This window comes from Pandoraea capi, from assembly GCF_902459735.1.
In the GTDB taxonomy this organism is placed as follows: Bacteria; Pseudomonadota; Gammaproteobacteria; order Burkholderiales; family Burkholderiaceae; genus Pandoraea; species Pandoraea capi.
Genome location: NZ_CABPRV010000002.1, coordinates 749454 through 795609 on the forward strand (window position 1 = coordinate 749454; position 46156 = coordinate 795609).

The window sequence follows — 46156 nt, forward strand, 5'->3', positions numbered from 1 at the left end:
GCTGCGCCGAGCCAAGGCGCGTCACGGCGCTATCCTCCAGCACCCGTAGCAACTTGACCTGCTGATACAGCGGCAGGTCGCCGATTTCGTCGAGAAAGAGCGTGCCGTCGTTGGCCTGCTCGAAATACCCCTTGTGCGAGTACAGCGCGCCGGTGAACGCGCCTTTGGCGTGACCGAAGAAGTGCGATTCGAAGAGACCGTCGGGAATCGCACCGCAGTTCACGGCAACGAACGGCCCCCGTCCGTAATGACTCTGCTTGTCGTGGAGCAGGCGGGCGATACGCTCCTTGCCCACGCCGGTCTCGCCGTGGATCAGCACGTTCGAATCGCAATCGGCGAAAGCATCGACTTCGGCGAGCAGGCCGAGCATGGCGCTCGACTGCGCGACGAGCGGGTCAGTGGGCACCGGCGCCTGATCGGCCTCTGCGATAGCCCCGGACAGCTTGAAGATCAGTGTGCGCAGCTCCGCACCGGAGAAGTCGAGGGTGAGGATGTTGCTGTACTCGGGCGGGAACACCCGTCCGTCGTTCTCGCGCGGCGTCGTCGCGACCCAGATCACCGGCATGCCGTGGCCGAGCTGCCATTCGTTCGCATTGGTCGACGCGCCCTCGATCACCGACACGCTCACCACCGCGATGGACGGACGCGCGCGCGTGCGCTCGCGCGACAGATCGACGCCGTCCGCCCGAATGACTTCCATGTCGAAGCTCGCGAGACAGTGGGACACCCGGTCTGCGATATCCGACTTGCCCTCCCACACATACACATCGAGATCTTCACGTACTGGCTTGCTTTTCATGCTTGTCCGCTCGTTGGCGAACGCCCCCCGGCGTTCGTCATGGTGAAGTTCAGTGCGCCGGCCCGGCTCCATTTCGGGCATCACTGATCGTTTTGTTCGTGATTCTCTGCGTCATCTTTGCCTTGCACCGCGCCATCTACTGCGCCTTGAACCCTACCACGCACACAACGCCCGACATCCAGTCGAGCACCGTTGCTCCAGCGATCTCACCCGCGTTCGATCGCCGCTAATACACTAGCTGCACCAGACCGTTCTGGCAGTTGATGCTGTCCACCGTGACCGTCGTCATGCCCAGCGTGATGCCCAGCGACGACAGCAGCGTATTGAGCACGTTGCTCAGCGGCGTGAGCAGCGGATTGAGCAAGGTGTAGAGCACGCTGCCGAGCACCGGTGAGATATCCGACGTGCCGATCGATCCCGATACGGCATTGATACGGCACTGATTGGCGTTACCCGACAGATTGCAGAGCAGGTCCGTGACACCGCCCAGTAACCCGGAGACGATGCCGCCCAGCGTGTTGACCAATCCCGTCACCAGCCCGCCCACGCCGCCCAACACCTGCGGCAGATTGAGCGTCAGCACACCGCCGAGCGTCGTGCCGAGCGCATTGGTCGTCTGCTTCAATCCGGCGGCGGCCGTGCTCAGGAAGCTGTTCACTGTCGAGATCGACGACCCCGCGAGTGCCGACGGCACATTGTTCACCAGCCCCGTGCCGATGGTCCCGGACGTCGATGTCCCGCCAGCACTCACGTCGAGCGAGAGCCCGGTCAGCAACGCCTTGACGATCTGACTCAGATCCACGCTCGACCCGATAGGCCCGACCTTTTGCGGGAACGGCCCGGTAAACGTGATCGGCGCGGGCGAATTCGTCACAAGCGACAAGTTCACGTTAGCCCCCACGTTGATCAGGCCGAGCAACGTCGCAATGTTCGTGCGTTGCGTCATGAGCGTTGTGCAACTGCGCGGATCGGTCTGCACATTCACCCCGGATGCCGCAGCGCCCACGCACACGTTCACCAGTCCCGAGTTGACCTGCAAGGTGGTCGAGGGCGTCGCGCCACACTGCAATGCCGTGACCGTCGCCGTCGACTGCGCCACTTCAAGCACCAGCGGAAGATTCAGTTGCGTGCCCACGGCGCTCAAAATCCCGGCAAGCGGACCGGCGGACGACGCCGCCGAGTTGACCGTCAGGAACAGCCGCACCTGCGCGTTCGTTGCCGTGGCGCCCACGCCTCCGACGCCGATTTGCGGTGGCGAAATCACCCGCGCCACGACCGACACGGTCCCGCCGAGAATCGAGAGCGACGGCACGGCCACGGCGTTGTTGCCGTTCGCGCCGATGATAGCGGCCGTAATCAGATCGGAGATGCCGACGTTCGCACTCAGCGCGTTCGCGGCGCTCACCCCGGCAGCGTCGATGTTCGCGATGATGCCAGGCGACGTCGCGGTCCCCAGCAGGTTGATCGGCAAATTCAGGACCGGACTGTTCGCGAACACGTTGATGAGGTTGTTCATCGCCGTGACCGAGGCAGACAACGCCCCGTTCTGCGTGGCGAGCGCCGTATTCGTCGCACTCAGCAGCGTGCCCACGGTGAGGTTCTTCACAGCCGCCACGCCCGAGAGCGACGCCACGCTCACATCCCCCGTCACCGGCACACCGAGCGCCTGCAACAGCCCTTTCGGGGTAATGTTCACACCCACGAGTTGCTGCGCGGCGCCGACATACAGCGACGGCGTGATCCCGACCGCGTTGAGCAGCGGCGCGAGCACCGAGTTGTTGGCATTGAGCGCCAGGAGGCCCGAATCCACGGTAAACGTCACGACCGCCGGGGCTTTTCGCGCGATGGCATTGGCGGCAATCGTGCGCGTGCCCGCCAGTTGGAAGAACGACGGCACGCCCAGCGTCAGCGTGACGGACACCGCGTTGCCGTTGGCCGCATTCGCCGACGTCGCCGCCACGAACGTGCCGGGCGTGCTGGACGACGCCGCAGGCGAGGTCCAGATGCCACAGGACGTCGCGATGGTCAGCCCGGTCACGTTGCTACCGAGGTTCGAGGTGACGTTCGCTCGCGCGACCGTGTCGTACGACGTGGCGTTGGCGCACCCTGGCAGCGTCTGCGCCCCCGCGAGCGCCGCCATGTCCGCCGCAAGTTGCAGGTCGCGTCGCTTCATGAACGCGTAGCCGGCATCGATCGCAAACGCCAGAATCAGCACCACGATCAGGAAGATGAAGGCGAGGATCGGCACCGAGCCGCGCTGACGCGCCGGCAGCCACCCTGAGCGCCGCTCACATCCGGTCGACGGCGCTACCGTCGTGGTCGTCGAGGGCTTCGTGGGGCGCACACGCGCACGCGCTTTCATCACGCATCACTGGCTCGCGCCAGCCCCCGCCGAGCTTCCGCTGGTGCCGACGTTGCCGCCCCCACCGCCACCGCCTCCACCGCCGCCTCCGCTATCGCTTTGCACCATCGTCGTAAAGAACGCCGGGATCGCGTAATTGAAGCTTTCCAGATAGCGACGATAAGCGCGCGAAGCGGTTGCGCCGAGCATCGGCAACCCGGGTCCGGCGGCAAGATTGTTGCCCTGCACGGCGAGCAACGCTTCCGTCTCGTCGCCCAGCATGCCATCGCGCGCGTGTTCGCCGACGCGCGGCGGCGTAGTACGGCGCACGACATTGGTCGGCGTGCGGGCCGCCTGAACGGGCGCCGGCGCTGCCGCTTGCGCGGCGGGCGCCTGCTGCGCCGTATCGGCTGCGGGCGACGCCTGTGCGACCTGTACGGCCCGAGCCGTGGAAGGCGACGCCACGGCGCGTGCGTCGGCGCCCCCCATCGATCCGGTGAGCGGCGTGTTGCCCTGCGCGGTGGCGGCCCCGGCCCACAGCGTGAACACGGCCAATCCGACCTGCATGGCCGTCACCGTGCGCATACCCGGATGTCGCTGAAGTTTCTGGACTGCCATGATTCCCTCTCCCTAAGGTTGCGTGATTCGCAACACATGGACTGCTCTTGTCACCGCTGTCGCCCGGTCAACCCGGTCCGAGCGCCTTACTGCGAGTGCGCAAAACGATCGAGCATCGACGTCGGCATGTCGCTGCGCGCGGACTCGCCTGCGCGCGCGAGCTTCGCGTCGGACGTCGCCGCCTTCACGGGCGCCTGCTGCGGCTGCGTCTGCAGCGTCGTCGCGTTCTGTACCGCATCGGCCGCACCCGGCGTCAGACGCACCACCACGGGCCCACCGGCATCGGCACGCGAGGCCGTCGCCCCAGCCGACGCAACCGGCGCCGCCTGCGGAACGAGCGACGCCGCCGCCTGCGCCGCCGCACGCGCGGCTGCGGCGTCCGCTGCCTGCTTGCGCGCCCGGGTGTTCGCCCGGATGTCCGCCGCGAGCTTGTTGATCGCGTCGCGCGTGGTCTGCGGCATCTTGGCGCTCGTCATCATGTCGTCGGCGCGCGAGCGGTCACCCATCACGACGAGATACACCGCGAGATTGCTCAGCACCTTGCGGCTGTCGGGCCTGAGTTCGGCCGCCTGCGCGAGCGGCACGCGTGCACCCGCCGTGTCGCCGTTGTTCAGCAGCGCAAAGCCGAGATCGCTCAGATAGAACGCCTCGGTCGGCGCGCGGCTCACGGCCTCACGCAGCGCCTGAGCGGCACCTGCGTAATCCTTGCGCTGCGCCGCCACGAGTCCGATGCCGTGCCATGCGGCGGCGGCCTCACTGCTCCCCAACAACGCACGATAGGCCTGCTCGGCCTGCTCCGGTTGTCCGGTCTCGCGCAGCGCATCGGCCCGCAGAATGTCGACGTCAGGTGCGGAACCGTACTGAATCCGGAACTGCTCGATGTGCGCGAGCGAGGCGAAGTACGACCCCTGCTCCTGCGACTGACGAATCATCGACAGGTACAACTCGCGCGTATCGGGTTTCGCGGCCCTTGCCCGCTCCTCGTCGTTCTGTTGCGCCTGCATGAGCGCAGCGGCCGACGGCGCGCCGTAACCGCCCAGCGTCGGCCCGCTACTGCATCCGGCGAGCAGCGCCGCGCTCAGTCCGAGGCACAGCGCAGCGCGCAGCGACGAAGCCTTCCGACTCACGCGGCCCGACGGCTCGCGCGTGAGGTGTTGCGTCTGGATCGGCATGGTCAATTCATGGCCTCCATGGATTTGGTCAGCGACAGAATCGCCGGCCCCGCCACCACGAGCATCAACGCAGGCAGCAGCGTGAGCATCATGGCCAGCGTCATCTTTACGGTCAGCTTGCCGATGCGCTCCTTCATCGTCTGACGACGTTGCTCGCGCAAGCGGTCGCTGAACTGTTGCAACGGTTCCTGCACCGCGCCGCCGTGCTGCTCGACCTGCACGATGAGCCGCACCAGCGCGCGCAGATCGTCGTTGTCGTAGACCTCGCGCAAGCGCCCCATCGACGCCTCGCGGCCGCGTCCCGATGCGTACTGACGATTGGCCGCTTCGAACTCCTTCGACAGGATCGGCAGCACTTCGCGGAAGTCGGAGACCACCACGTACAGACTCTGGTCCATCGACAACCCCACACCCTGCAACAGACGCAGCAAGTCGATAAGCAGCGGTAATTCGTCGACCAGATCGCGACGACGTTGTGCCGCCTTGCGCTGGATGTAGAACTTCGGCGTGAGCAATCCCGCGCCGGCCGCGCCAATCAGACGCAGTATCGTGCCGATGCCGCCGCCCCCCGGGAACCACAACCACACGAGCAACGGCAGCACCGCCGCCAACGCCACCCGCGAGAAGATGAACAACGACTTGGCGCGCACGCTGTCGTAGCCGCATTGCGCGAGCAGCAGACGGTCTTCCGCCGCGATCAGATTCTGGCCGAGGCGCGTTTCCGACCATTGCTTGCCGAGCGCTGCCGCCCGGTCCAGGAGCGAGCGCCAGCCACGCTGCCCGCTCTCGAGCGACTCGTCCGTCTCATCATCCGATCGCGCACGCGCGCCCACCGGCGCCGACGCCGCACGAAGCGCCGCGAGCGCCTGCTGTTGACGATTCGCGAGCACCTGATCGATCACCCGTTCGTTGCGTCCCTGGCGCACCGCGCGCAGCAAAATGGCCGACGCCGCCAGCAGCAGACCTGCCGCGACCATCAGCAGGCCGAGCATCATCCACGTTTGCGAATCGGCCGACAGGGACGAAAGGTTCATATGCGAGATCCTTGCGCTTGGCGAGGGTGAGCGGCGCAGCGCGCCGCTCACAACGATTTGGCCAGCCGGTACAACACGAATCCACCGAGGACTTCCAGCCCGAGACCGATGGCCAGCAGCTTCTGCCCGGCGCCTTCCTGAAACATCGGCTCGAAGAACTTCGGGTTGAGCAACATCAGCAACGCACTGACGACAATCGGCAGCGCCGCGAGCACCCATGCCGACATGCGTGTCTCCGACGACAGCGCGAACAGCTCTGCCTGCGCCTGCTCGCGGTCGCGCATGAAGCCCGACATGCGCGCGAGAATCTGGTCGGCACGGCCGCCGAAGCGCGTCGAGAGATCCACCACCGATGCAAACAGATAGATTTCGTCCACCTGATAAACGCGGGCGATCTGCTTGAGCGCCACGTCCAGCTCCACCCCGGCCTGCACCTGACGCACCGCACGCTCCAGCAATTCTCGCAACGGCAAATCGGCATTGGTCGCGGCTGACTGGAACGCGGCCGGCAGGCTGTTACCCACCGTGAGCATGCGGACCATGCCGTCGAGGAACACCGGCAACTGACGCACGATGTCGCGATGCCGCCGCGCCGCCTTGAGCCAATAGCGCATCACCACGCCCACGGCATAGACGATCAGGATCACGATGGCCGAGAGCGGCCCCTGCCAGATCCAGAACCCGAGGGTGAGCAACACGCCGGGCACGATCAGCATGACGTAGAACGTCGAATCGGTCTGCACACCCGCCCGCTCGAAGAAGAACTCCCACGGCAGGGACTTGCGACGAGGCGCACGCACCTCGCCGGCGGTATCGCCGCCGGCAAACCTCGGCGCGTTCTGCGCGAGTTGACGCTCAAGGAACGCGCTCGTCGCCTGCTCGCGCACGCGCTGATTTGTGCGACGCCAAAGCTCCAGCCCCGCCGCGACCAGCAACAGTGCAATACAGGCGGCCCACAGCACGAAGGGATTCATCGACGGCGTCCGAAGAAACCGCCGCCGCCCGAATCCGGCGGCACGTTGCCTTGCTGCGCCTGCGCGGCGGCCGCAGCATTGCGCGTCTGCTCCTTGAAGCGTTGCAGCTTGGGCGAATGCGGCTGAAGCCCCAGCGACACCCACTTGTCCTTCTCCTCGCCGTCCGGGCCGATGACCGATTCGTGGCGGAACAATTCCTGCGTGGAGATCACCGTATCGGACACGCCGGTGACTTCGGTAATGGACAGAATGCGCCGCCGCCCGTTGGACAGACGGCCGATCTGCACGATGAAATCGAGCGCGCTCGTGATCTGACGGCGCAGGCTGCTCTCGCTGCCCTGGAAGCCGGCGAAGCCCGCCAGCATCTCCAGACGATAGAGACATTCGCGCGGCGAGTTGGCGTGAATCGTCGCCATCGAGCCTTCGTGCCCGGTGTTCATCGCCTGCATCATTTCCAGCACCTCCGAGCCGCGCACTTCGCCCACGATGATCCGGTCGGGACGCATCCGCAAGCTGTTGCGGATCAGGTCGCGAATCGTCACCTCGCCGGAACCGTCGAAGCCGCCCTGGCGGGACTCCAGCCGCACCACGTGCGGGTGATTGAGCGAGAGTTCGGCCGTGTCCTCGACCGTCACCACACGCTCGGTCGCCGGGATGAAACTCGCCAGCGCGTTGAGCAGCGACGTCTTGCCCGAGCTCGTACCGCCGGACACCAGAATGTTGCAGCGCGAGCGCACCGCCGCCTCAAGCAGCGTGTAGATCTCCTCGTTGAAGCTGCCCAGCGCGAGCAGATCGGACGGCTTGAGCGGATCCTTGCGGAACTTACGGATGGAGACGACCGGCCCGTCGACCGCCAGCGGCTCGATCACGACGTTCAGACGCCCGCCGTCAGGCAAGCGCGCGTCGACCATCGGGTTCGATTCATCCAGCCGCCGCCCGATCGGCGCGAGAATGCGCCGCACGATACGCAGCAGATGCTGGTTGTCCGAGAAGCGCAGCGCTTCGCGCGCGAGCACCCCGCGACGTGAGACGTACACGTCGTTGTAGCCGTTGATCAGAATATCTTCGACGGCCGCATCGGCCAGCAAGTCCTCGATAGGACCGAAGCCGGCCAGTTCCTTCGTCAGCGCGTCGGAAATCTGACGAAGCTCCGCCTCGTTGATCGGAATACGACGCAAGCGTACGAAACCGTCCATTTCCAGATCGACGAACTGCTGAATCGCGCTGCGGCTCCAGCGTCCGAATTCTGCGCCGAGTTCCTCAATGCGCGCGAGCAGATGTTCATGCGCTGCGGTCTTGATGTCCTGGAACTGCTGTGAATTGGCAAACGCGCGCTTGTCGTCGGCGAATTCGATGGAGTCGGTCATATCAGTGCTTTCCCATGAATCGGCCTAGCCAGCCCGACGACTGGCGTTGTGCTGCGGTGCCTGCGTGTTGTGCGGAAAGCAGGCGCTCCACCAACGGTTGCAGCGCGCGGACATAGGGGTCGCCGCGCGCCGTGTCGATAATCAGCTTGCCCTGGTTGGTAGCGGAGAGCATGGCGAGCGGACGATCCGGCAGCGTGGCGAGCAGCGGCACGTCGAACCGCTTGGCGATCTGGTCAGCGGCCATGCCGTAACGCGGGTCATAGCGGTTGAGCACGAGATGCAGATGACTGCGCTCGACGCCCTTTTCCTCAAGATCGCGCAGCATCGACGCGAGCGAGACGATGGCCCCGACGCTCTGATCCACCACGAGCCACACCTCGTCGGCTGCCCGCACGAGGCTCGCGACGAACGCCGGATTCGAGAAGCCGCCCAGATCGGCCACGATCAGATCGAAGAACGCGCGCAGACGGTCGGTGAGCGCCAGCGCATCGGCCGCCGCAACGCTGCGCATATCGCCCAGATCGAGCGGCAGCGGCAGCACGGCCAGCCCGCTCGGCGCATGCGAGACGGCGGTATGCACGAGGGTTTCGTCGAAGCGTCGCAGGTTCTGCACGGCTTCGGCGAAGCTGAACTGGCTTTGCGTGTTGAGATAGAGCAGCCCGTCGCCGGACGGCAGGCCGAGATCGAGCAGTGCGACGTGGCCGAGCAGCGAGCCGTCGAACTTGTCGTCCTTGTTGCCGGCGGCCTTCGCAGCCTTGGCGGCGCGTTCCGCACGCTCAGAATTCGACCCTACCGAGGCCTCCTGTCCGAGCTGCGACAGATGGGCGGCGAGCGTGCTGCATCCCACCCCGATGCGCGCGCCGAGCAGCACGATGAAGCGGCCATGCCGTTGCGGTGCTGCGGCATTCGTCACGGTCGGGGTGTGATCGATCACGCGACGCACGACTTCGAGGGCTTCCTCGTGCGTCGAATGCATGTCGATGAAGTCGTGCACACCGGCACGTATGGCAGCTTTCATGCCATCGGCCCGCACCATCGAACCGACGGCCACCAGCGGCAGCTTGGGCGCCACGCGCTTGAGCATCTGGGCAAGCTCCGAGGCCTGTGCGATGCCCCCATCGGGCGGTTCGTCGGCATGACCGGTCGGCTCACCCGAGAAGTCGAGCAACACGACTTGCGGATCGAGATCGCCGATGCGCTGCTGCAATTGCGCCGGGCGTCCGGCCTCTTGCAGCACGACGCCCTCTTCGCGCAAAGCGGCCGAGAGCCACTGTCCGTGGCCGGCATGTGCGCTGCAAAAAAGAAAGCGATGCAACTCAGTCATGGTGTCCAGTATTCGCGTCGGTGCGTTCATTTGTGCACTCCTTACTACCCCATCCCGGCCCTCGCCAGTGCCTCGTCCGATGTTGCCGTTGCGTCGTCCAACTGCATCGCTTGCGCCCTGTGCAGTCGATCCGACGTCAGCATCACTTTGAGAAACCCGGCAGTTCGCTGTCGCTTGCTACGCCCATCAGATACGCGCCCCACACTTGCCCCGGCCGCTTCTCGCGCGTGTCGCCCGGCAGCGGCAAGGCGACGTCGCGGGCCACCGGTTTGACGAGGCGCGGCGTCACGATGATGACCAGTTCCTTTTCAGTGCTGTTGTACTTCAGATTCCGGAAAAACGCGCCGATGAGCGGCAGATCGCCGAGCAGCGGCACTTTGTCGACGGCGGCGGTCGTGGTGCGCGAGATCAGCCCGCCGATGATGAAGCTTTCGCCGTCGCCGAGTTCGACCGTCGTATCGGCACGGCGGGTGGTGATCGCCGGAATCTGCGTCGACGCGATGACCACGGCGTTCGTGTAGTCGAGGTCCGACGCCTCCGGCGCGACCTTCAGTGCAATGCGATTCGGCGACAGGATCGTCGGCGTGACCGTCAGCCCGACACCGAACGACTTGTAGACGATCGTCGTTGTCCCCAGCCCGCCGGACTGCGGCACGGGCAACTCGCCGCCGGCGAGGAAGCTCGCGCTCTGTCCCGAGAGCGCCACCAGCGTCGGCGCAGCGAGCACGCGGCCCAGGCCGTTCGTCTGCAACAGATCGATCTCCGCCGAGAGGTTGAATGCACCCCGCGTAATCGAGCCGAAGAACGAACCGAAGTTCGAGACCGACGTGCCGCCGCTGCCGAAGGCCGACGCCAACTGCGAGTTCACCCCGAAGCTGCCCGAGCCCGATTTCCTCGACGCGCTGAAGCTCGCCCCCAGTTGATTCAGAATGTTGCGATTCACTTCCACGATCTTGACGTCGACCTGCACGACGCCGGTGTCGCCGACGGTAGAGCGGTCGACGACGACACCGCCTTTGCCCGTGGCATCGACGGCCGCCGCTTGCAGGCCGCTGTGTTCCATCAGCGAGCCGGCGTGGCCCTTGATGATCGCGGCGCTACCGCGCGGGTCCACACTGGCGCCGCCCGTGTCACCGAGCGCGCTTTGCAGGCTGCCCTGCACATGGATTTCCCAGCGTGTCGGTTCGCCACCGCGCGGCCACGTCGACACCTGCGTCGTGCCCGCTTTCTTGCCGACGACCAGCACTGAGCCGCGCCGCCCGCCCGAGCCCTTGAGCACCACGATGTCCGCGATATCCGGGTCCGCGACGGCCACGCGCTCCAGCGTGCCGCTCACCTGCAATTCACGTTGCTCATGCACCCCCAGCGTAAGCGACCTCGCCCCGGCGCCTGATGCGTTATCGGCCGCATCGGCCATGCGCACTGCGACGGTCCCGCCGCAGGCGAGCAACGCCGTAAAACACAACAACATTCCCATGACACGTCTGGCATCTCGTCTGGCAGTGCGAACCTGGCTTCTGATCATGGCGTGGCTGTATCGGTCACTGTGTCGGTGGAGCGACGTGGCCCGGATCGGCGTCGTGCCATGCCGGGGCGTCACTGGATCTGCGTGTCGATGCTTTCCGTTCGTTCGGTAAGAATTCGGTAAAACTCGGTTCAATCACTCGGTCCAATTCGTCAGTTCAGGTCAGTTCAGATCAGTAAGCCGCCGTGGAGCGTTCCGCGCCGCGCACGATCTCGATCGTGCCGCCGCTGCTGCTGCCGCCGCCACCGGGTGCTCGCGGCGCTGCGGCCGCTGCGGGGCGGCGCGTCGGCTCGCCTGCCAGGCCCGTTGTGGCGATCCCGGCGTAAGCACGGTTTTCAGGGGTATCAAGGGCGGCCTTGGTATCCGCCGTCAGGCCTGACTTGCTCGCGAGCACGGGCGGCGGCGGCGGGAACAGCGAAGTATCGGGATGGGTGTCGTCGGCCGGATTGCGCAACGCCAGTGTGATCTTCCCCTGCTGCGCCCCGAGCACGAGACGGTTGACGTCTTCGACCGGCACGGCCACGACGGCCGAGGTGGCGGGCATCGGTGGTAGTGCGGCTGGCGCAGGTTGCTGAGGCTGCGGCGCGCTGGCGGTCGCGGCGGCAACCGTCGAGGCGACACTCGGCGCGGCCGGCTGCGGCGTCACGTCGTCCAGCGACGCATTGCCGTAGGTCAGCACGCGCACCCGCGACGCGAGCAGGCGGGCCTGCGTGTCGTCGACGATGCCGACGGTCGGACTACCCGCCGGCTGGTTCGTCTTCATCGTGAAGAAGACGTCGACGAAATCGCCCGGACGAATGCGGTTGCTCACGCCGACGGTTTCCGTCACGGGAAGCGCCACGGCGCGCTCGCCCGGTGCGAGTTGCATGGCGAGTCCGCGGGCAAGCACGTTCTGCGTGACGGGAACACCCGCGGCGAGGGCCACGAGCGGCACACGTCCCACGACGTCGGCCGGGATGTTGAAACCCGCCGGCGTGGGGCTATCGAATTGCGCGATCTTGACGTCGTCCGCCGTAATGGGCTTGCCGGGCGAAAGCGCCCTGGCCGCCACCACGGCCGGGAAACGCTGAGTGAGCGTCTGGGTCACTGCCGAAGGTGTGGTTTGCGGCGCGGGGGCATTCGTCGTCCCCAAGCGCAACGCGAAGAGCGCCAGCACCACTCCGGCAACAACTAGCACAGCAGCGAGAATCTTGGTGGCTTTGTTCATGGCTTGGGGCCTGTCGGCCGTTCAGTCACAACTTGCGGGACGCCGGCAAACCGGCGGCATGTCAACCTTCTTGCTATGTCGCTACTTCTGCACTTCGCTACTTCCAGACGCCACAGGCTGTCGCACATGCCGTCGTTCACCCGCCTTGCGCGGCAACCCATCTGTCAGCTACCGCCCAGCGTCGAGGTGTCGAGCGTCACGGCTGCCGTACCCGTCACGGTCGTCGGCACCAGCGCGCCCAGCCCCGGCCAGTTCACCGTCATCGGCTGATTGAGCGTGAGCGTGACATGGACGATGCATTGCGATACGGCGCCTGCACCCGACGCCGGGCATGGATACGTGGCATCGGCCGGAAACGTCGCCGTTACCGCCGAGGCCGACGGCCACGTCAGCGTTGTGTTGATCGCGGTCGTGGCGTAGGCCTGACGCTGCGTCATCGTGCCGGCGCGCAACATCGCACGGCCTGCTTCGGAGGCGGCCTGCGTGAGCATCTGTCGGGCAAGAATATTGAGAGAGAAGGCGACGGCGACGTAGAAAGCAGGCAGCAGGATCATGAGAATGAGCATGAATTCCAGTGCCGCGACGCCGCGCATGTTCGCGCATCGCAACCCTGTCCTTGCCTGTGCCCCAGACCGCTTCATGAAGATACCCCCCGTCGCGCACGGCACTCTTCGTCCGTGTCTGGCGACGCATGAACCTGCAATTTGCGCGGCGTCGCCCGCGCCTCCCATTATTACGGCGCTGCCTCCGGCAGCACTCGTTACTCCTGTCGCGTGTGAAACCTGAAACGACTTGCGAGGCTTCCGACACCGGCGAAGGGCGCCCTCACGCCCACGTCGCACCTACCTCACTACGAGCGCCGCCGCAGCCAGATATGCCCCGTAAGGCAACCCGACGCGTCCCGCCCGCCACTGCAAAATTCGTCGCCATGCTTGCGAGGCAGTCACACGGTCGCGCCAACGCGTCAACGCTTTTGACCGCTTCGAGCGTCCCGCCAGCAGCAGGAGCGCATGAACCCCCGCTGCCACGCTGGCCAGACACCAGACCGGCAACAGCGCCGGATAGCCAGCGACCAGTCCGATCACCGCAAACAACTTGACGTCGCCGGCGGCCATGACACCGCGCCACCAGAAAGGCAGCAGTACGATCAATCCAAGCACCGCGCCAAGCCCGTGAACCCACACCACGTGCGCGCTGGAATGCCACGCCTGCCAGCCGATCCCCCCCAGCGCCGGTACACCGATACACAGCAGCCAGAGGTTCGGGATACGTCGCGCAATCAGATCAGTCAATACGATCGGCACGCACAACAGCCACAGCAATGTCAGCACAGCGTGTCAATGCGACGACGCCGACGTTGCTGCCGAAGTCACCGTACTGAAGGCGCTCGAAAGTACGCTACTCATATTCGTGTACACCGTACCGCCGATGATCACCGCCACGATTGCGGCGAGGATGCCGTACTCCAGTGCGGTGACACCCTTTTGCCGGGACAGTCGAAGCTGCCGTCCGGTCTTGCTTGCGCGATTTGCCTGCATGATTCGCTTCCTCGCGAATACAGCATCCCACTACCCCGAATGGCATCCCGTACAACAGATGCCTTTCCCCAATCCGTCAGCACGATCCCTCGCTACAGCACGCAGACGCGAGGTACACATGCCGACTTGTCTTTCGGCGCGCTTCGGCGCCTTCCCGCCACGCCAATGCGTTAATGCGTTAGGCGCCAGCCGCCGTGACCGCCGACTGAATCTTCGAGAACACCGACGAGAACGCCGTGCCCAGGTTGGTATAAACGGTGCCGCCAATGATCACCGCCACGATAGCGGCGAGGATGCCGTACTCCAGTGCCGTTACACCACGCTCGTCGCGCGCAAACAGTCGAAAACGATTACCGAGCTTCATATCACCCTCCCTCAAAAAGACGCATCAGCGCCTGTTGGCACACAGCGGAACATCACAGCGGCCCGATGGGCTGACGTGCAGTCCTGCCATATCGCTTATCAACTCTTGACTTCGGCCTCGGGCTCGTTGCGCTATAAGGCTCGCGAACCTCTTTTACGTTGTACGCCAATATTTGCCGGGCTATTGGTACAGCCTTTGCGGCGGCGTACTATTATTTTTCGATGCTAATTTAAACTAAATCACAAAAACTAGAGTCTTGCTTCCAATCACTCCGGCGATTGTAAAAATACGTTACACCGGTTGATCAAACAATACTCCAAAACTAAGCAAATCAGCGCTCGCGAGGGAAAACCATGATTGGTGCGGCGCCACACACCGCATCGAAATCGCCGCGGCCAACTCCAGTGCGTATTTAAATAACTATTCATCCATCTGGCACGCAGCACCCTGCGCTGCCAGCCCCAGTGTGCAAGTACACACCAGCGCTATCGCTACTTAGTTATCCCTTGGATAACCGATTCGCAAAGACGTTTCACGCCTTTACATAAAAGTACGGCTTCCTCAGCATCGCCTTCGATCCGGCATTACCCGAATGTCGTGCGCTCCTTCTATTAGTTGCGCAATGCCGACCCGCATTTACCGGCTTGTTTTTCATTTGCCTTTCGTTCCGTTACATCCCGATCACATCCCAATCGTTACGTAACGTTACCCGTAACGCCCCCCGTAACGGGAACGCCAATTCCTCTGTTTTTCGCCATTTCCCGATGGCGTTAACCCTGACTCTCCTCATCCCCTTCGCCATCCCGATCTCTCGATTCGAAAGATTCTTGTTTTCCGAAACGCAAATAAATACAGGCTTTTCAGCCGATTCGAGAAAAAACTAGAAGAGTTATTCAAACCGTGAATCTTCGGTTGGCACACCTCTTGCAGATATCCCTGCATCGCAACGCTAAAGATCACGAGGGACACCATGATCGTTGGCAATACCAAACAAACGATGCACGGCGCCGCGGCCATCTCGGCAGAGCGTCAACGCATCTCGGCAAAACAGCAAAGCGCTGCGGCCGACACCGATCGTAGAGGCGCAAGCCCAGGGAGGGGCGGTGAAGAAGGCGGTGGCGTACGCGCCACCGCCACACCGGCCGAAGTGGCAAACGCTCGCAGCAGCAACACGCATTCGGCCCATGCGATGACGGGCCCCGATAGCGCAGTCGTCAACGCGCTCCTGTTCGCACTCATCGCACAACGCATGAACAACCGATTGGCTGCACAAGACGTGCTCGCCTGATTACGACAAAGACCAGAGGACTCCATCATGAAAAACATCCAACGCACCCTTCTCGCTTCCGCCGTTATCCTCGCCGTCGTCACGATGACCGGCTGCGCAAGCTCCGGCTCCGGCGGCACCAGTGGCTCGCTCGGCGATGGTGGCGGCAGCGGCACCACGGCTGGCACCGGTAGCGGCGGCGGTTCGGGCGCAGGCACCGTGCCCGACGGCTCGGGCAGCGGCAATGGCGACGGTAGCGGTAACGGCAATGGCAATGGCAATGGCAATGGCAATGGAAACGGCAACGGTGGCACTGGCGCCTCGGCCAACCCCATCGGTACCGTGGCAGCCACGGCCAGCACGGGTGTCGTAACGCAGGTCGGCAAGACGGTCAGCGATCTCGGCACGGTCGTAGGCAGCACGAACCTGCCGCTGGTCAGCTCGCAAACGCAAAGCGGCCTGGCAGGCGCCACGACCAAAACTGGCGACGCCGTGCAATCGATCGGCAACGGCCTGACGAACGGCCTGGGCAAACTGGGTTCCGGCAACGACGTGCTCAACCCGACGCTCACCGGTGTGACGGGCGCCGTGACCAACCTCGGTCAGGCCGGTCAGCAACTCGGTAACGCTGTAGCTGGTCTCGGCCAGACCACGGGCCTCGACAAGATCGCGCCGGTAGGCAGCGTGACCACGCTGCTCGGCGGTGTCGTGAGCGCGGTCGGTGGTGCAGGCGCCGCCCTCGGCACGGGGCTGACGGACACCGTCAACAGCACGCCGGTGCAGCAACTGACCTCGGGGCTGTCGAAAACCATCACGCCGATCACCACGGTCGTGACCAACACCACGCAAACCGTGGGCAACGCAACGGGCCTCGGCACGCCGGTGGCCGGTCTGCTGGCCCAAGTCGGCGGCGGTCTGGCCGGCGTGGGTACCAAGATCGGTGGTCAGATCAACAACCCGATCGCGAAGGATCTCGGTGGCGTCGTCACCGGTGTCGGCAACACGGTGGCCAGCCTTGGCGGTCTCGTGCACGGCACGCCGACCAGCACCAACCCGCTCGCACCGCTCACCTCGGCCCTCGGCGGCCTGTCGGGTGTCGTGGGTGGCGGCACGGGCACGGGTAGCGGCCCGCTCGCCCCGGTCACGAATCTCGTCTCCGGTCTGACGGGCGCCCTCGGCGGTGCCGCAGGCGGCGCCTCGGGCAACAACCCGCTCGCCCCGGTCACGAACCTCGTCTCCGGTCTGACGGGTGCCCTCGGCGGCGCCACGGGCGGTGCCTCGGGCAGCAACCCGCTCGCTCCGGTCACGAACCTCGTCTCCGGCCTGACGGGCGCCCTCGGCGGTGCCACGGGCGGTGCCTCGGGTAGCAACCCGCTCGCCCCGGTGACGAACCTCGTCTCCGGTCTGACGGGTGCCCTCGGCGGCGTGACGGGCGGCGCAGGCGCCTCGGCAGGCTCGGGTGGTGCGTCGGCCGGCGGCAGCGCCTCGGCTTCGGGCAACGTCCTGGCCCCGGTGACCACGCTGCTCGGCTCGGTGACGGGTGCAGTCGGCGGTGCAACGTCGGGGAGCGGCAGCAACAGCGGCGGCCCGCTCGCTCCGGTGACCGGCTTGCTCGGCGGCCTGCTCGGCGGCGGCAAGAAGTAATCCGGCGCACTGAATCCACCACGCCAGCACAGACGAACAGGCCACCGATCATGACCCGCGCGATTCCACCGCCAGCCTGCGACCGCCGCGATCCGGCCCTCGCTCCGATGCCCACGCATCGGACCGGGCTGGCCCGGATCCGGCTCACCCAACACGCCGCGCGCCTCCAACGGCATCACAGCGAGCGGCCCCGGTTCCTCAAATGGAAATAGCGGTACCTGACGGTAAGCCTCACAACGAAACGGCATCAATGCGCGGTCCCCCGCCAGCCAACATTCAGAACGACTCAGGGAGATAGACATCATGAGCAACGCACTTCAACGCACCCTTCTGGCTTCGGCCGCCATCGCAGCCATCGCCCTCACCGGATGCTCCAGCGGCGGCGGCGGCAGCGGCGCCAGCTCGGCCGGCACGACCGGCACCCCGAACGCCGTGGGCACGACCGCTACCGGCGCAGGCGGTGTCGTGAGCTCCGCCGGCAACGTTGTGAGCGCACTCGGCGATCAAGTGGCCAGCACGCAACTGCCGCTGGTCTCGCAGCAAACCTCGCAAGGCATGGGCGGTGCACTCAAGAGCACCGGCAACGCTGTCACCGACCTGGGCAATGGCGTGAGCGCCGGCCTCGGCCAGACCGGTACGTCGGCAGATACGGTCGGCATCACGCTCGCCAGCACGGGTCCCGCGCTGACGGATCTGGGCAAGGCCGGCGTGTCGCTCGGCAGCGGCGTCGCAGGCATTACCAAGGGCAACCCGCTCGAAGGCACGCCGGTCGACACGCTGGTCGGTGCAGTCGGTAACGTCGTAAGCACCGTGGGTCAGGCCGGTATCGCCGGCGGCGCCATCGCCGGCCAGGCCTTCTCGGGCGGTCCGGTGACGCAGGTCACCAGGACGCTCTCGTCGGCCGTCACTCCGATCACCAACGTGGTCTCCGACACGACCCGCACCGTGGGCAACGCGACCGGTCTCGGCTCGCCGCTGAATGGCCTGCTGGGTACGGTCGGCGGCACGGTGGCATCGCTGGGTACGCAGATCGGCGGCACCTCGTCGAATGGCGTCGTGAAATCGCTCGGCAATACCGTCACCGCGACCGGCAACACCGTGTCGACGCTCGGCGGATTCGTCAACGGCTCGACGTCGACCGGTTCCTCGAACCCATTCGGCTCGCTGCTCGGCGGTCTGGGTAACACCGCAGCCGGTGGTGGCAGCAGCAGCGCCAACCCGCTCGGCTCGCTGACCGGCCTGCTCGGCGGATTAGGCGGCTCCAGCGGCGGCCCGCTCGCCCCGGTCACGGGTCTGCTCGGCAGCCTCGGTGGCGCCACGGGCGGCAGCAACCCGCTCGCGCCGGTGACCGGCCTGCTCGGTGCCACGTCTGGCGGCAGCGGCAGCAGCAGCCCCCTCGCCCCCGTCACGAGCCTGCTCTCGGGCGTGACGAACAGCGCGGGCGGCAGCACTGGTGGCGCCAACGGTCTGCTCGTCATCATCCAGCCGGTGACGAACCTGCTCGGCAGCGTGGCGAGCGTCGGCAAGTAACTGATGCAGTACGTGGCCCGGCGCACCTTCGCGCCGGCCACACAACCCACAACAATCGATAAGGAGATGCCATGGCCCGCTTCATATCCGACACCGGCGTTCTGATGCGCGGTCATGGCGACGCCGCCCCGCAAGTCTCCGAACCCTCGGCAATGCGCGACGCCAGCAATGGTTACGCCGGCAGCCAAAGTCATAACACGTACGGTGCCGACACCGGCACCGCTTCCGGAGCCGCCCCGGCATCTGCCCCCACGCATTCGGCAAATGGCGCGAACGGGATGCATGGGACGAATGGCACGAATGGAACGCACGGCACCATGAGCGACCGACACACGAACCGTAACGATCTCGTCGCCGGTATCGTCCGCTCGCTCGGACGCCGGCTCGCCGTGTACACCGCGCTCTATCATGCGGCGCTGGCCGAACAGCTCGGTCTGAACGTCACCGATCTGAACGCGCTCGACCTGATTCTCGAACTCGAATCGATTACCGCCGGACAACTCGCCGAACTCATGGGTGTGAGCTCCGGCGGCATCACCACCGTCATCGACCGGCTGGAGCGTGCCGGCTTCGTCGAGCGCGAGAAGAACCCGCACGACCGCCGCATGGTGATGATTCACCCGATTCAGGAACGCTGCGCGCAGATCGAGCAATTCCTGTCGTCGGTGTCGCGCGAACTCACGGCGGTGAGCGCTGCGTACGATCAAAGCGAACTGGCCGCCATTCATGATTTTCTGGTGCAGAGCATTCGCACACTCAAGAGCGAGACGTTCCGCCTGCGCTTCGAAGCCGATCAGGACATTGCCGGTCTGGTCTCGAACACACGCAACACGTCGTCCAAGACCTGAGCCGGATCGACTCGTGCCGGACATCGGTCCGGCAAACGCGCGCTGCACGAGCGATAACCGCTATGACCGCTGTGACCGCATGACGGCCCGCCGTCTGCCCCACCGAGGAGAGATGTCATGACGAACTTTCTGCGTCCCACGTTGCTCACTGCGTTGATTGTCGGCGTGATGGGCGTCACCGGTTGCTCCAGCTCGGGCGGTGGCAGCGGCGCGACCGGCGACACGCCGACGAATCCGAACAACCCCAACAATCCCGATACGCCAACGAACCCGACCAATCCGACGAACCCATCCACGAGCAGCAACGGTGTGGTCAGCTCGGTGGGCTCGGTCGTGAGCGCCGTCGGCAATCAGGTCTCCGGCACGACGATTCCGGGGGTATCGCCGCAAGTCACCCAAGGCGTTGGTGGCGCGGTCGTGCAAACCGGCAACGCCGTCACCGATCTCGGCAAGGGCATCGGCGACGGCCTCGGTCAGCTCGGCAAGACCGGCGCGAACCCCGTCGGCACCACGCTTGCCAGCACCGGCGGTGTCGTCTCGGATCTCGGTAACGCGGCAAAGTCGCTCGGTAGCGGCGTCGCAGGTATCGGCAACAGCGGCCCGCTCGCGAATACGCCGGTGAGCACGCTCACGAATGCGCTCGGTCAGGTCGTCGTCACCGTCGGTCAGGGCGGCGTGACGGGCGGTCAGGCGCTCACGCAGGCATTGACCAGCCCGCAGGTCGTGCAAGCCACCGCAGCGCTATCGTCGGCCATCACGCCGATCACGAGCACGCTGGTCACGACAACGCAGACGGTCGGCAACACGACCGGCCTCGGCGCGCCGGTCGCCGGTCTGCTCGGCACCCTCGGCGGCGCATTGAACGCCACCGGCGCGCAAGTGAAGGCGAGCGCCCCGAACGCCGTCGTCGCCAGTCTCGCCAATCCGTTGACGGCGCTCGGCAATACCGTGACCAGCGCCGGCGGACTGCTCACGGGCAGCACCGGTACGACGTCACCCAATGCGCTGGGCAACATTCTGGCGAACGTCGGCAACACCACCGTAACGCCCACGACGGCCACCGGGAACAATCCGCTCCGCGCCCTCACCGGACTGCTGGGCGGCCTGGGTGGATCGACCGGAGCATCGGGCAATCCGCTGGGGACAGTGACGGGATTGCTCGGCGGCGTGACGAATGGCTCGGGATCGTCAGGCAGCAATCCGTTGGGGGCCGTCACCGGTCTGCTCAGCGGTGTGACGAGCGCCGCGGGCGGTGCAGGAAGTACGGGAGGTACGGGCACGAGTAACCCGCTCGCACCTGTCACCAGCTTGTTGAGCACTGTCACGACACCGCTGACGTCGATTGCGAGCACGGGCTCAGGCGGGACCAGCGGCGCGGGGGGATTGCTTGCCCCGGTGACCGGATTGCTCGGAGGATTGGGCAAGTAATATCGATCGCGCACCGATCACGCAAGTCGAAGGATCGCGAGGGGGAACCGCTATCGGCGTGCAGGCGTCGAGTGCGGCGTAAGACGGCAACGCCCGGACAGTGAAGCGACACTGTCCGGGCGTTGCCGTTTTCGATCGTTTTTTTACGTCGCATTCGATCCGCTTTCGTACCGTCTTCGCGCCATGAGCGCTCACTTCCCGCGCGCGTGCAAACCGTGGCGAATGAGCCATATTTGATTTCCGCTGGCAAACACGTCGATCAGAATCGATCGCCCTCTCCACCACGATGCTTCGCGCTCCGGCCACAAGCCGGGGGCGTGACACGTGGTGGTTTTTCACCATCGCATCGATGACTCCCATGCAGATTTCGACTGGCGCCCTCAGACCGACGATTTACGCTTCCCTGCTCACTGCCCGCGCCGCAAACGAACCGCACGCGCCGGCAGCCCCCACTTTCAACACACCACGAAAAGCGTCTGAAACGCTCGCCCACACGACCGACAGCGCCGAACCATGGGCCGGTCATACTCGCCAGATTAGCGAGCGTCGCCTCGCAGACGATCAATGGCGACGCACGCTACAGAACATGGGCGCGCTCCCGCTCCCGGACAGCGCCCCGTTGTCGGATCGCCCTCACCCGCTGAACGATCGCCTGCACAAGCTGACGCAAGTGTGGCTGGATGCGTTGAAAAATTCGTCGTTCAGATCCGGCGACAGAGTTCGCACTGAATTCGATTCGTTATCCGAATCAATTCGCCGACAACAGGCGGACGTCTACAGGAACGTCGTCGCACAGATGACGCCGCTCGTCGGCCCGGACGCCGCACATGACTCGGCGCAAGAGACGTCGAAACTCGTTGCCATCGCACGCCGAGTCGATGAAATCGACGCGTGGATCGCGTCGCGAGAGGGACGGCGGACACCGTCGGATTTGCTCGAACAACGTAATGTAATGGCAGCGGCTCTGGTGAATCATGATGTCTATTTCGACGAAGCCGTGCCCCACATCCTTCCTGCACGGGTGCAGCGTCTGCGCAATTACGACAGGAACGGGCCAGGGCAATCGGGCTATTTCGGTGCCGTCTATACCGATTCACTCGGCGACAAAATCATCGTGGCGAATCGCGGCACGGAAATGGGGATTTCGGGACGTTCCGGCATCGACTGGCAGCAGAACATCCGCCAGGCATTCGGATTCTCGTCAGCACAGTACGACGAAGCCATGAACATGGCGAAATCTCTGGCTCGGGAACACTCGCCGTCGAAATTGATATTCACAGGGCATTCGTTAGGGGGAGGTCTTGCCTCGGCACAAACATCGGTCGTTCCCGGCGCTAATGGCCTGACATTCGACACCGCAGGCCTTCACAACCGCACGGTGGCCCGGCATTCAGCCATGCCTGCATCGACACGAGTCAAGGCTTACCACGTCAATGGCGAGGCCTTGTCGGTGGTGCAGGAAGCGATCCAAGGCGCCGAGTCTCTGGCCCGACGCACGCCACTCCTCGGCAGGGCCATGACGTGGGCCGGGCGCATGGCCCTGCCCCGCCCCGTGGGTGAGCGTATCGGCGTCCCCCCCGCCTCGCGACAACCGTCCAATGCCGGACCTGCCGCAGAACCTTATTCGGGAGACAACGTTGCGCCGCCGGCCGGCGTCCGCGGCGCCATTCAGAAGCACTCGATGGCGCAGATGATTCACTCGCTGTTCGATCAGTTGCCGAAAAAGCGCTTATCCCGCGAGGACCTGGCCTTGCCCGGTTTCACAACGTAACCCGGCACCTGAGACGTCAAAGCCCCGGACGACGACCCCGTCCGGGGCTTTGCTGTGACGACCGGAAAAGTCTTATTGCTCGCGAATCCAGGTCTGCGTGCGACCAATCAGCGAGATGCCGATGAAGCCGCGCACATCGAGCTTCTTGCCGCCATCGATCACGGTCAGCTTGCACTTGTAATCCTTGCCGTTCTCGGGATCGAGAATGTAGCCGCCGGAATACTCGTCGCCGTCTTTCTTGATGCCGCGAATGATCTGCATGCCGAGCATCTTCTGCCCCTTGCGGGCATCCGTGCATTTATCGCAAATCCGCTCGGGATCATCGTTGGCGCCGAGGCCCTTGGTGATCACGCCGACGTACTCGCCGTCTTTCTCCGAGATCGTAACGAGGGCTTTCGGCTTGCCCGTGCTGTCGTCGATGGTCTTCCACACGCCGACCGGCGAGTTCTCGTCGGCCGCCAGTGCAGCCTTCGCCACACCACCCAGCAACGCCACCGCGACGAGCGCGTGAGCGCCCAGACGTCGCCACGACGTCGCGTTCGAAATCTGCATCATGATTGTCATCCTCCCAGATACGGAATTGATTGTCGTAGGACTCACCCTGCGCGCAGCATCGGCGTCACAACGGCTGAAACGCCGGGTTTTCGCGCGTGAGTCGCTTTGAAGATTACGCCAAAGGCGTGACGCCGTGCTGAGGAAGTCCTCTAGCTTGTGCGGGCCGGTTCGGGTGCCCGTACCGGTTTCGGCGTCACACGATCCGTGGGGAGAAGAGATTACTGCTCGCGAATCCAGGTCTGGGTGCGACCTAGCAGGGAGATGCCGAAATAGCCTCGAACTTCGAGCTTCTTGCCACCGTCGACGACCCGCATCTTGCAGCCGTATTCGCTGCCGCTGTCCGGATCAAGAATTTTCCCACCGACGTATTCGTCGCTGTCGGCATCCCTGTGCAATCCGCGAATGATTTGCAGCCCCTGAAGCTTCTTGCCGCGACGCCAGTCGGTGCATTCGGTGCAACGGCGCTCCAGTCCGTCGGGCCGTCCAAGACTACGGGTCAGCGCACCGACGATTTCGCCGTCTTTCTCGGAGATAGTGATGAGCGCCTTCGGATCGCCGGTCTCATCGACGATCCGCCAGACGCCCACTGGCGACGGCATGTCCGTGGACGCCATGGCGACGAGCGCATGGCCCGTCAGCATGGCTGCTACACACAGGCGTCGCCAGGACACCACATTCAGAATCGCATTCAAGATTGCTACCGGATACGAGGGATGACGCAAAGGCCGACAGAGACGGAAATTACAGCGGTGGCAATGCGATCGCCGTGAGACGCCACTGCACGAGGTTACGGCGTGTGAGCGTGAACGTCACCACCCGCTCGGGACGATCGCTGCGCGAAACGTGCACGAGGAAGTGGTTGAAGTCTTGGAACTCGGTACGCGTTGTCGTGCGCGCAGTATTGGGCGCCGGCTGGCGCTCGGGCGATGTCGCCGCGCCGCTGTTCGTCTGCGGTGCCGGCGCGGCCGGCGGTGCGCTCGCCTCGGCCTGTGGCGGTATCACGTCGCGCGGTTCGGGGGCGCCCGGTGCGGGTGGCAGTCCCGTGCTGTCACCTCGCAGCATGGCAGCGACCGCCTCCGGCGTGAGCAGCGCCTCCACCACACGATCCGACACCCAGCCGCCGAGGGCCAGTGCCAGCGCGCCGAAAGCGTTACCGCGTTGTTTGTCCATCTGACGCGAAAGCTCGTCGTGCAAGCTCGTTTTCAGGCTTTCACGCACGGCCGGGTAATCTACATACGAAGAAAGCGCGGTCGCGTCACGCGCATTGGCCGCGTCGCGGGCCCGCCACAAGGTGTAATACGGCGTACCGAAGAGCAGGCCGAGTACCACGACCAGCGCCAGCACAGCCACTGAAAGCTTACGCATTGCAAGACTCCGTCAATCAAAACTGCGCATGGTAGGCGACGTACGACTACACGCCCCATCGGCTTACATTGCTTTACAAATCTTTACAGTACACAAGCCGACGCCCTTTTAATCTCGAAGCGTAGCCGCAATCGTGCGTGATTGTCATGACAGACCCAAGTCCCTCGCCTACCCGGCAGGTGCGACTTGCGCGCGACGGGCGGCAATTCAGGGCAGTTCTACCGACAAGGAGGTGGCACCATGCGTCACACCCGACTTGTCCGGATGCTATGTGTCGTCATGCTGGCCGGTGCGTCTCTGGGCGCCACGGCCCAATCGTCGTCGAACAGCCGTTTTTTCCAGGGCTGGTTCGCGCAAGGTGCCGAACGTCCTAACGGGCGCGGCGATAACCATGGCGGCGCACGGTCTGGACCGTCTCGGCCGCAACCCCAGGAAGTGAGGCCTCAAGGCGATCTGCGCGGCGATATTTATAACCACATCCGCGAACAGCGGCAGCCGCCCCCCCCGCCGCCGCCCGCATCGGATTCGCGTCAGCGAGGACGAGGGGACCGTGGGGACCGCGGGCGCTAGCGGTCGCTGGAGAGGTTGCAGGCCACCCCAAGGGTCAAACGAGAATCACCCGAGGGCCAACCCGAGGTGTCCGGGTTGCCCTCAGCGCCACTCACCTCGTCAGGTCAGCGACGTATCCACCACACGCCGGGGCGCTTCGAGATATTCCAGCGACTGCATCTCGACGAGACGCGATACGGTGCGCGTGAATTCATTGGCAAGCGTGCCTTCCGTGTACAACTCCTCGGCGGGCACTTCGGCCGACATCAGCAACTTGACCTTGTGGTCGTAGAACACGTCGACGAGCCACGTGAAACGACGCGCTTCCGACGCCATGCGCGGCGTCATCTTCGGCACGTCGGAGAGCACCACCGTGTGGAAGCGGTTCGCCAGTTCCAGATAATCGTTCTGTGAGCGCGGCCCGCCGCACAGCGTGTGGAAGTCGAACCACACGACACCGCCCGCACGGCGCAGCGCCTTCAACTTACGCTGCTCGATGTGCAGCAGCGGGTTTTCGTCCGGCACGCCGGCAATCTCGCTGAACGCTGCACGCAACGCACGGTTCGCGTCATTACCCAGCGGGTAGTGATAGACCTGCACTTGCGCCAGCGTACGACGGCGGTAGTCGATACCCGCGTCGACGTTGAGCACGTCGAGCTTCTCTTCGAGCAAACGGATGGCGGGCAACACGCGGTCGCGGTGCAGGCCATCGGGGTACAGCGTGTCGGGACGGTAATTCGACGTCATCACGAACTGCACACCGTTCTTGAATAGCTCGGCGAGCAGGCGGTGCAGGATCATGGCGTCAGCCACGTCGGACACGTGAAATTCGTCGAAACAGATCAGGCGATAGCGTTTCGCAATGCGCCTGGCCAGTTCGTCCAGCGGATCGGGCAATCCCTTGAGCGCCTGCAACTGATGGTGCACTTCGCGCATGAACTCGTGGAAGTGCAGACGCGTCTTGCGCTGCAACGGCACCACCGAGTAGAAGCTGTCCATCAGGAAGCTCTTGCCGCGACCCACTCCGCCCCACAGATACACGCCCTTGGGCAGATCGGGATGAACGAGCCACTTCTTGAGCGCGTTCGAGCGCCTCGACTTGTAAGCCGCCCACTCGTCGTAGCATTGCTGCAGACGCTCGACGGCGCGCTCCTGTGCCTCGTCGGACTGATAGCCGCGTGTGGCCAATTCTTGTTGGTAGTATTCGCGAACGTTCATGCAGTGCGGCGACGAACCCGCGCCGGGGGGCATAGGAAATCAGGAAAAAACAAAGGCGAGTTGCCTCGCCTTTGTTCGTACAGGTAAGCGAAAAGCGGCTTACTTGTTCAGTGCACGCTTCTCGACATCGAGGGCGGCTTCACGCATCACTTCCGACAGCGACGGGTGCGGATGGCAGATACGGCCGATGTCTTCCGACGCCGCCTTGAACTCCATCGCCACGACAGCTTCGGCGATCAGATCCGACGCGTTCAGGCCGATCACGTGCACGCCGAGGATTTCGTCGGTCTTGGCGTCTGCCAGCACCTTCACGAAACCGTCCGACGAGCCCATGCCCAGCGCACGGCCGTTGGCCGCGAACGGGAACTGACCCGGCTTGAACTCACGGCCTTCGGCCTTCAGTTGCTGCTCGGTCTTGCCGACCCATGCGATTTCCGGCGAGGTGTAGATCACCCACGGAATGCAGTTGTAGTCGATGTGCGGCTTCTGACCGGCGATGACTTCGGCCACCAGCACGCCTTCGTCTTCGGCCTTGTGCGCGAGCATCGGGCCACGCACCACGTCACCGATCGCGTACACGTTCGGCAGCTTGGTACGGCAGTGGTCGTCCACGGGAATGAAGCCGCGCTCGTCGGTCGCCAGACCGATGTTGCCGAGACCCAGATTGTCCGTGTTCGGCACGCGACCGACCGACACGATCAGGCGATCGACTTCGAGCGTGTGCTCCTTGCCGTCCTTGTCCGTGTAGTTGATCGTGACGTTGTTCTTGCCGGCCTTCACTTCGCCGACCTTCACGCCGACGTTGATGTCCAGACCTTGCTTCTTGAACTGCTTCTGCGCTTCCTTGGCAACGCCCGCATCGGCGGCAGCCAGGAATTCCGGCATGGCTTCGAGCACCGTGACTTCAGCACCCAGACGACGCCACACCGAACCCAGTTCCAGACCGATCACGCCAGCGCCGATCACGCCCAGCTTCTTCGGCACGGTGTCGAACGAGAGCGCACCCTCGTTATCCGAGATGAGCTTGTTGTCGACCGGCATGCCCGGCAGGTGACGCGCCTTCGAACCCGTGGCGATGATCACGTTCTTGGCGGTGACCACTTCCTTCGGATCTTCCGGCTTCGGCGGCGTCACTTCGATCTGGTAGCCACCATCGCTCTTGGCCTTGAGCTCACCATGGCCCTTGAGCCACGTGATCTTGTTCTTCTTGAACAGGAACTCGATACCGCCCGTCATCTTGTCGACGATGCGTTGCTTGCGCGTGAGCATCTTCGCGATGTCGATCTTGACATCCGACGTGGTGATACCGTGATCGGCCAGGTGATGACCGACCTTTTCGAACTCTTCCGACGACGCGAGCAATGCCTTCGACGGAATGCAACCGACGTTCAGGCATGTACCACCCAGCACCATCTTGCCGGCCGGGTTGGTCCACTTTTCGACGCAAGCGACGCTGAAACCGAGTTGAGCAGCGCGGATAGCGGCGATATAACCGCCGGGGCCTGCGCCGATAACGACGACATCAAATTCTTTATTTGCCATTTTGAGACTCAGTGAGGGTTGACGGCAGGGGGAGGCGCGGCGCGCCGGTCACATCGAGCATGACCGGACGACACCGCGCAGTGCGCGCTAACGCTTACAGGTCGAGCAGCAGGCGGGCCGGATCTTCCAGCGCTTCCTTCATCGCGACGAGGCTCAGCACGGCTTCGCGACCGTCGATGATACGGTGGTCGTAGCTCATGGCGAGGTAGTTCATCGGACGGATGACGATCTCGCCGTTTTCCACGACGGCGCGGTCCTTCGTGGCGTGCACGCCCAGAATGGCCGACTGCGGCGGGTTGATGATCGGGGTCGACAGCATCGAACCGAACACACCACCGTTCGAGATCGAGAACGTACCGCCGGTCATTTCTTCGATCGACAGCTTGCCGTCGGCAGCCTTCTTGCCGTACTCGGCGATCTTCTTCTCGATGTCGGCCAGGCTCATCTGGTCGGCGTTGCGCAGGATCGGCACCACCAGACCACGCGGCGAACCGACAGCGATACCGATGTCGAAGTAGCCGTGATAGACGATGTCGTTACCGTCGATCGAGGCGTTCACGGCCGGGTACTTCTTGAGTGCGTGCACAGCGGCCTTGACGAAGAACGACATGAAACCCAGCTTCACGCCGTGTTCCTTCTCGAACTTGTCCTTGTACTTGTTGCGCAGATCCATCACCGGCTTCATGTTGACCTCGTTGAACGTGGTCAGAATGGCGTTGGTCTGTTGCGATTGCAGCAGGCGCTCGGCGATACGGGCGCGCAGACGCGACATCGGCACGCGCTGTTCCGGACGGCCTTCCAGCGACTGGTCACGGCCAGCCGGGGCGGAGACCGACGGCAATGCGGCACGTTGTGCCGGCGCCGGGATCGACGAAGCGGCAGCAGCGGCGGGCTTGGCGCCAGCGGCCAGGGCGTCGCCCTTGGTCACGCGGCCGTCACGGCCCGAACCGGCGACATCACCGGCCGACAGGTTCTTCTCGGCCAGCACCTTGGCAGCGGCCGGGCTGGCGATGTTGCCCGAAGCACCACCGGCTGCGGGGGCAGCGGCCGGGGCAGCAGCGGCAGCCGGCGCAGCGGCTTCAGCCGGCTTGGCGGCGACCGGCGCAGCAGCGCCTGCCTTGGCTTCGGTGTCGATCTTGGCAATGATTTGTTCCGACGTCACGGTGTCGCCGGCATTAGCCGTCACTTCGACGAGCACGCCAGCCGCCGGGGCCGGCACTTCGAGCACGACCTTGTCGGTCTCGACTTCAATGATGGTTTCGTCCTGAGCGAATGCTTCGCCGACTTTCTTCTTCCAGTCGAGCAGCGTGCCTTCGGAAACCGACTCGGAAAACTGGGGGACTTTAACTTCTACGATGGCCATTTCTGGATCCTGGATTCGATAAACGTTCAATTCGGAAATACGGCAGCGGCCGTCCCTGGGGGAGGACGACCGCTGTAAGACCTAACCGGTTACTGCACCACAGTCGCGCCCTTCACGCTGCGACCGAAAGCGGTATCGAGCAGCGACTTGAGCTGTTCGTAGTGCTTGGCGTAGTAGCCCACCGCAGGCGAGGCCGATGCCGGGCGACCGGCGTATGCCAGTTTCTGACCGGCGCTCATGGCTTCGAGCAGGTGGTGTTCGATGTAGAACCACGGACCTTGGTTTTGCGGTTCGTCCTGGGCCCACACCACTTCGGTGAGGTTGTCGTACTTCTTCAGCTCGGCCTGGAACGCCTTGTGCGGGAACGGATAGATTTGTTCCACACGGACGATTGCGATGTCGTTCGACTTCTCTTCACGACGGCGAGCAATCAGGTCGTAGTACAGGCGGCCCGAGCAAGCGATGACACGCTTGACCTTGTTGGCATCGATCGTAGCGTCGGTTTCGCCGATGACGGTCTGGAAACCGCCCTTGACGAGTTCCGACAGATCGCTCACAGCTTCCTTGTGACGCAGCAGCGACTTCGGCGTGAACACGATCAGCGGCTTGCGCTGCTGGCGGATCATCTGACGACGCAGCACGTGGAAAATCTGTGCCGGCGTGGTCGGCTGAACCACTTCCATGTTCGTATCGGCGCACAGTTGCAGGTAGCGTTCCATGCGCGCCGACGAGTGCTCCGGACCCTGGCCTTCGTAGCCGTGCGGCAGCAACATCGTCAGGCCCGAGACACGGCCCCACTTCACTTCACCGCTCGAGATGAACTGGTCGATCACGACCTGAGCACCGTTGGCGAAGTCGCCGAACTGGCCTTCCCACAGCACCATCGTGTTCGGCTCGGCGGTCGAGTAACCGTATTCGAAGCCCAGCACAGCCTCTTCGGACAGCACCGAGTCGATGACCGTGAAGTTGGCCTGACCGTCTGCCACGTGTTGCAGCGGGGTGTACGTACCGTCGTTCCAGCGCTCACGATTCTGATCGTGCAGCACGGCGTGGCGGTGCGTGAACGTGCCACGGCCGGCATCCTGACCGGTCAGGCGTACGGCGAAGCCCGAAGCCACGAGCGAAGCGTAGGCGAGGTGTTCGCCCATACCCCAGTCGAGCGGCTGCTCGCCCTTGCCCATCTTGCGACGGTCGTTGATGACCTTCTCAACGAGCGGGTGAACCTTGAAGTTCTCCGGGATCGTTGTAATACGATCGGCCAGTCGCTGGATTTCGGGAAGCGGCACGGCCGTATCGGCCTTGTCGACATACTTCTTGTTCAGGAACGGCACCCAGTCCACGGCGTACTTGCTCTTGTAGTTCGAGAGCACCGGGTCGATCGTGTGGTGACCGTCGTCCATAGCCGAACGGTAGGCCTTCACGAAGCCATCGCCTTCTTCGGCGGTGATCACGCCTTGCGTGACCAGCTTCTCGACGTACAGCGCGCGCGTGCCCGGGTGTTGGGCAATCTTCTTGTACATCAGCGGCTGCGTGACCGCCGGGGTGTCCTGCTCGTTGTGACCCAGCTTGCGGAAGCAAACGATGTCGACGACGGCATCCTTCTTGAATTCCTGACGGAATTCGAGGGCCAGTTGCATGGCCAGCACCACGGCTTCCGGGTCGTCGCCGTTCACGTGCAGCACCGGCGCTTCGATCATCTTGACCACGTCCGAGCAGTACGTCGTCGAACGGGCGTCACGCGGATCCGACGTGGTGAAACCGATCTGGTTGTTGATGACGATGTGCACCGTGCCGTGCGTGCCGTAACCACGCGTTTGCGCGAGGTTCAGCGTTTCCATCACGACGCCCTGACCTGCGAAGGCGGCATCGCCGTGCACTTGCACAGCCAGCACGCTGGCCGCGTCGGCTTCGCCGCGACGGTCCATACGGGCCTTGGCCGAACCTTCGACCACCGGGTTCACGATTTCCAGGTGCGACGGGTTGAACGCCAGCGACAGGTGGACCGGACCGCCGGTCGTCGAGACGTCGCTCGAGAAGCCCTTGTGGTACTTCACGTCACCGGCCGGCAGGTCGTCGACGTGCTTGCCTTCGAATTCGGCAAACAGGTCCGACGGCATCTTGCCGAGGGTGTTGACCAGCACGTTCAGACGGCCGCGGTGGGCCATGCCGATCACGATTTCCTGCACGCCCTTGCCACCGGCGTGGTGGACGAGCTCGTCCATCGCCACGATGAACGATTCGCCGCCTTCGAGCGAGAAGCGCTTCTGGCCGACGAACTTGGTGTGCAGATAACGCTCGAGGCCTTCAGCAGCCGTCAGGCGTTCGAGGATGTGCTTCTTCTTTTCAGCGGTGAAGTTGGGCGTGGCACGCACCTTCTCCAGACGCTCTTGCCACCAGCGCTTTTGCACCGGATCGCTGATGTACATGTATTCGGCGCCGATCGAGCCGCAGTACGTGTCGCGCAGCGCCTTGAGCAGATCGCGCAGGCTGGCTTGTTCGAAACCGAAGTACGTGTTCTCGGCCGAGTACACGCTGTCCATGTCGGCTTCGGTCAGGTCGTAGAACGCGGGTTCCAGTTCCGGAATGGCCGGACGTTCCTGACGCTTGAGCGGGTCCAGATTGGCCCAGCGTGCGCCGAGGAAGCGGTAGGCAGCGACGAGCGACTGCACGTGCACCTGCTTGCGGGCAACGGCCAGGTCGGACGCGCCGGCATGCGACACGAAGGCATTGGCCTTGGCGCGCTGGGCGAACGACTCCACGATCGGGGCGTGAGCCACGTCGTTGGCGTTGGAACCATCAACAGCGGGAACGTTTTGCAGCGCGTCGAAATACTGGCGCCAGTTGTCCGGCACGGAAGCCGGATTATCAAGATACGATTCGTACAGTTCTTCGACGTAGGGGGCATTGCCGCCGAAGAGGTACGAGTTCGCTTGGAATTGTTCCATCAAACTCATTTTGCGCTCACCTTTTCTACGAGTGTCTCGAGAAATAGCGGGTTACGAAACCTTCCGCGACACGGCCTGACCGATTAGCGGATTGCGAGAATCAAGTGGTGCTTGGAAGGACCTGATCAATCACGGCGAGGAGCATAGCACGTTTTCCCAGCAGTCACCGACCTGGAAAGCCGTCACACGGGGACTTGCGGGGTGTCCGCCGCATGGGTCGCATTCCTGCGCCGCCGACCGCCAAAAACGCCGCACACCTCGCTGCGATCATGCGCGCATCCGACCCCGATTTCACCTCACCTGCCCCCGATTGGCCCGCGAACACGCCGTCATCGCGCGAGCTTCCCGCGTATTTCTGTTACGCCTCAGAGCGCACTTTTTCCAGGATCAGTCATGCTCATATGGAAAATCAATATATGAATCTTGAATGTCATTATTTTTATTTCTAAAGACAAATCACTATGCGGCGAGCCTGTCATCGACGACGGTGACGGGCATGCCGCAGAAACGACGAAGCCCCGGCACAACCATGCCGGGGCTTCTCATTCTTTCAGATGGCGAACGTTCGCCGGGGATTACCAAAACGACGATCAGTCGTTACTTCCTGAGTAAGGCACAAGGCAGCGCTTGACCGTCTTCTCATAGTCGCGCGAGAGGTTGCTGCCGGGCGTTTCGAAATACTGGATACGTGCGCCGAAGCCGCCCTGCGCGATGTCGACATACGGGTTGTACGTGGCCTGCCCGGCTTTGTCGGGACCGGCATATACGCGCACGCGATCCCAGCCGTCACGCGCATACGACGTCGAGTCGACGTTCGGCGACAACTCGCTCCAGCCGTGATAGATGCAGTTGAGCACCATGAAACGGTCTGCACTGGTGCCTTGGTCGAGCAGTCGCCCCGTTGCCGGGTCGGGCCGGCTCATCTGATTGATCGGGCCGCAACCGGCCAAACCAGCCATTACGCCGGTCAGCACTGCCATCGTCGCCATCAGCGCCACTCGCTTCATACTTCGACATCCTCAACTGAGCAAAAGATGGGCAATGTTACCCGGTTCGGCGCGCCACCGCCATGAACACGCCCATCCGATGCCTTCCCGGGGATACCATCGCAATGCGCTTTGCCAACAACGCAGGCCATCCCGAAGGTGCGCTTCCAGCGTCTCACTGCGAGACGACTCAGGCAGCCAGCGACAATGTCGTGCCAACCACCGAGTGCAAGGACGGACGGCGCGCGCCGCCCGCCACCGTGCCCTCGTCTCCCAGCCGGAAACGCGCCATTTCCTCGCGAAGGGCATTCGTCTGATCCTCCAGCGACGCCGCGGCCGCCGCGGCCTGCTCCACCAGTGCCGCGTTCTGCTGCGTGACGGTGTCCATCTGCGTGACGGCCTGATTCACCTGCTCGATCCCGCCGCTCTGCTCGTCGGACGCCGCCGAAATCTCGCCCATGATGTCGGTCACGCGCTGCACCGCCTGAAGAATCTCGTCCATCGTGCGGCCCGCTTCCGTGACCAGCGACGAGCCGTCGGCCACCTTCTGCGCCGACGCCTCGATCAGCCCCTTGATTTCCCGCGCGGCCGTCGCGCTGCGCTGCGCCAGCGTGCGCACCTCGCCTGCCACCACGGCGAAGCCGCGTCCCTGCTCGCCGGCGCGGGCCGCTTCCACGGCCGCGTTGAGCGCCAGGATGTTGGTCTGGAACGCAATGCCGTCGATGACCGCAATGATGTCCACCACCTGCGACGAACTCGCCGAAATGCCCTGCATCGTGTCGACCACGCGCGCCACGACCTGACCGCCGCGCGCGGCGATGTCCGACGCGTTCACGGCCAACTGGCTGGCCTGCCGCGCGTTGTCCGCATTCTGCTTGACGGTGGCCGTCAACTGCTCCATCGACGACGCCGTCTCCTCCAGCGACGCTGCCTGCTGTTCGGTACGCGCCGACAAGTCGGTATTGCCCGCCGAAATTTCTGCGGTGGCTGTCGCCATCGCGTCGCAGCTATGACGCACGCCGCGAATCGTGCCGGCCAACCGGGATTGCATCGTCTCCAGCCCGCGCATGAGCATCGACATCTCGTCCTTGCCGCGCACTTGCACCGGGTTGTCGAGCTGGCCGGCGGAGATGTGCTCGAAATGCGTCAGCGCTTCGTTCAGCGGACGCATGATCGCGCCGCGCAACGAGAAATAGCAGGCGATGGCCATGAGCACGCCCAATACCGTCGCCCCGATGCTCAGCCAGCGAAACGCCATGAGCTCGGTCATCGACGCCTCATAGGTGTCGTGCCCCAGCTTCATTTTGTACGCGGCCAGCGCGTCGCTCGCGCTCGTGAGCGTGGCGTACTGTTTAGGCAGGACGTTCATGGTGAGCTCGTCCATCGCGGTGCGGTCGCGGGCGTCGATGGCGGCGAGCATCGGATCCATGCCCTGATCGAAGAACGCGGCGCGGCGCGTGGCAACCTCGTCTGCCAGACGCTGTTCCTCGGCACCATGCGGCAGGGCCTGATACGCCACCCATGCCGCATTCGCCTCCTTGATCATGCTGCGCGCACGCGCGGCGACCTTGTCGGCATCCGGCGATTCGGGATGGAGGACCACCCGATCAAGAATGGCGCGAGTGCGTGCGAGCGTGGCGTTGTCCTTGCCGAGCGCCACCGTGGCGGCCAGATGATTGGCGTACGTCTCGCGCAGCGCATCGCCGGTGCGTGTCATGCCGGCAATGCCCAATACGCCCAGCAGAATCAATAAAACAGCCAACAGCGCCATGGTGATGCCAAGGCGCGCCTTGATCGAAAAGCTTCGAAACATGCTGTCGTCTCCGTCTTACGTAATGGGTATCTCACCCCTGTCCGGCCTCTGACGGGCCGGTCATACTTGTCACATCGGCGTTTCGCACGCCAGACTTGAGCATCCTGCGGGTTTACGTGCCTTCAGGCCAAGATGTCGGTGCGCGCTGGATTGATTGATATCAACAGATTCGCCTCCGGGATGTACGGATGGCGACGTGTTGCGGACCGAAACGAAAGTCCCGGGGTGCGCCGAAAAATCGGCACTGAAGGACCGCGCAATGCTGCGGGTGACTTGGGGGAGCCTGCGAGATCTTATTACGTTTTTTATATATATATTCAATATATTAAAATCATGATCGAAGGACTTGAGAAACTGTTGGCCGCCGGCAAAGACAATGCGCTGCTGCGTTTTGGTTTGGGCAAGGCGTATCTCGACGCGCAAGACTATGCGATCGCCGCTGAGCATCTGACGCAGTGCGTGGCGTTCGATCCCACCTATACCGCGGCGTGGAAGTTGCTCGGCAAGGCGCGTCAGGGTGCCGGCGATATCGAAGGCGCGCGCGATGCGTGGACCCAAGGCATTACCGCAGCACAGGCCCACGGCGACCGGCAAGCCGAGAAGGAGATGACGGTTTTTCTCAAACGGCTGGGCTGAATTCGCACGCTGTGACAGCTCGGTCTCACTGAACCGGCGAGTCCGCAGTCAGCGTGGTATCTTGCAGCCTGCCCTTAACAAGAGACTCGAACGCATCGAGCGTTCGGGACGCCACTCCAATGCCTGATATCTCCACCTGGCTGGCCTTCGCCCTGGTCGCCATCGGCATGGCCCTGACGCCGGGACCGAACATGATGTATCTCATCTCGCGCTCGCTATGCCAGGGCCCCGCGGCCGGTCTGGTTTCGCTGGGGGGCGTAGCGCTCGGTTTCGTCTTCTACATGTTGTGCGCGGCGTTCGGTATCACGGCCCTGCTCTTTGCCATACCGTTTGCTTATGACGCACTGCGTATCGGCGGTGCGCTCTACCTGCTCTGGCTGTCGTGGCAGGCGCTCAAGCCGGGCGGCCGCTCGCCGTTCGAGGTCCGTACGCTGCCCAAAGACAGCAATCGCCGCCTTTTCACGATGGGCCTGCTGACGTCTGTGCTCAATCCGAAAATTGCGATGCTCTATCTCGCGCTGCTGCCCCAGTTCGTGCACCCCGAGCATGGCAGTGTGCTTACGCAATCGCTGGCGCTCGGCGTCACGCAGATCGTGGCGAGCGTGGCGGTGAACGCTTCGATCGCGCTGTCTGCCGGCGCCATCTCCCGATTCCTCGGTCTACGCCCCGCGTGGCTGCGCATCCAGCGCTATCTCATGGGGGGCGTGCTCGGCGCACTGGCGCTGCGCATGGCGACCGAAGCTCGTCGCTGAACGTTCGCGACACCGTTACGCTGTCATCGATGGGTATTGCGTACGCGATCACCGGGGGTTCTGCGAACGCCGGACGCTCGCGTCGCTCTAACCCGTCGCGGTTCGCCGCCCTCGTTGCGACCTCGCCCCTCCCATTTTTTTGGAGGGTGATGCCCCGGGCGTGGCATACTGCACCGATTTCGCCGCGCGGCGGGGATCCACGCAGCGCTAGGCCGGCCGGCCTGTTCCCATCCTGCATTTTTCGTTGGGTATGTCCTTGAAGCATTGTTTGCCGCCTCGTGCGCCGCATCACGCGCACCGTAAGTCCCCCGTCACCAAGCAGCAGGCGCCGTCGCCGCACGCCGCCACGCCTTCCCTCCACGGTCTGCGACGCCAGCGCGGATTCGGCACGATTGCCGTCATCCTCGCCACGCTGGCCGGGCTGGCCGTCGTTGCGGCCCTGATCGTCGGCTATGCGCTGATCGTCATGCGACCGAATCTGCCGCCGCTCGATGTGATCACCGACTATCGCCCCAAGGTGCCGTTGCGCGTCTACACCGCCGACAACGTGTTGATCGGCGAATTCGGTGAAGAACGCCGCAGTCTGGTGACCATCGACCAGATTCCCGACGTGATGAAAAAGGCGGTCCTCGCCATCGAGGATTACCGTTTCTACGATCACGGCGGCGTGGATTTTATCGGTATTCTGCGCGCCGGCGTATCCGACGTATTGCACGGCGGCGCCGCGCAGGGCGCCAGCACCATCACGATGCAGGTTGCGCGCAACTTCTTCCTCTCGCGTGAGAAGACGGCCACCCGCAAGATTTACGAAATGCTGCTCGCGTACAAGATCGAGTCCGCGCTGTCGAAGGACAAGATTCTCGAGCTGTACATGAACCAGATCTATCTGGGGCAACGTGCCTACGGTTTTGCCAGCGCAGCGCGCATCTATTTCGGCAAGGACCTCAAGGACATCTCGCTGGGCGAAGCTGCGATGCTCGCGGGTCTGCCCAAGGCGCCGTCCGCCTACAACCCGATCGTCAACCCCAAGCGCGCGAAGATTCGTCAGGAATACATTCTCAAGCGCATGCTCGATCTGGGCTACATCTCCCGCAATCAGTACGAAGACGCCCTGCATGAGCCGATTCGCACGCGCACGTCCGGCAACGAGTACAACGTGCATGCGGAGTACGTGGCCGAGATGGTGCGTCAGGCGGTGTACGACGAGTACAAGGACGACGCCTACACGCGCGGTCTGACCGTCATCACGACGCTCGACTCGAAGAAGCAGCAGGCGGCCTATGAAGCGGTACGCGCGGGCGTGCTCGATTACGAGCGCCGCCATGCCTATCGAGGCCCGGAGGGTTTCGTCGAACTGCCGGCAGCAATGCCCGATCGTCAGCAACTGATCGAAGACACGCTGCTCGAACACCCCGACAACGGCGATCTGGTCGCGGCCGTGGTCGTGGCGGCGAGCACGTCGCAAGTCACCGCCGTGCCGCTGTCGGGCGACGCCGCCGTGATCAACGGCGATGGCATCGGCTTCGCCGCCCCGGCACTGTCGCCCAAGGCCAGCGATAAGGTTCGCATCCGTCCGGGCTCGATCATTCGCGTGATGAAGGATGCGCGCGGCAAGTGGCGTATCTCGCAGTTGCCGGAAGTGCAAGGCTCCCTCGTCTCGCTGGCACCGGACGACGGCGCGATCCGCGCGCTGATCGGCGGCTTCGACTTCAACCAGAGCAAGTTCAACCGGGCGACGCAGGCATGGCGTCAGCCGGGGTCGACCTTCAAGCCGGTGGTCTACTCGGCGGCGATCGAAAAGGGTGTGAGCCCGGCCACGATGGTGATGGACGGCCCGCTGAACCTGCCTCCGGCACAAACGGGCGGTCAGGCGTGGGATCCGCATGACGACGATGCTTTCAGCGGCCCGATGACCGTGCGCGAAGGTCTGCAACGCTCGAAGAACCTGGTGGCGATTCGTTTGCTGCAATTCGCCGGCACGCAGTACACCCAGGACTACGCCACGCGCTTCGGCTTCGACGCCGACAAGTTGCCGCCGTACCTGCCGATGGCGCTGGGCGCTGGCCAGACCACGCCGCTGCAACTGGCGGGCGCGTATGCCGTGTTCGCGAACGGCGGCTACCGCGTAGCGCCGTACCTCATCAGCGAGATTCGCGATGCGCGCGGCAACGTGCTGAACAAGGCGACGCCGGTCGTCGCCGGCGTCAACGCCGCCCGCGCGATCTCCGCGCCGAACGCGTACATCATGAACAGCCTGCTGCAAACGGTGGCGCAACGCGGCACCGGCTCGGGCACGAACGTGCTCAAGCGCACCGACATCGGCGGCAAGACGGGGACGACCAACGACGCCGTGGACGGCTGGTTCGCCGGCTATCAGCGATCGCTCGTCGCCGTCGCATGGCTGGGCTTCGATCAGCCGAAGACGCTGGGCAGCCGCGAGTTCGGTGCGCAACTGGCGCTGCCGGTGTGGATCAAGTACATGGGCGTGGCACTCAACGGCGTGCCGCAGCAGCAAATGCCGATGCCTGAAGGCGTCAGCGTAGTGAACGGCGAGCTGTACGAGTCGGACAAGCTGCCCGGCAACGGTTTCGTCGCCAGCATCGGCATCGACGACAACAGCGGCGGCTTCTCGTTGCCGTTCTTCGGCAGCAACGCGCCGTCGCCGGCCGCCCCGCCGCCCGCTGCGGCGCAACCGCCCTCACCCGGCGGTACCGACGCCAGCGAAAAGGCGCGTATCCTCGATATGTTCAAGCATCCTTGAGCTACCGACGAGACGCCCGTCCATCGCGACGCAGCGCCTCGTCAACACCGGGATTTTCGTGAAGCGGCCACCTGTGAGGTGGCCGTTTTGCATTCCCCTCCCTCATACAGCACCGAGCGCAAGAACGTACAAGCCTGCCCCGCACGTTACCGCTATGCTCGGGGTGCGACATGCAATTCGCCAGGATTTTGCTCAGATTCGCGCCAATCCACTCAAGCCCAAACCCAGGAACGTCTCACCATGCCGGTTCTGTCCCGCACGGCAAGCTTTGCCGCAGGCGCCCGCGACACCTTGCCGATGATCGTCGGCGCGGCCCCGTTCGGCCTGATCTTCGGGGCGCTCGTCGCCACCACACCACTCGCGCTGTGGCATGGCCAACTGATGTCGCTTTCCGTATTCGCCGGCTCCAGCCAGTTCATCGCTGCCGGTCTCTTTGCGACGGGCGTCGGCTACGCCGTGCTCTGGGCAACGACGCTGATCGTCAATCTGCGTCACATGCTGTACGCCGCCAATCTGCTGCCTCACGTCAAGCATCTGAGTCTGCGCTGGCGTGCACTGATGGGCTTCTTGCTGACGGACGAGACCTTTGCCGTCACCAGCAGCCACTTCCATCGCCACCCCGATGACCCGATGGGACACTGGTACTTCCTCGGTTCCGGCCTTTCGATGTACGTGAACTGGCAGTTGTGGACGCTCGTCGGCCTGCTGTTTGGCGCCGCCTTCCCTCGCCTGCAAACGCTGGGACTGGATTTCGCGATGGTGGCCACGTTCATTGCGATCATCGTGCCGCAGATGGCGCGTATGCCGTGGGCCGTCGCAACCGTCGTCGCGGGCACGGCAGCGTATATGTGTCAGGGACTGCCCTACAAGCTGGGCCTGCTGGTCGCAGTCACGCTGGGCATCGCCGCGGGCATGCTGGCGCTGCATGCCAGACGCCGTGACGGTGCGCGCCCGACGTCCGGCCCGAAGACGAGCGAACCGGTTGAGCGCAACGCGTCGGACGACCATTCCGGCATACGCGCAGAGGAAGTTTCCGCAGGAGCCACGCAATGAACTACGTGCTGGCAATTCTCGGGATGGCAGCCGTGACGTTCGCGGTCAAAGCCAGCATCTTCGTGCTTGGCGATCGCGTGCGATTTCCGGAATGGCTGCGTGAGGCGTTGTCGTTCGTCCCCGTCACCGTACTGACCGCGATCATCGTGCCGATGACGCTCGCGCCGCATGGCAACGGTCTCGAACTGACGTGGCGCAATCCGCAACTCGTGGCGGCACTCGTGGCGATTGCCGTGTGCACGGCCACGCGGCATCAACTGCTCACCATCGGCGCGGGACTGGCTGTGTTTTTCGGCTGGCAGTTAGGCGTTCTCGGATAAGAAAAAAGCGCCTCGCAAGGCGCTTTTCTCAGGTTTCGCCGGGCGCATCCGCCCGGCGTAATCGTCAGCCAGTTCAGACAGTCACCGTGCCCAGCGTGCCTGCCCGGTAGGCCGCCACGAAGGCATCGAAGTCACCGACCTGCGTGCGTTCGAGTTCGGCCTGTGCGTCGAGCGACTTGCGCGCGAGCGTCTCGAAGTGATCGACCACGGCCGGATCGAGGGGCATGCCCCGCAGCGTTTGTGCGTGACGCTTGCTCTGCGCCAGCGAGAACGCCTGAAACGCACCGCCCTGCGTCCCTCGCAGCGGTTCGAGCGCCGCCATCACACGGGCAGATGGCGTGAGCGATACATCCTGCACCTTGGCACGTTGCAGCGCCATCGAGTGTGCGTAGTGCGCGCCGCCACGTTGTGCGTCGAACGCTGCTGCCGTGCGATCGATACGATCGAGCAGTTCCTCGGCCCAGTCGAACAGCGTGATCGCTTCGCCGCCGCGATGCAGCACCAGCCCCGGCTTGCGACCTTCTTTCACGACATGCGCGAAGTTGTCGCGGTTTTCCATGTTCTCGGCGTTCGAGCACGACGGGCTGTTTTCCAGCGCGCAGAACAGCAGGAAGGCGTCGATGAATCGCGCCGTGTCGACGTCGATACCCACCGGCTGGAACGGATCGATGTCGATGCAGCGCACTTCGACGTACTGAACACCGCGACGCGCCAGCGCCTGCACCGGACGCTCGCCGCTGTACGTCACGCGCTTCGGGCGGATCGTCGCATAGAACTCGTTTTCGATTTGCAGCAGGTTCGTCGAGAGTTGAATCCACTCGCCGTCGCGCTTCGTCCCGAGTGCCTCGTAAGCCGGATGCGGCTGGCTGACCGCTTGCGTGAGCGCATCGATATAGCTCGGCAGGCAGTCATAGCAAGGCGAGACTTCCGATTGCGCGCTGTTCTGGTAGCCCAGATCGCTCATGCGCAGACTCGTAGCGTACGGCAGGCCGAGCGTGCCCTCGTCATAGGCATCGAGGCCATGATTACGTCCGCGCAGGAACTCGGCGTGCAGCACCGGCGAGGCCCCGAACAGATACATCAGCAGCCAGCTATAACGGCGGAAATTGCGGATCAGCGCGACGTAACGCGCCGACTGATAGTCGCGTGCGGACGCCTTCGCCCCTTCCGCTTCGCGCAGCAACTCCCACACCGGCTCGGCGAGCGAGAAGTTGTAGTGAATGCCGGCGATGCATTGCATCGGTTTGCCATAGCGCAGCGCCAGTCCCCGGCGATAGACATGCTTGAGCATGCCGATATGCGACGTGCCGTAATCGGCAATGGGAATGACCGCTTCGGGCGGCAGCGCGGGCGGCATCGAATCGCTCCACAGCAGTTCTGCGCCGAGTTTGCGATAGGCGAACTGATGGATTTCGTCGAGACGGGCGATGACATCGGCGGCGTCGCGTTGCGGCGGCGTAATGAATTCGAGCAGCGCTTCCGAGTAATCGGTCGTGATTTCTTCGTTGGTCAGGGCGGAGCCCAGCGCACGCGGATGCGGCGTCAGAGCGAGTGCGCCGTTGTCTTCGACGCGCAGCGTTTCCCGTTCGATGCCCGACAGGCCCTGACCGAGCAGGTCGCGATGCGCCGGTTGCATGAGAAGCGCGAGGCGCTGATCGAGCAACGCGTGAGCGTCAGATTGGCCGGCGTGAGCGGTGTGTTCGTTTTGACGATTCTGGTTTTCCAACTTCCATCCCTCTGGACAAGCGCAGTGCTTTGGCATGGCGGTCGCCGGCGAGACCATCGTGACGAGTGATGAGAGTCACGATCGGTGTGGGCGTCGGCGACGAGCGGCATACGGAGGTCTACGGGGTGCCGACGGCAGCGGCACGCCCCCCGGAATGTGGACTCCGGAGGACGCGCACGATGCGCGGCACGGCGCGAATTTGGCCTGAGCATAACTGAAAACGCCAAACCGCGTCGGACGCCACCTCGGGTCCGCTTTTCGGGACGTCCGGACCATGCCGACATCGGTGACGGGTTGACGATCCGTCCCGATATTGGCTTCAACCTCGGCCTCAACAAAGCGCAACGTCGAGTCCCCGGAAGGCCCTTGAGGGCTGACGTCGAGCCTCAGTATCTGCCTGAGTCCGCCTGCGTGAATGCCGCATTGGCGGCGCACCGGCGCGCCTCGATACTGGCGTCATGATGAATACTCAATACCTCACCGATCTCCTGCCCCTGCTCGCCCTGGGCGTCGTAACCTTCCTGCTTGCCGGATTCGTCAAAGGTGTCATCGGGCTGGGCTTGCCGACGGTGGCCGTCGGTCTGCTCGGTCTCGCGATGCCGACCGCCGAGGCGGCTGCCCTGCTCATCGTGCCGTCGCTGGTCACCAACGTCTGGCAACTGTTGGCGGGCCCCCGCTTTGCCGCACTGGCGAAACGCCTGTGGCCGATGCTGGTCGGCATCTGCATCGGTACATGGGCGGGCGGTGGCTGGCTCGCCAACGGCGGCAATCTGGCGGGCATGGCGTTGGGCGTCGCGTTGCTGGCTTATGCAGCGCTCGGGCTGGCGGCGGTGCGTCTGCAAGTCCCGAAAGCGTGGTCCGGTTCGCGCGTGAGTGCGCTCGGCGGCGGTATTGGCGTGGTCACCGGATTGGTGACGGCGGCGACCGGCGTGTTCGTGATCCCGGCCGTGCCGTTCCTTCAGGCGCTCGATCTCGACAAGGACGATCTCGTACAGGCGCTGGGGCTGTCCTTCACCGTCTCGACCATCGCGCTGGCGGCCGGGCTGGCGCGCGACGGCATCTTCCATGGTCATGCCATCGGGGTATCGCTGCTGGCGCTGGCCCCGGCACTTGGCGGCATGTTTTTCGGGCAGTGGGTGCGAAACCGCGTAAGCGCACCGGTGTTCCGTCGATGCTTCTTCGTCGGCCTCGCCATGCTCGGTGCTGAACTGGTGATTCAGCACATGCGTTGAGCATCTTCGGCGACCTCGCTGACGGGGGCAGCAATCCGGAGCGATGTGTGATGCGCCCATGCGGATGCCTTCATGTGGCCGCGTTCATGCACTTTCGCCCGTACGACCATATGCCCTTTCGCGCCGCAAGGTCTTACGGCGAGCCCAATCCCTGAACAGGCGAATCGCGTCGCCGCAGCTCACTTCAAGTCGGCGAAATCGACGTCCCAGAACTCCATATCGCGGCGCAGTTCGAGACTGCGCCCCTCCTCCGTGCGACGCAACTCCACGCGCCGGATCTTGCCGGAGATCGTCTTCGGCAAATCGCAGAATTCGATGCGGCGAATGCGCTTGTACGGCGCGAGTTGATCGCGGCAGAAACGGAGAATGTCGAGCGCGAGTTTATCGTCCGCCTGAAACCCGGAGCGCAGTGTCACGAAGGCCTTCGGCACGGCCAGCCGGACGGGGTCCGGGCTTGGTACCACACCGGCTTCGGCCACAGCCGGATGTTTGATGATTTCGCTCTCCAGCTCGAACGGACTAATGCGGTAGTCGGACGCTTTGAAGACATCGTCCGCGCGACCGACGTAGGTGAAATACCCCCGGTCATCGCGCATGGCGACGTCGCCGGTGTGGTAATAGCCGTCTCGCATGGCGTCGGCGGTCTTCTCGGGGTCATCTTCGTAGCCTTGCATCAGGCCAGTTGGACGCGGTGAGAGCACCAGCGCGACCTCGCCTTCGTCGGCCTCATTGCCATCCGGATCGAGCAGCACTACGCGATACCCGGGCATGGGTCGTCCCATCGCACCGGCCTTGACGACCTGCCCCGGCGAATTGCCGATCTGACAGCACGTTTCCGTTTGCCCGTAGCCGTCACGAATGGTGATGTTCCACGCGCGCCTTACCTGATCGATCACTTCGGGATTGAGCGGTTCGCCTGCGCCGATCAACTCGCGGAATTTCACCGGGTGACGGGTCAGATCCTCCTGAATCATCATGCGCCAGACGGTAGGCGGCGCACACAGCGTGGTCACGCCGCAGCGGGCGGCGGTCTCGAGGGCGGCACGCGCGTCGAAGCGGGAAAAGTTGTAGATGAAGATGGTGGCGCCGGCATTCCATGGCGCAAAGAAGCAGCTCCATGCGTGTTTCGCCCAGCCAGGCGAGCTGATGTTCCAGTGGACGTCGCCCGGCTGGAGTCCGATCCAGTACATGGTGGCGAGGTGACCGACGGGATAGCTCTGATGCGTATGGAGCACGAGCTTGGGACGCGAGGTCGTGCCGGACGTGAAGTACAGCAGCAGCGGATCGGTCGCGAGCGTGATGCCTTCGGGCGAGAAGTGTTCCGGGGCGTCGTAGGCGGGGGCGAGCGACGTCCAGCCGTCGGGCGGGTGATCGCCGACGGCGATACGTTGATAGTCGCCGGGCAGATTCGCGAACTTGATAGCATCTCGCGACGTGGTGACGACATGGCGCACGCGGCCCCGTTCGAGCCGATCCGTGAGGTCGTTGGCGGCGAGCAGGGTTGTCGCGGGAATCATGACGGCGCCGAGCTTCATGCAGGCGAGCATGAGGTCCCACAGTTCGACCTGATTGGGCAGCATGAGCAGCACGCGATCGCCGCGGGCAACACCGTGATCGCGCAGGAAGTTGGCGACGCGATTGGAGCGAGCCGACATGTCGGCGAAGGAGAGACGCGTTTCGCGTCCGTCTTCCTCGACGACCCAGAGTGCCGGGGTGTCGTTGCCTTCTGCCTGGGGATCGAAGAAATCGAGTGCCCAGTTGAAGTGAGTGAGGACTGGCCAGCGAAAATCACGGTACGCCACATCGTAATGGGCGCGCTGCGCGAGCAGCAGGTCACGTGCGTCGCCGAATCCCTGGGTGTGCGGCATCGCTTGTCTCCGAGCCTCATGGGCAATGGATATAGGCAGATTTCCATTATCGTGAGGCCTTCCGAATCCGACATTCGGGATAACCATCATGGGGAAGTCGAGCAGTCGAGCGGCGACCAGCGGAAGAAACACAGGACGTTACGAAACGCGAAAAAAGGAAGCGATTCAATGAGTTGATGCGTGCGAGCGAAGCGCAGGCAAAAAAAGATGCGTCCAACGCGCACGCCCCCTATCTTTCCCGCAAAAAGCTCTGCTATAATCGCGTTCTTTCGAGCGATGCATCTCAACGGCGCATCTCTCACGGGGCGTAGCGCAGCCTGGTAGCGTACCTGCATGGGGTGCAGGTGGTCGGAGGTTCAAATCCTCTCGCCCCGACCAGAACAGAACCCGCACAGTCATTGGCTGTGCGGGTTTTTTCGTTTGAGTCAATCTGTTGATTCGTACAGCGTAATATTAGGCGATTGCCTAATATTGCTGTCACGACTGACTGTGCTGTCGCAGCCAAAGACCCCTCCGGGAACGACCACGCCTCGGGATACGCTTATGACCTCCTGTTGGATTCTCACTGCTCTTTCACAAAATGCAGCGGCCATTGGCGCTCTTAAAGACATCGCTTTAGGTGGTAGCGCGGTTGCTACTGCAGGCGACGTCTCCCCCGATTTGAGTAGCGCGGCGATTTAGAGTCCAATCACGTCGTCAGGAGATTGGACATGAAGAAGCG

General features: G+C 63.9%; 38 protein-coding genes and 1 tRNA gene (1 of these 39 running past the window's edge). 14 read left to right on the forward strand and 25 right to left on the reverse strand.

Annotated features, from left to right (window positions below; translation table 11 throughout):
• The 14 genes from PCA20602_RS06655 to PCA20602_RS06720 all read right to left on the reverse strand — a co-directional run.
• Positions 1–799, reverse strand: the 5' portion of a protein-coding gene (locus PCA20602_RS06655; RefSeq protein WP_069343844.1) for a sigma 54-interacting transcriptional regulator. The gene continues 608 nt to the left of window position 1, outside the view; the window shows 799 of its 1407 coding nt (coding positions 1–799); it begins with the start codon at positions 797–799; its stop codon lies off the left edge, out of view.
• 226 nt (positions 800–1025) lie between these two features.
• The gene (locus PCA20602_RS06660; RefSeq protein WP_150720504.1) at positions 1026–3161 is read right to left on the reverse strand and encodes a pilus assembly protein TadG-related protein; all 2136 of its coding nucleotides are present in this window, start codon (positions 3159–3161) and stop codon (positions 1026–1028) included.
• 6 nt (positions 3162–3167) lie between these two features.
• Entirely contained in the window at positions 3168–3758 is a 591-nt protein-coding gene (locus tag PCA20602_RS06665) for a DUF3613 domain-containing protein (RefSeq protein ID WP_246182062.1), read from the reverse strand.
• An 86-nt stretch (positions 3759–3844) separates the two neighbouring features.
• Positions 3845–4930 carry a tetratricopeptide repeat protein gene (locus PCA20602_RS06670; protein ID WP_150720505.1) on the reverse strand — a complete coding sequence of 362 codons (1086 nt, stop codon included), beginning with the start codon at positions 4928–4930 and terminating at the stop codon, positions 3845–3847.
• A gap of 2 nt (positions 4931–4932) precedes the next feature.
• Positions 4933–5964 (reverse strand): type II secretion system F family protein, encoded by a 1032-nt coding sequence (locus PCA20602_RS06675; protein WP_150720506.1) that lies wholly within the window; start codon positions 5962–5964, stop codon positions 4933–4935.
• A gap of 47 nt (positions 5965–6011) precedes the next feature.
• Positions 6012–6938, reverse strand: a complete 927-nt coding sequence (locus tag PCA20602_RS06680; RefSeq protein ID WP_150720507.1) for a type II secretion system F family protein — start codon at positions 6936–6938, stop codon at positions 6012–6014.
• Positions 6935–8305: a TadA family conjugal transfer-associated ATPase gene (locus tag PCA20602_RS06685; RefSeq protein WP_150720508.1), complete on the reverse strand. Its 1371-nt coding sequence runs from the start codon at positions 8303–8305 to the stop codon at positions 6935–6937. Before PCA20602_RS06685 ends, PCA20602_RS06680 begins: the two co-directional genes overlap by 4 nt.
• Before the next feature lies 1 nt (position 8306).
• Positions 8307–9659 carry a CpaE/TadZ family protein gene (locus PCA20602_RS06690; protein WP_150720509.1) on the reverse strand — a complete coding sequence of 451 codons (1353 nt, stop codon included), beginning with the start codon at positions 9657–9659 and terminating at the stop codon, positions 8307–8309.
• Between the two features lie 112 nt (positions 9660–9771).
• Positions 9772–11046: a type II and III secretion system protein family protein gene (locus PCA20602_RS06695; RefSeq protein WP_150720591.1), complete on the reverse strand. Its 1275-nt coding sequence runs from the start codon at positions 11044–11046 to the stop codon at positions 9772–9774.
• Positions 11047–11326: 280 nt separating this feature from the next.
• On the reverse strand, positions 11327–12361 hold the full coding sequence (gene cpaB, locus PCA20602_RS06700) for a Flp pilus assembly protein CpaB (RefSeq protein WP_150720510.1): 1035 nt from the start codon (positions 12359–12361) through the stop codon (positions 11327–11329).
• 164 nt (positions 12362–12525) lie between these two features.
• Positions 12526–12954: a TadE/TadG family type IV pilus assembly protein gene (locus PCA20602_RS06705; RefSeq protein ID WP_069343834.1), complete on the reverse strand. Its 429-nt coding sequence runs from the start codon at positions 12952–12954 to the stop codon at positions 12526–12528.
• Between the two features lie 249 nt (positions 12955–13203).
• Entirely contained in the window at positions 13204–13692 is a 489-nt protein-coding gene (locus PCA20602_RS06710; RefSeq protein WP_217432379.1) for an A24 family peptidase, read from the reverse strand.
• A gap of 6 nt (positions 13693–13698) precedes the next feature.
• Positions 13699–13899, reverse strand: a complete 201-nt coding sequence (locus PCA20602_RS06715; protein ID WP_069343833.1) for a Flp family type IVb pilin — start codon at positions 13897–13899, stop codon at positions 13699–13701.
• Positions 13900–14077: 178 nt separating this feature from the next.
• A complete protein-coding gene (locus PCA20602_RS06720; protein ID WP_069343832.1) occupies positions 14078–14263 on the reverse strand; it encodes a Flp family type IVb pilin in 186 nt (61 codons plus the stop codon).
• A gap of 970 nt (positions 14264–15233) precedes the next feature.
• Between PCA20602_RS06720 and PCA20602_RS06725 the strand changes: the two genes are divergently transcribed.
• The 6 genes from PCA20602_RS06725 to PCA20602_RS06750 all read left to right on the forward strand — a co-directional run bounded on the left by PCA20602_RS06725 (position 15234) and on the right by PCA20602_RS06750 (position 22751).
• Complete coding sequence (locus PCA20602_RS06725) at positions 15234–15551, forward strand: hypothetical protein (RefSeq protein ID WP_150720512.1); 318 nt, start codon at positions 15234–15236, stop codon at positions 15549–15551.
• A 27-nt stretch (positions 15552–15578) separates the two neighbouring features.
• On the forward strand, positions 15579–17174 hold the full coding sequence (locus tag PCA20602_RS06730) for a collagen-like triple helix repeat-containing protein (RefSeq protein WP_150720513.1): 1596 nt from the start codon (positions 15579–15581) through the stop codon (positions 17172–17174).
• 303 nt (positions 17175–17477) lie between these two features.
• Positions 17478–18704 (forward strand): collagen-like triple helix repeat-containing protein, encoded by a 1227-nt coding sequence (locus PCA20602_RS06735; RefSeq protein WP_150720514.1) that lies wholly within the window; start codon positions 17478–17480, stop codon positions 18702–18704.
• Positions 18705–18775: 71 nt separating this feature from the next.
• The gene (locus PCA20602_RS06740; protein ID WP_150720515.1) at positions 18776–19552 is read left to right on the forward strand and encodes a MarR family winged helix-turn-helix transcriptional regulator; all 777 of its coding nucleotides are present in this window, start codon (positions 18776–18778) and stop codon (positions 19550–19552) included.
• Between the two features lie 117 nt (positions 19553–19669).
• Complete coding sequence (locus tag PCA20602_RS06745) at positions 19670–20980, forward strand: collagen-like triple helix repeat-containing protein (RefSeq protein WP_150720516.1); 1311 nt, start codon at positions 19670–19672, stop codon at positions 20978–20980.
• 358 nt (positions 20981–21338) lie between these two features.
• Complete coding sequence (locus PCA20602_RS06750; protein WP_174980863.1) at positions 21339–22751, forward strand: Tle-like phospholipase domain-containing protein; 1413 nt, start codon at positions 21339–21341, stop codon at positions 22749–22751.
• A gap of 72 nt (positions 22752–22823) precedes the next feature.
• Here PCA20602_RS06750 and PCA20602_RS06755 read toward each other — a convergent pair whose 3' ends face one another.
• From PCA20602_RS06755 to PCA20602_RS06785, 7 genes are all read right to left on the reverse strand, one after another.
• Positions 22824–23306 carry a DUF2147 domain-containing protein gene (locus PCA20602_RS06755; protein ID WP_150720518.1) on the reverse strand — a complete coding sequence of 161 codons (483 nt, stop codon included), beginning with the start codon at positions 23304–23306 and terminating at the stop codon, positions 22824–22826.
• A 218-nt stretch (positions 23307–23524) separates the two neighbouring features.
• Positions 23525–23998 (reverse strand): DUF2147 domain-containing protein, encoded by a 474-nt coding sequence (locus PCA20602_RS06760; protein WP_242560401.1) that lies wholly within the window; start codon positions 23996–23998, stop codon positions 23525–23527.
• Positions 23999–24047: 49 nt separating this feature from the next.
• Positions 24048–24671, reverse strand: a complete 624-nt coding sequence (locus PCA20602_RS06765; protein WP_150720519.1) for a DUF2939 domain-containing protein — start codon at positions 24669–24671, stop codon at positions 24048–24050.
• Positions 24672–25340: 669 nt separating this feature from the next.
• On the reverse strand, positions 25341–26438 hold the full coding sequence (zapE, locus tag PCA20602_RS06770; protein ID WP_150720520.1) for a cell division protein ZapE: 1098 nt from the start codon (positions 26436–26438) through the stop codon (positions 25341–25343).
• A 99-nt stretch (positions 26439–26537) separates the two neighbouring features.
• Positions 26538–27980: a dihydrolipoyl dehydrogenase gene (gene lpdA, locus PCA20602_RS06775; RefSeq protein WP_150720521.1), complete on the reverse strand. Its 1443-nt coding sequence runs from the start codon at positions 27978–27980 to the stop codon at positions 26538–26540.
• A 94-nt stretch (positions 27981–28074) separates the two neighbouring features.
• A complete protein-coding gene (gene odhB / locus PCA20602_RS06780) occupies positions 28075–29343 on the reverse strand; it encodes a 2-oxoglutarate dehydrogenase complex dihydrolipoyllysine-residue succinyltransferase (RefSeq protein WP_150720522.1) in 1269 nt (422 codons plus the stop codon).
• Positions 29344–29432: 89 nt separating this feature from the next.
• Positions 29433–32288, reverse strand: a complete 2856-nt coding sequence (locus PCA20602_RS06785) for a 2-oxoglutarate dehydrogenase E1 component (RefSeq protein ID WP_425495642.1) — start codon at positions 32286–32288, stop codon at positions 29433–29435.
• A 212-nt stretch (positions 32289–32500) separates the two neighbouring features.
• Between PCA20602_RS06785 and PCA20602_RS06790 the strand changes: the two genes are divergently transcribed.
• Positions 32501–32737: a hypothetical protein gene (locus PCA20602_RS06790; protein WP_150720524.1), complete on the forward strand. Its 237-nt coding sequence runs from the start codon at positions 32501–32503 to the stop codon at positions 32735–32737.
• A gap of 141 nt (positions 32738–32878) precedes the next feature.
• On the opposite strand, the gene PCA20602_RS06795 is transcribed toward PCA20602_RS06790, so the two are convergent.
• Both PCA20602_RS06795 and PCA20602_RS06800 read right to left on the reverse strand, forming a co-directional pair.
• Positions 32879–33295 (reverse strand): hypothetical protein, encoded by a 417-nt coding sequence (locus PCA20602_RS06795; protein WP_150720525.1) that lies wholly within the window; start codon positions 33293–33295, stop codon positions 32879–32881.
• Positions 33296–33464: 169 nt separating this feature from the next.
• Complete coding sequence (locus tag PCA20602_RS06800; protein WP_150720526.1) at positions 33465–35087, reverse strand: methyl-accepting chemotaxis protein; 1623 nt, start codon at positions 35085–35087, stop codon at positions 33465–33467.
• Positions 35088–35219: 132 nt separating this feature from the next.
• Here PCA20602_RS06800 and PCA20602_RS26360 point away from each other — a divergent pair, with 132 nt between their 5' ends.
• The 5 genes from PCA20602_RS26360 (at position 35220) to PCA20602_RS06825 (ending at position 40609) form a co-directional block, all read left to right on the forward strand.
• Positions 35220–35723, forward strand: coding sequence for a hypothetical protein (locus tag PCA20602_RS26360; RefSeq protein WP_425495643.1), 504 nt, complete (start codon positions 35220–35222; stop codon positions 35721–35723).
• 119 nt (positions 35724–35842) lie between these two features.
• Positions 35843–36475, forward strand: coding sequence for a LysE family translocator (locus PCA20602_RS06810; protein ID WP_150720527.1), 633 nt, complete (start codon positions 35843–35845; stop codon positions 36473–36475).
• Positions 36476–36725: 250 nt separating this feature from the next.
• Positions 36726–39236 (forward strand): penicillin-binding protein 1A, encoded by a 2511-nt coding sequence (locus PCA20602_RS06815; RefSeq protein WP_425495644.1) that lies wholly within the window; start codon positions 36726–36728, stop codon positions 39234–39236.
• Between the two features lie 240 nt (positions 39237–39476).
• The gene (locus PCA20602_RS06820; RefSeq protein WP_150720528.1) at positions 39477–40289 is read left to right on the forward strand and encodes an AzlC family ABC transporter permease; all 813 of its coding nucleotides are present in this window, start codon (positions 39477–39479) and stop codon (positions 40287–40289) included.
• Complete coding sequence (locus PCA20602_RS06825; protein WP_150720529.1) at positions 40286–40609, forward strand: AzlD domain-containing protein; 324 nt, start codon at positions 40286–40288, stop codon at positions 40607–40609. Before PCA20602_RS06820 ends, PCA20602_RS06825 begins: the two co-directional genes overlap by 4 nt.
• Before the next feature lie 73 nt (positions 40610–40682).
• Here the strand turns inward: PCA20602_RS06825 and gshA are convergent, their stop codons facing one another.
• Positions 40683–42272, reverse strand: a complete 1590-nt coding sequence (gene gshA, locus PCA20602_RS06830) for a glutamate--cysteine ligase (protein WP_281354633.1) — start codon at positions 42270–42272, stop codon at positions 40683–40685.
• A 521-nt stretch (positions 42273–42793) separates the two neighbouring features.
• On the opposite strand from gshA, the gene PCA20602_RS06835 reads away from it, so the two are divergent.
• Positions 42794–43567: a sulfite exporter TauE/SafE family protein gene (locus PCA20602_RS06835; protein WP_150720531.1), complete on the forward strand. Its 774-nt coding sequence runs from the start codon at positions 42794–42796 to the stop codon at positions 43565–43567.
• Positions 43568–43746: 179 nt separating this feature from the next.
• Here the strand turns inward: PCA20602_RS06835 and PCA20602_RS06840 are convergent, their stop codons facing one another.
• Complete coding sequence (locus PCA20602_RS06840; protein WP_150720532.1) at positions 43747–45435, reverse strand: AMP-binding protein; 1689 nt, start codon at positions 45433–45435, stop codon at positions 43747–43749.
• A 301-nt stretch (positions 45436–45736) separates the two neighbouring features.
• Here PCA20602_RS06840 and PCA20602_RS06845 point away from each other — a divergent pair.
• Positions 45737–45813 (forward strand) — tRNA-Pro (locus PCA20602_RS06845).
• Positions 45814–46156 lie beyond the last annotated feature (343 nt).

What these genes read in the sequence shown, in the direction of transcription:
- PCA20602_RS06740 (WP_150720515.1), top strand. Translation starts at nt 18,776, where the DNA reads ATGGCCCGCTTCATATCCGACACCGGCGTTCTGATGCGCGGTCATGGC.
- PCA20602_RS06755 (WP_150720518.1), bottom strand. Translation starts at nt 23,306, where the DNA reads ATGATGCAGATTTCGAACGCGACGTCGTGGCGACGTCTGGGCGCTCAC.
- PCA20602_RS06765 (WP_150720519.1), bottom strand. Translation starts at nt 24,671, where the DNA reads ATGCGTAAGCTTTCAGTGGCTGTGCTGGCGCTGGTCGTGGTACTCGGC.
- PCA20602_RS06730 (WP_150720513.1), top strand. Translation starts at nt 15,579, where the DNA reads ATGAAAAACATCCAACGCACCCTTCTCGCTTCCGCCGTTATCCTCGCC.
- PCA20602_RS06680 (WP_150720507.1), bottom strand. Translation starts at nt 6,938, where the DNA reads ATGAATCCCTTCGTGCTGTGGGCCGCCTGTATTGCACTGTTGCTGGTC.
- PCA20602_RS06790 (WP_150720524.1), top strand. Translation starts at nt 32,501, where the DNA reads ATGGGTCGCATTCCTGCGCCGCCGACCGCCAAAAACGCCGCACACCTC.
- PCA20602_RS06735 (WP_150720514.1), top strand. Translation starts at nt 17,478, where the DNA reads ATGAGCAACGCACTTCAACGCACCCTTCTGGCTTCGGCCGCCATCGCA.
- cpaB (WP_150720510.1), bottom strand. Translation starts at nt 12,361, where the DNA reads ATGAACAAAGCCACCAAGATTCTCGCTGCTGTGCTAGTTGTTGCCGGA.
- PCA20602_RS06675 (WP_150720506.1), bottom strand. Translation starts at nt 5,964, where the DNA reads ATGAACCTTTCGTCCCTGTCGGCCGATTCGCAAACGTGGATGATGCTC.
- PCA20602_RS06665 (WP_246182062.1), bottom strand. Translation starts at nt 3,758, where the DNA reads ATGGCAGTCCAGAAACTTCAGCGACATCCGGGTATGCGCACGGTGACG.
- PCA20602_RS26360 (WP_425495643.1), top strand. Translation starts at nt 35,220, where the DNA reads ATGTCGGTGCGCGCTGGATTGATTGATATCAACAGATTCGCCTCCGGG.
- PCA20602_RS06670 (WP_150720505.1), bottom strand. Translation starts at nt 4,930, where the DNA reads ATGCCGATCCAGACGCAACACCTCACGCGCGAGCCGTCGGGCCGCGTG.
- PCA20602_RS06725 (WP_150720512.1), top strand. Translation starts at nt 15,234, where the DNA reads ATGATCGTTGGCAATACCAAACAAACGATGCACGGCGCCGCGGCCATC.
- PCA20602_RS06810 (WP_150720527.1), top strand. Translation starts at nt 35,843, where the DNA reads ATGCCTGATATCTCCACCTGGCTGGCCTTCGCCCTGGTCGCCATCGGC.
- PCA20602_RS06840 (WP_150720532.1), bottom strand. Translation starts at nt 45,435, where the DNA reads ATGCCGCACACCCAGGGATTCGGCGACGCACGTGACCTGCTGCTCGCG.
- PCA20602_RS06715 (WP_069343833.1), bottom strand. Translation starts at nt 13,899, where the DNA reads ATGCAGGCAAATCGCGCAAGCAAGACCGGACGGCAGCTTCGACTGTCC.
- PCA20602_RS06835 (WP_150720531.1), top strand. Translation starts at nt 42,794, where the DNA reads ATGATGAATACTCAATACCTCACCGATCTCCTGCCCCTGCTCGCCCTG.
- PCA20602_RS06720 (WP_069343832.1), bottom strand. Translation starts at nt 14,263, where the DNA reads ATGAAGCTCGGTAATCGTTTTCGACTGTTTGCGCGCGACGAGCGTGGT.
- PCA20602_RS06685 (WP_150720508.1), bottom strand. Translation starts at nt 8,305, where the DNA reads ATGACCGACTCCATCGAATTCGCCGACGACAAGCGCGCGTTTGCCAAT.
- PCA20602_RS06690 (WP_150720509.1), bottom strand. Translation starts at nt 9,659, where the DNA reads ATGAACGCACCGACGCGAATACTGGACACCATGACTGAGTTGCATCGC.
- PCA20602_RS06705 (WP_069343834.1), bottom strand. Translation starts at nt 12,954, where the DNA reads ATGCGCGGCGTCGCGGCACTGGAATTCATGCTCATTCTCATGATCCTG.
- PCA20602_RS06800 (WP_150720526.1), bottom strand. Translation starts at nt 35,087, where the DNA reads ATGTTTCGAAGCTTTTCGATCAAGGCGCGCCTTGGCATCACCATGGCG.
- PCA20602_RS06785 (WP_425495642.1), bottom strand. Translation starts at nt 32,288, where the DNA reads ATGGAACAATTCCAAGCGAACTCGTACCTCTTCGGCGGCAATGCCCCC.
- PCA20602_RS06825 (WP_150720529.1), top strand. Translation starts at nt 40,286, where the DNA reads ATGAACTACGTGCTGGCAATTCTCGGGATGGCAGCCGTGACGTTCGCG.
- odhB (WP_150720522.1), bottom strand. Translation starts at nt 29,343, where the DNA reads ATGGCCATCGTAGAAGTTAAAGTCCCCCAGTTTTCCGAGTCGGTTTCC.
- PCA20602_RS06745 (WP_150720516.1), top strand. Translation starts at nt 19,670, where the DNA reads ATGACGAACTTTCTGCGTCCCACGTTGCTCACTGCGTTGATTGTCGGC.
- PCA20602_RS06820 (WP_150720528.1), top strand. Translation starts at nt 39,477, where the DNA reads ATGCCGGTTCTGTCCCGCACGGCAAGCTTTGCCGCAGGCGCCCGCGAC.
- lpdA (WP_150720521.1), bottom strand. Translation starts at nt 27,980, where the DNA reads ATGGCAAATAAAGAATTTGATGTCGTCGTTATCGGCGCAGGCCCCGGC.
- PCA20602_RS06695 (WP_150720591.1), bottom strand. Translation starts at nt 11,046, where the DNA reads ATGGCCGATGCGGCCGATAACGCATCAGGCGCCGGGGCGAGGTCGCTT.
- PCA20602_RS06795 (WP_150720525.1), bottom strand. Translation starts at nt 33,295, where the DNA reads ATGAAGCGAGTGGCGCTGATGGCGACGATGGCAGTGCTGACCGGCGTA.
- zapE (WP_150720520.1), bottom strand. Translation starts at nt 26,438, where the DNA reads ATGAACGTTCGCGAATACTACCAACAAGAATTGGCCACACGCGGCTAT.
- PCA20602_RS06750 (WP_174980863.1), top strand. Translation starts at nt 21,339, where the DNA reads ATGCAGATTTCGACTGGCGCCCTCAGACCGACGATTTACGCTTCCCTG.
- PCA20602_RS06815 (WP_425495644.1), top strand. Translation starts at nt 36,726, where the DNA reads ATGTCCTTGAAGCATTGTTTGCCGCCTCGTGCGCCGCATCACGCGCAC.
- PCA20602_RS06660 (WP_150720504.1), bottom strand. Translation starts at nt 3,161, where the DNA reads ATGAAAGCGCGTGCGCGTGTGCGCCCCACGAAGCCCTCGACGACCACG.